Source organism: Pseudomonas sp. FW306-02-D09B, from assembly GCF_058782685.1.
The window spans coordinates 57,672-114,061 of the sequence record NZ_JBYSXY010000016.1 but is presented as its reverse complement, the minus strand read 5'-3'; the positions used below and the strand labels follow the sequence as shown (position 1 = coordinate 114,061).

At 59.8% G+C, this 56,390-nt stretch carries 52 protein-coding genes (2 of these 52 cut by a window edge); 29 read left to right on the top strand and 23 right to left on the bottom strand.

What is annotated here, in order from left to right; genetic code table 11:
* On the bottom strand, positions 1–363 hold the start of the coding sequence (gene gbca, locus AC3WK5_RS23570) for a glycine betaine monooxygenase oxygenase subunit (protein WP_103315865.1). The gene continues 933 nt to the left of window position 1, outside the view; only the first 363 of its 1,296 coding nucleotides appear in the window; the start codon lies at positions 361–363; its stop codon lies off the left edge, out of view.
* A gap of 283 nt (positions 364–646) precedes the next feature.
* Between gbca and gbcB the strand changes: the two genes are divergently transcribed.
* Complete coding sequence (gene gbcB, locus AC3WK5_RS23565) at positions 647–1,747, top strand: glycine betaine monooxygenase reductase subunit (RefSeq protein ID WP_054594373.1); 1,101 nt, start codon at positions 647–649, stop codon at positions 1,745–1,747.
* A 179-nt stretch (positions 1,748–1,926) separates the two neighbouring features.
* Here the strand turns inward: gbcB and AC3WK5_RS23560 are convergent, their stop codons facing one another.
* Positions 1,927–2,967, bottom strand: a complete 1,041-nt coding sequence (locus tag AC3WK5_RS23560) for a threonine aldolase family protein (protein ID WP_103315867.1) — start codon at positions 2,965–2,967, stop codon at positions 1,927–1,929.
* A 428-nt stretch (positions 2,968–3,395) separates the two neighbouring features.
* On the opposite strand from AC3WK5_RS23560, the gene glyA reads away from it, so the two are divergent.
* The 7 genes from glyA (at position 3,396) to fdhA (ending at position 12,502) form a co-directional block, all read left to right on the top strand.
* Positions 3,396–4,649 (top strand): serine hydroxymethyltransferase, encoded by a 1,254-nt coding sequence (gene glyA / locus AC3WK5_RS23555; protein WP_103315868.1) that lies wholly within the window; start codon positions 3,396–3,398, stop codon positions 4,647–4,649.
* A gap of 23 nt (positions 4,650–4,672) precedes the next feature.
* Positions 4,673–5,923 carry a sarcosine oxidase subunit beta gene (locus AC3WK5_RS23550; RefSeq protein WP_019693993.1) on the top strand — a complete coding sequence of 417 codons (1,251 nt, stop codon included), beginning with the start codon at positions 4,673–4,675 and terminating at the stop codon, positions 5,921–5,923.
* A gap of 14 nt (positions 5,924–5,937) precedes the next feature.
* The gene (locus AC3WK5_RS23545) at positions 5,938–6,267 is read left to right on the top strand and encodes a sarcosine oxidase subunit delta (protein ID WP_054594370.1); all 330 of its coding nucleotides are present in this window, start codon (positions 5,938–5,940) and stop codon (positions 6,265–6,267) included.
* On the top strand, positions 6,264–9,281 hold the full coding sequence (locus AC3WK5_RS23540) for a sarcosine oxidase subunit alpha (protein WP_103315869.1): 3,018 nt from the start codon (positions 6,264–6,266) through the stop codon (positions 9,279–9,281). The genes AC3WK5_RS23545 and AC3WK5_RS23540 overlap by 4 nt, the downstream gene beginning before the upstream one ends.
* A gap of 163 nt (positions 9,282–9,444) precedes the next feature.
* Positions 9,445–10,077: a sarcosine oxidase subunit gamma gene (locus tag AC3WK5_RS23535; RefSeq protein ID WP_054594368.1), complete on the top strand. Its 633-nt coding sequence runs from the start codon at positions 9,445–9,447 to the stop codon at positions 10,075–10,077.
* Positions 10,078–10,226: 149 nt separating this feature from the next.
* The gene (purU, locus tag AC3WK5_RS23530) at positions 10,227–11,084 is read left to right on the top strand and encodes a formyltetrahydrofolate deformylase (protein WP_054594367.1); all 858 of its coding nucleotides are present in this window, start codon (positions 10,227–10,229) and stop codon (positions 11,082–11,084) included.
* Between the two features lie 218 nt (positions 11,085–11,302).
* Entirely contained in the window at positions 11,303–12,502 is a 1,200-nt protein-coding gene (fdhA, locus tag AC3WK5_RS23525) for a formaldehyde dehydrogenase, glutathione-independent (protein WP_019580688.1), read from the top strand.
* Between the two features lie 205 nt (positions 12,503–12,707).
* On the opposite strand, the gene AC3WK5_RS23520 is transcribed toward fdhA, so the two are convergent.
* From AC3WK5_RS23520 to AC3WK5_RS23510, 3 genes are read right to left on the bottom strand one after another with little or no spacing between them, the layout of a single operon-like run.
* Positions 12,708–13,382, bottom strand: coding sequence for an anti-sigma factor (locus tag AC3WK5_RS23520; RefSeq protein WP_103315870.1), 675 nt, complete (start codon positions 13,380–13,382; stop codon positions 12,708–12,710).
* On the bottom strand, positions 13,379–14,011 hold the full coding sequence (locus tag AC3WK5_RS23515) for a sigma-70 family RNA polymerase sigma factor (RefSeq protein WP_103315871.1): 633 nt from the start codon (positions 14,009–14,011) through the stop codon (positions 13,379–13,381). The genes AC3WK5_RS23520 and AC3WK5_RS23515 overlap by 4 nt, the downstream gene beginning before the upstream one ends.
* 54 nt (positions 14,012–14,065) lie before the next feature.
* On the bottom strand, positions 14,066–14,659 hold the full coding sequence (locus tag AC3WK5_RS23510; protein WP_103315872.1) for a fasciclin domain-containing protein: 594 nt from the start codon (positions 14,657–14,659) through the stop codon (positions 14,066–14,068).
* Positions 14,660–14,883: 224 nt separating this feature from the next.
* Here AC3WK5_RS23510 and AC3WK5_RS23505 point away from each other — a divergent pair, with 224 nt between their 5' ends.
* The gene (locus AC3WK5_RS23505; protein WP_103315873.1) at positions 14,884–15,447 is read left to right on the top strand and encodes a DUF2780 domain-containing protein; all 564 of its coding nucleotides are present in this window, start codon (positions 14,884–14,886) and stop codon (positions 15,445–15,447) included.
* 212 nt (positions 15,448–15,659) lie between these two features.
* Positions 15,660–16,223 carry a DUF2780 domain-containing protein gene (locus AC3WK5_RS23500; protein ID WP_103315874.1) on the top strand — a complete coding sequence of 188 codons (564 nt, stop codon included), beginning with the start codon at positions 15,660–15,662 and terminating at the stop codon, positions 16,221–16,223.
* On the opposite strand, the gene yihG is transcribed toward AC3WK5_RS23500, so the two are convergent.
* Positions 16,182–17,111, bottom strand: coding sequence for a 1-acylglycerol-3-phosphate O-acyltransferase, YihG family (gene yihG / locus AC3WK5_RS23495; protein ID WP_103315875.1), 930 nt, complete (start codon positions 17,109–17,111; stop codon positions 16,182–16,184). The two genes, AC3WK5_RS23500 and yihG, sit on opposite strands and share 42 nt — an antisense overlap.
* A 162-nt stretch (positions 17,112–17,273) precedes the next feature.
* On the opposite strand from yihG, the gene rloA2 reads away from it, so the two are divergent.
* The 4 genes from rloA2 to creD all read left to right on the top strand — a co-directional run bounded on the left by rloA2 (position 17,274) and on the right by creD (position 21,414).
* On the top strand, positions 17,274–17,777 hold the full coding sequence (rloA2, locus tag AC3WK5_RS23490) for a retropepsin-like aspartic peptidase RloA2 (RefSeq protein WP_103315876.1): 504 nt from the start codon (positions 17,274–17,276) through the stop codon (positions 17,775–17,777).
* A gap of 59 nt (positions 17,778–17,836) precedes the next feature.
* Positions 17,837–18,517, top strand: coding sequence for a two-component system response regulator CreB (gene creB, locus AC3WK5_RS23485; RefSeq protein WP_103315877.1), 681 nt, complete (start codon positions 17,837–17,839; stop codon positions 18,515–18,517).
* Entirely contained in the window at positions 18,517–19,938 is a 1,422-nt protein-coding gene (gene creC, locus AC3WK5_RS23480; RefSeq protein WP_103315878.1) for a two-component system sensor histidine kinase CreC, read from the top strand. Before creB ends, creC begins: the two co-directional genes overlap by 1 nt.
* Positions 19,939–20,052: 114 nt before the next feature.
* Complete coding sequence (creD, locus tag AC3WK5_RS23475) at positions 20,053–21,414, top strand: cell envelope integrity protein CreD (protein ID WP_103315879.1); 1,362 nt, start codon at positions 20,053–20,055, stop codon at positions 21,412–21,414.
* A 128-nt stretch (positions 21,415–21,542) separates the two neighbouring features.
* Here the strand turns inward: creD and AC3WK5_RS23470 are convergent, their stop codons facing one another.
* The 3 genes from AC3WK5_RS23470 to AC3WK5_RS23460 form a co-directional block, all read right to left on the bottom strand.
* On the bottom strand, positions 21,543–22,172 hold the full coding sequence (locus AC3WK5_RS23470) for a glutathione S-transferase (RefSeq protein WP_054594356.1): 630 nt from the start codon (positions 22,170–22,172) through the stop codon (positions 21,543–21,545).
* Between the two features lie 188 nt (positions 22,173–22,360).
* On the bottom strand, positions 22,361–23,068 hold the full coding sequence (locus AC3WK5_RS23465) for a 3'-5' exonuclease (RefSeq protein WP_054594355.1): 708 nt from the start codon (positions 23,066–23,068) through the stop codon (positions 22,361–22,363).
* A complete protein-coding gene (locus AC3WK5_RS23460; protein WP_103315913.1) occupies positions 23,065–25,005 on the bottom strand; it encodes a putative nucleotidyltransferase substrate binding domain-containing protein in 1,941 nt (646 codons plus the stop codon). Before AC3WK5_RS23460 ends, AC3WK5_RS23465 begins: the two co-directional genes overlap by 4 nt.
* A 252-nt stretch (positions 25,006–25,257) precedes the next feature.
* On the opposite strand from AC3WK5_RS23460, the gene AC3WK5_RS23455 reads away from it, so the two are divergent.
* A complete protein-coding gene (locus tag AC3WK5_RS23455) occupies positions 25,258–25,704 on the top strand; it encodes a response regulator (protein WP_103315881.1) in 447 nt (148 codons plus the stop codon).
* 82 nt (positions 25,705–25,786) lie between these two features.
* Here the strand turns inward: AC3WK5_RS23455 and AC3WK5_RS23450 are convergent, their stop codons facing one another.
* Positions 25,787–27,964, bottom strand: coding sequence for a malate synthase G (locus AC3WK5_RS23450; RefSeq protein WP_103315882.1), 2,178 nt, complete (start codon positions 27,962–27,964; stop codon positions 25,787–25,789).
* Positions 27,965–28,438: 474 nt separating this feature from the next.
* Here AC3WK5_RS23450 and AC3WK5_RS23445 point away from each other — a divergent pair, with 474 nt between their 5' ends.
* Entirely contained in the window at positions 28,439–28,957 is a 519-nt protein-coding gene (locus AC3WK5_RS23445) for a glycine cleavage system transcriptional repressor (RefSeq protein WP_019693970.1), read from the top strand.
* 215 nt (positions 28,958–29,172) lie between these two features.
* Here the strand turns inward: AC3WK5_RS23445 and rarD are convergent, their stop codons facing one another.
* From rarD to AC3WK5_RS23420, 5 genes are all read right to left on the bottom strand, one after another.
* Complete coding sequence (gene rarD, locus AC3WK5_RS23440; protein ID WP_103315883.1) at positions 29,173–30,060, bottom strand: EamA family transporter RarD; 888 nt, start codon at positions 30,058–30,060, stop codon at positions 29,173–29,175.
* A 180-nt stretch (positions 30,061–30,240) separates the two neighbouring features.
* A complete protein-coding gene (locus AC3WK5_RS23435) occupies positions 30,241–31,215 on the bottom strand; it encodes a serine/threonine protein kinase (RefSeq protein ID WP_019693968.1) in 975 nt (324 codons plus the stop codon).
* A 190-nt stretch (positions 31,216–31,405) separates the two neighbouring features.
* A complete protein-coding gene (locus tag AC3WK5_RS23430; protein WP_054594351.1) occupies positions 31,406–33,307 on the bottom strand; it encodes a PhoX family protein in 1,902 nt (633 codons plus the stop codon).
* 240 nt (positions 33,308–33,547) lie between these two features.
* On the bottom strand, positions 33,548–34,312 hold the full coding sequence (locus AC3WK5_RS23425) for a TOBE domain-containing protein (protein ID WP_103315885.1): 765 nt from the start codon (positions 34,310–34,312) through the stop codon (positions 33,548–33,550).
* Positions 34,313–34,372: 60 nt separating this feature from the next.
* Complete coding sequence (locus AC3WK5_RS23420) at positions 34,373–35,113, bottom strand: ComFC family protein (RefSeq protein WP_103315886.1); 741 nt, start codon at positions 35,111–35,113, stop codon at positions 34,373–34,375.
* 90 nt (positions 35,114–35,203) lie between these two features.
* Between AC3WK5_RS23420 and bioB the strand changes: the two genes are divergently transcribed.
* From bioB to AC3WK5_RS23375, 9 genes are all read left to right on the top strand, one after another.
* Positions 35,204–36,259, top strand: coding sequence for a biotin synthase BioB (gene bioB / locus AC3WK5_RS23415; protein WP_054594348.1), 1,056 nt, complete (start codon positions 35,204–35,206; stop codon positions 36,257–36,259).
* A 135-nt stretch (positions 36,260–36,394) separates the two neighbouring features.
* Positions 36,395–37,573, top strand: coding sequence for an 8-amino-7-oxononanoate synthase (gene bioF, locus AC3WK5_RS23410; RefSeq protein ID WP_103315887.1), 1,179 nt, complete (start codon positions 36,395–36,397; stop codon positions 37,571–37,573).
* Positions 37,566–38,297: an alpha/beta fold hydrolase gene (locus AC3WK5_RS23405; RefSeq protein WP_103315888.1), complete on the top strand. Its 732-nt coding sequence runs from the start codon at positions 37,566–37,568 to the stop codon at positions 38,295–38,297. The genes bioF and AC3WK5_RS23405 overlap by 8 nt, the downstream gene beginning before the upstream one ends.
* Complete coding sequence (gene bioC / locus AC3WK5_RS23400) at positions 38,290–39,102, top strand: malonyl-ACP O-methyltransferase BioC (protein WP_103315889.1); 813 nt, start codon at positions 38,290–38,292, stop codon at positions 39,100–39,102. The genes AC3WK5_RS23405 and bioC overlap by 8 nt, the downstream gene beginning before the upstream one ends.
* Positions 39,099–39,779 (top strand): dethiobiotin synthase, encoded by a 681-nt coding sequence (gene bioD, locus AC3WK5_RS23395; RefSeq protein WP_103315890.1) that lies wholly within the window; start codon positions 39,099–39,101, stop codon positions 39,777–39,779. The genes bioC and bioD overlap by 4 nt, the downstream gene beginning before the upstream one ends.
* A gap of 107 nt (positions 39,780–39,886) precedes the next feature.
* On the top strand, positions 39,887–40,183 hold the full coding sequence (locus tag AC3WK5_RS23390; RefSeq protein ID WP_054594343.1) for a hypothetical protein: 297 nt from the start codon (positions 39,887–39,889) through the stop codon (positions 40,181–40,183).
* Between the two features lie 277 nt (positions 40,184–40,460).
* Positions 40,461–42,266, top strand: a complete 1,806-nt coding sequence (locus AC3WK5_RS23385; protein ID WP_103315891.1) for a phenylacyl-CoA dehydrogenase — start codon at positions 40,461–40,463, stop codon at positions 42,264–42,266.
* Between the two features lie 221 nt (positions 42,267–42,487).
* Positions 42,488–43,777: a GGDEF domain-containing protein gene (locus AC3WK5_RS23380; protein ID WP_103315892.1), complete on the top strand. Its 1,290-nt coding sequence runs from the start codon at positions 42,488–42,490 to the stop codon at positions 43,775–43,777.
* A gap of 334 nt (positions 43,778–44,111) precedes the next feature.
* On the top strand, positions 44,112–45,890 hold the full coding sequence (locus AC3WK5_RS23375; RefSeq protein ID WP_103315893.1) for an acyl-CoA dehydrogenase C-terminal domain-containing protein: 1,779 nt from the start codon (positions 44,112–44,114) through the stop codon (positions 45,888–45,890).
* A gap of 237 nt (positions 45,891–46,127) precedes the next feature.
* Here AC3WK5_RS23375 and AC3WK5_RS23370 read toward each other — a convergent pair whose 3' ends face one another.
* On the bottom strand, positions 46,128–47,057 hold the full coding sequence (locus AC3WK5_RS23370) for a LysR family transcriptional regulator (protein WP_103315894.1): 930 nt from the start codon (positions 47,055–47,057) through the stop codon (positions 46,128–46,130).
* A gap of 101 nt (positions 47,058–47,158) precedes the next feature.
* On the opposite strand from AC3WK5_RS23370, the gene AC3WK5_RS23365 reads away from it, so the two are divergent.
* From AC3WK5_RS23365 to AC3WK5_RS23350, 4 genes are all read left to right on the top strand, one after another.
* Positions 47,159–47,857: an MOSC domain-containing protein gene (locus AC3WK5_RS23365; RefSeq protein ID WP_103315895.1), complete on the top strand. Its 699-nt coding sequence runs from the start codon at positions 47,159–47,161 to the stop codon at positions 47,855–47,857.
* Positions 47,854–49,131, top strand: coding sequence for an aspartate aminotransferase family protein (locus AC3WK5_RS23360; RefSeq protein WP_103315896.1), 1,278 nt, complete (start codon positions 47,854–47,856; stop codon positions 49,129–49,131). The genes AC3WK5_RS23365 and AC3WK5_RS23360 overlap by 4 nt, the downstream gene beginning before the upstream one ends.
* A gap of 254 nt (positions 49,132–49,385) precedes the next feature.
* Entirely contained in the window at positions 49,386–49,742 is a 357-nt protein-coding gene (locus AC3WK5_RS23355; RefSeq protein ID WP_054594336.1) for a type II toxin-antitoxin system RelE/ParE family toxin, read from the top strand.
* The gene (locus AC3WK5_RS23350; RefSeq protein ID WP_103315897.1) at positions 49,735–50,055 is read left to right on the top strand and encodes a helix-turn-helix domain-containing protein; all 321 of its coding nucleotides are present in this window, start codon (positions 49,735–49,737) and stop codon (positions 50,053–50,055) included. Before AC3WK5_RS23355 ends, AC3WK5_RS23350 begins: the two co-directional genes overlap by 8 nt.
* A gap of 80 nt (positions 50,056–50,135) precedes the next feature.
* Here AC3WK5_RS23350 and AC3WK5_RS23345 read toward each other — a convergent pair whose 3' ends face one another.
* The 7 genes from AC3WK5_RS23345 to pqqF form a co-directional block, all read right to left on the bottom strand.
* The gene (locus AC3WK5_RS23345; RefSeq protein WP_103315898.1) at positions 50,136–51,968 is read right to left on the bottom strand and encodes a S9 family peptidase; all 1,833 of its coding nucleotides are present in this window, start codon (positions 51,966–51,968) and stop codon (positions 50,136–50,138) included.
* Positions 51,934–53,109, bottom strand: a complete 1,176-nt coding sequence (gene pqqE, locus AC3WK5_RS23340) for a pyrroloquinoline quinone biosynthesis protein PqqE (protein WP_103315899.1) — start codon at positions 53,107–53,109, stop codon at positions 51,934–51,936. The genes AC3WK5_RS23345 and pqqE overlap by 35 nt, the downstream gene beginning before the upstream one ends.
* The gene (gene pqqD / locus AC3WK5_RS23335) at positions 53,081–53,356 is read right to left on the bottom strand and encodes a pyrroloquinoline quinone biosynthesis peptide chaperone PqqD (RefSeq protein WP_103315900.1); all 276 of its coding nucleotides are present in this window, start codon (positions 53,354–53,356) and stop codon (positions 53,081–53,083) included. The genes pqqE and pqqD overlap by 29 nt, the downstream gene beginning before the upstream one ends.
* Positions 53,353–54,105 carry a pyrroloquinoline-quinone synthase PqqC gene (pqqC, locus tag AC3WK5_RS23330; RefSeq protein ID WP_103315901.1) on the bottom strand — a complete coding sequence of 251 codons (753 nt, stop codon included), beginning with the start codon at positions 54,103–54,105 and terminating at the stop codon, positions 53,353–53,355. Before pqqC ends, pqqD begins: the two co-directional genes overlap by 4 nt.
* A gap of 135 nt (positions 54,106–54,240) precedes the next feature.
* On the bottom strand, positions 54,241–55,152 hold the full coding sequence (gene pqqB / locus AC3WK5_RS23325) for a pyrroloquinoline quinone biosynthesis protein PqqB (RefSeq protein ID WP_103322134.1): 912 nt from the start codon (positions 55,150–55,152) through the stop codon (positions 54,241–54,243).
* 85 nt (positions 55,153–55,237) lie between these two features.
* Positions 55,238–55,312, bottom strand: coding sequence for a pyrroloquinoline quinone precursor peptide PqqA (gene pqqA / locus AC3WK5_RS23320; protein WP_003194766.1), 75 nt, complete (start codon positions 55,310–55,312; stop codon positions 55,238–55,240).
* Between the two features lie 138 nt (positions 55,313–55,450).
* Positions 55,451–56,390 carry the 3' end of a pyrroloquinoline quinone biosynthesis protein PqqF gene (gene pqqF, locus AC3WK5_RS23315; RefSeq protein ID WP_103315903.1) on the bottom strand. 1,544 nt of this gene lie beyond the right edge of the window, so the window shows 940 of its 2,484 coding nt (coding positions 1,545–2,484); its start codon lies beyond the right edge, outside the window; its stop codon occupies positions 55,451–55,453.

Sequence of the window (56,390 nt, the reverse complement as noted above, 5' to 3'; positions counted from 1 at the left end):
GTGGTAGTGGCAGACCAGCTTGGCGACTTTGCCTTTTTCACTGGTGCACAGACGCGAACCACGGTGGCGGCAGACGTTATGGAAGGCATGGACCACGCCTTCTGCGCCCCGAATCACAATGATCGGGTTCTTGCCGATCTGCAGGGTCAGGTAGTTGCCCTTGGTCGGGATTTCGCAGGTCATGCCGGCGATCAACCACTCTTTCTGGAAGATCTCCTGCATGTCGATATCGAACAACCGCTCATCAGAGTAGAACGGCTGTGGCAGCGAAAATGTACGCTCGCGCTCTTGCAGCATCTGCGCGGTGGCCTTGCGTGCGGGTTCCAGTGGATCGCCCAAGCTCAAGGTAGTGGTGACGTCCATCGTTTAAGTCCTCATGGCCATCTGTGTGGCCGGCGAATAGTGGCTAATCAGGGTTGCTACGCAAGGCAGAAAACAGCGTTTATCTGTTGAGGCGAGTGTGGGGCCGGCGCAGGCTGGAACCTTATCCATGGGCGACATGGCCCAATCTGTTCCCGACGCTCAACCCCCGGTGGTTGTGGGCTGGTCGCGATAAGTACGTGAATGTCGTAGATAGGTAAGTGGCCACTGCACACCTTGCGCAGAATCGGCAACATGAGGTCGACAGTCGACCGTGGAGATCAGCATGTCCAATAGTTTCCTGAACCCGGTAACCACCCAGACCTGGGCCAATGGCCGGCACATTGTCCGTTGCGTCAAAGTCATCCAGGAAACCTGGGATGTGCGGACCTTCTGCTTCATGGCCGACCAGCCGATCATGTTCTTCTTCAAACCGGGGCAGTTCGTCACCCTGGAGCTGGAGATCGAGGGCGTGCCGATCATGCGCTCGTACACCATTTCCAGTTCGCCGTCGGTGCCTTACAGCTTTTCGGTGACCATCAAGCGCGTACCGGGCGGCAAGGTTTCCAACTGGCTGCATGACACCCTGCACGAAGGCCAGGAGCTGGCGGTGCACGGGCCGGTCGGCCTGTTCAACGCGATGGATTTCACCGCACCGAAAGTGCTCTATCTCAGCGGCGGTGTCGGGATCACCCCGGTAATGTCCATGGCTCGCTGGTTCTACGACACCAACGGCAATGTCGACATGGTGTTTATCCACAGTGCCCGCTCGCCAAAAGACATCATCTATCACCGCGAGCTGGAGCACATGGCGTCGCGGATCGATAACTTCAGCCTGCACCTGATCTGTGAGAAGCACGGACTGGGCGAGCCTTGGGCCGGTTATCGCGGCTACCTGAACCATAAAATGCTGGAGCTGATGGCGCCGGACTTCCTTGAACGCGAGGTCTTCTGCTGCGGCCCGACCCCTTACATGCACGCGGTCAAACGCCTGCTGGAAGCCGCTGGCTTCGACATGAAGCGTTACCACGAAGAATCTTTCGGTGCTACACCGCCCGAGGCTCGTGCCGATGCGGTGGAGCAAGCCGAACAAGCGGCCGACGCCCCGGAAATCGATGTAGCCGATCTGCATCAAGTGGAATTCACCGCGTCCGGCAAAAGCATCCGCGTGGCGCCGGGTGAAACCGTCCACGCCGCCGCCGCCAAGCTTGGCCTGTTGATTCCGAAAGCCTGCGGGATGGGGATTTGCGGAACGTGCAAGGTAATGAAGCTGGGCGGGGAAGTCGAGATGGAGCACAACGGCGGGATCACCGAAGAAGACGAAGCCGAGGGTTACATCCTGTCGTGCTGCAGCGTGCCGAAAGGGGATGTACGGATCGAGTTCTGATTGGCTCTGGCTCAGAACCTGTGGCGAGGGGGCTTGCCCCCGTTGGGCTGCGTAGCAGCCCCAAACCCTGAGAGTGCGGTCTGTCAGGCAGACCGTGTTTGCTGAATTTACGACGGCTTCGCCGCCGAGCGGGAGCAAGCTCCCTCGCCACAAAGTTTCATTTCATTCTGGTGAGGGTATTACCCCGCCATCACTTCCCGAATATCCGCCGCCAATTCCCGAACGCGCTCTACCTCGGTATCCCACGAGCACATGAAGCGGGCGCCGCCTTTGCCGATGAAGGTATAGAAACGCCAGCTCTTGGCGGTCAGTGCCGCGACGGCCGATTCCGAGAGTTGCAGGAACACGCCGTTGGCTTGTACCGGGAACATCAGCTCAACGCCCGGAATGTCGCTCACCAGCTCGGCCAGCAGCTGTGCGCAGTAGTTGGCGTGGCGGGCGTGTTTGAGCCAGGCGTCGTTTTCCAGCAGACCGACCCATGGCGCCGAAAGAAAACGCATTTTCGACGCCAGTTGCCCGGCCTGTTTGCAGCGGTAGTCGAAGTCTTCGGCCAGCTTGTGGTTGAAGAACAGAATCGCCTCACCCACCGCCATACCGTTTTTCGTCCCGCCGAAGCACAACACATCGACACCGGCCTTCCAGGTCAGGTCCGCTGGCGTGCAATCAAGGAACGCGCAGGCGTTGGAGAAGCGCGCGCCGTCCATATGCAGGTTCAGGCCCAGTTCCTTACAGGTGGCGCTGATGGCGCGGATTTCTTCCGGGGTGTAGATGCTGCCGACTTCGGTCGCCTGGGTCAGGGTCACGACGCGCGGTTTCGGGTAGTGAATGTCCTGGCGCTTGAGGGCGATTTCACGGATCGATTCCGGGGTCAGCTTGCCGTTTTCAGTGCGTGCGATGAGCAGCTTGGAGCCGTTGGAGAAGAATTCCGGCGCGCCGCATTCGTCGGTTTCGACGTGGGCAGTTTCCGAGCAGATCACGCTGTGGTAGCTCTGGCACAGTGACGACAGCGCCAGGGAGTTGGCGGCGGTGCCGTTGAAGGCGAAGAACACTTCGCAGTCGGTTTCGAACAATTTGCGGAAATCGTCCGAGGCGCGCGCCGTCCACTCATCGTCGCCATAAGCGCGTTGGTGGCCTTGATTGGCCTGTTCCATGGCGGCCCAGGCTTCCGGGCAGATACCGGAATAGTTGTCGCTGGCGAATTGTTGGCTCTTGTCGGTCATGGCCGGCTCCGTGGTCGATGATGGTGCGCACTGTACCCAGATTTGCAGGAAGCGCACATCTGCTGATTCTGTAGGAAAAGTCGTGTTGTAAACACCCTGTGGCGAGGGAGCTTGCTCCCGCTGGATCGCGTAGCGGTCCCAAAGCCAATAAATGCGGGCTGTCTGATAAAGCGCATTAGCCGGTATTGCGACTGCTGCGCCCGAACGCGGACCGGCCGAACGGGAGCAAGCGTCCTCGCGACAAGAGCCCGCCAGTCGGCGGCATTTATCCCGGCGTGCCAACCCATGTCGTAAACGCACCTTTGCGTGGCGTCCATAGGCATTTGACCTGTCTGCGCCGGCCATACCATCGCATCCAAAGGGCACTGCCGTAAGGTACGTGCCTCACCGAGACGAAAGGCGCACAAGCCGCCGCTGGGAGAGACGCGATGTTCAGCAAGCAAGACCAGATCAAGGGTTACGACGATGCACTGCTGGCGGCGATGAATGCCGAAGAGCTGCGCCAGGAAGATCACATCGAGCTGATCGCGTCAGAGAACTACACCAGCAAACGCGTCATGGAAGCGCAAGGCAGTGGCCTGACCAACAAATACGCCGAAGGTTATCCAGGCAAGCGCTACTACGGCGGCTGCGAGCACGTCGACAAGGTCGAAGCGCTGGCCATCGAACGCGCCAAACTGCTGTTCGGTGCCGATTACGCTAACGTCCAGCCGCACTCCGGCTCGTCGGCCAACAGCGCCGTTTACCTGGCCCTGCTGCAAGCCGGCGACACCATTCTCGGCATGAGCCTGGCCCATGGCGGTCACCTGACCCACGGCGCCAAGGTGTCGTCCTCGGGCAAGCTGTACAACGCCGTGCAGTACGGCATCGACACCAAAACCGGCCTGATCGACTACGACGAAGTCGAGCGTTTGGCCGTCGAATGCAAGCCGAAGATGATCGTCGCCGGCTTCTCGGCTTACTCCAAGACTCTGGACTTCCCACGTTTCCGTCAGATCGCCGACAAGGTCGGTGCGCTGCTGTTCGTCGACATGGCGCACGTTGCCGGTCTGGTCGCTGCCGGCCTGTACCCGAACCCGCTGCCGTATGCCGACGTGGTGACCACCACCACCCACAAGACCCTGCGTGGTCCGCGTGGCGGCCTGATCCTGGCCAAGGCTAACGAAGAAATCGAGAAAAAGCTCAACGCGGCAGTCTTCCCCGGTGCCCAGGGCGGCCCGCTGATGCACGTGATCGCCGGTAAGGCGGTGTGCTTCAAAGAAGCGTTGGAGCCTGGCTTCAAGGCTTACCAGCAACAAGTGATCGACAACGCACAGGCAATGGCCAGCGTTTTCATCAAACGTGGCTACGATGTAGTGTCCGGCGGTACGGATAACCACCTGTTCCTGGTGAGCTTGATCCGTCAGGGCCTGACCGGTAAGGAAGCCGACGCCGCTTTGGGTCGTGCCCACATCACCGTGAACAAGAACGCCGTACCGAACGATCCACAATCGCCGTTCGTCACCTCGGGCCTGCGTATCGGCACCCCGGCGGTCACCACGCGCGGCTTTAAAGTTACCCAGTGCGTTGAACTGGCCGGCTGGATCTGCGACATCCTCGACAACCTCGGCGACGCCGATGTCGAGGCCAATGTTGCCAAGCATGTGGCAGCTGTGTGCGCGGACTTCCCGGTTTATCGCTGAGCGCGGTTTTGGAGTAAATGACTATGCAACGCTACTCAGGCTTCGGCCTCTTCAAACACTCCCTCAGCCACCACGAAAACTGGCAGCGGATGTGGCGCACGCCGACTCCGAAAAAAGTCTACGACGTGGTCATCGTCGGCGGCGGCGGGCATGGTCTGGCGACCGCCTACTACCTGGCCAAGGAACACGGCATCACTAACGTGGCCGTGGTCGAGAAGGGCTGGCTGGGCGGCGGTAACACCGCGCGCAACACCACCATCGTGCGTTCCAACTACCTGTGGGACGAGTCGGCCCACCTGTACGAACACGCGATGAAACTCTGGGAAGGTCTGTCCCAGGACCTGAACTACAACGTGATGTTCTCCCAGCGTGGCGTCTACAACCTATGCCACACCCTGCAGGACATTCGTGATTCCGAGCGTCGGGTCAGCGCCAACCGCCTCAACGGCGTCGATGGCGAACTGCTCACCGCTCAGCAAGTGGCTGACGAGATTCCGTACCTCGACTGCTCGAAAAACACTCGCTACCCGGTGATGGGCGCTACCGTCCAGCGTCGCGGCGGCGTGGCCCGTCACGATGCCGTGGCCTGGGGCTTTGCCCGTGCGGCCGACGCCTTGGGCGTGGACCTGATCCAGCAGACCGAAGTGATCGGTTTCCGCAAGGAAAACGGTGTGTGCATCGGTGTTGAAACCAACAAGGGCTTCATCGGCGCCAAGCGCGTCGGTGTAGTCACCGCGGGTAACTCCGGGCACATGGCCAAACTGGCCGGTTTCCGTCTGCCGATCGAATCCCACCCGCTGCAAGCGCTGGTGTCCGAGCCGATCAAGCCGATTATCGACAGCGTGATCATGTCCAACGCCGTACACGGTTACATCAGCCAGTCCGACAAGGGCGACCTGGTAATCGGTGCCGGTATCGACGGCTACAACGGCTACGGCCAGCGTGGTTCGTACCCGGTGATCGAGCACACCATCCAGGCCATCGTCGAGATGTTCCCGGTGTTGTCCCGCGTACGCATGAACCGCCAGTGGGGCGGCATCGTCGACACCACGCCGGACGCCTGCCCGATCATCTCGAAAACGCCGGTACCGAACATGTTCTTCAACTGCGGTTGGGGCACCGGTGGTTTCAAAGCAACTCCGGGCTCGGGCAACGTGTTTGCCGCCAGCCTTGCCAAGGGTGAAATGCACCCATTGGCTGCACCTTTCTCCATCGACCGCTTCCACAGCGGTGCGTTGATCGATGAACACGGCGCTGCTGCGGTCGCCCACTAACAGGAGAAATCCCTATGTTGCACATCTTCTGTCCTCACTGCGGCGAACTGCGCTCCGAAGAGGAATTCCATGCATCCGGCCAGGCGCACATCCCGCGTCCACTGGACCCGAGCGCTTGCACCGACGAGCAGTGGGGGGACTACATGTTCTTCCGTGATAACCCTCGCGGGTTGCACCACGAACTGTGGGATCACGTCGCCGGTTGCCGTCAGTATTTCAACGTCACCCGTGACACCGTGACCTACGAGATTCTCGAAACCTACAAGATCGGCACCAAGCCGCAGTTCACCGACAAGACTGAAAGTCCGAAAGCGGCCGCGCAGGCTCTGGGAGCGAAGGTATGAGCCAGATCAATCGCCTGTCCAACGGTGGACGGATCGACCGCAACAAAGTCCTGAGCTTCACCTTCAACGGTCAGGTCTACAAGGGCTTTGAAGGCGACTCCCTGGCCGCTGCATTGCTGGCCAACGGCGTCGACATCATCGGTCGCAGCTTCAAGTATTCGCGTCCTCGCGGGATCTTCGCCGCAGGTGCTGAAGAGCCGAACGCGGTGCTGCAGATCGGCGCTACCGAAGCCACGCAAATTCCTAACGTGCGCGCCACTCAACAGGCGCTGTACCAGGGCCTCGTCGCCACCAGCACCAACGGCTGGCCGAGCGTAAACAACGACATGATGGGGATTCTCGGCAAGGTCGGCGGCAAGCTGATGCCGCCGGGCTTCTACTACAAAACCTTCATGTACCCGCAATCGTTCTGGATGACCTACGAGAAGTACATTCGTAAGGCTGCAGGTCTCGGTCGTTCGCCGACCGAAAACGATCCGGACACCTACGACTACATGAACCAGCACTGCGACGTGCTGATCGTCGGCGGTGGCCCGGCCGGTCTGGCGGCTGCCTTGGCAGCTGCGCGCAGCGGCGCCCGAGTGATTCTGGCCGATGAACAGGAAGAGTTTGGCGGCAGCCTGCTCGATTCCCGCGAAAGCCTCGATGGCAAACCAGCCACCGAGTGGGTCGCCAGTGTCATTGCCGAGCTCAAGAACACCCCTGACGTGTTGCTGTTGCCTCGTGCGACCGTCAACGGTTACCACGACCACAACTTCCTGACCATTCACGAACGCCTCACCGATCACCTCGGCGACCGCGCACCGATCGGCCAGGTTCGTCAGCGTATCCACCGGGTTCGCGCCAAGCGCGTAGTGCTGGCAACGGGGGCTCACGAGCGTCCGCTGGTCTACGGCAACAACGACGTGCCGGGCAACATGCTCGCCGGTGCCGTCTCGACTTACGTGCGCCGTTACGGCGTAGCACCGGGCAAGAAACTGGTGCTGTCGACCAACAACGATCACGCCTACCGCGTGGCGCTGGACTGGCTCGACGCCAGCCTGCAAGTGGTGGCCATCGCCGATGCGCGGAGCAATCCTCGCGGTGCGCTGGTCGAAGAAGCACGCGCCAAAGGCATCCGTATCCTGACTGGCAGCGCCGTCATCGAAGCACGCGGCAGCAAGCGCGTCACCGCTGCTCGTGTTGCCGCGATCGACGTCAAGGCGCACACCGTCACCAGCCCTGGCGAGTGGCTTGAATGCGATCTGGTTGCCAGTTCCGGCGGCTACAGCCCGGTGGTTCACCTGGCGTCGCACTTGGGTGGCAAACCGATCTGGCGTGAAGACATCCTCGGTTTCATCCCGGGCGAAGCACCGCAAAAACGCGTTTGCGTGGGCGGCATCAATGGCGTCTACAGCCTCGGCGATTCTTTGGCCGACGGTTTTGAAGGCGGCGTGCGCGCGGCCAGCGAAGCCGGCTTCAAAGCGGTCGAAGGCGTTCTGCCAAAAGCCCTGAGCCGTGTCGAAGAACCGACTCTGGCGCTGTTCCAGGTGCCGCATGAAAAGGCTACCGCACGTGCGCCGAAGCAATTCGTCGACCTGCAGAACGACGTCACCGCGGCCGCCATCGAACTGGCGACCCGCGAGGGCTTCGAGTCGGTCGAGCACGTAAAACGTTACACCGCACTGGGCTTCGGTACTGACCAGGGCAAGCTTGGCAACGTCAACGGTCTGGCCATCGCCGCCCGTTCGCTGAACGTGACCATCCCACAGATGGGCACCACCATGTTCCGCCCGAACTACACGCCGGTGACATTCGGTGCGGTTGCCGGTCGTCACTGTGGGCACATCTTCGAACCAGTGCGTTACACCGCACTGCACGCCTGGCACGTGAAAAACGGCGCCGAGTTCGAAGACGTCGGTCAGTGGAAACGTCCTTGGTACTTCCCGAAAAACGGTGAAGACCTGCATGCCGCGGTGAAACGCGAATGCCTGGCCGTGCGTGAAAGCGTTGGCCTGCTGGATGCCTCGACACTCGGCAAGATCGACATTCAAGGCCCGGATGCGCGTGAGTTCCTCAACCGCGTCTACACCAACGCCTGGACCAAGCTCGACGTGGGCAAGGCTCGTTATGGCCTGATGTGTAAAGAAGACGGGATGGTCTTCGACGACGGCGTTACTGCTTGCCTCGCCGACAACCACTTCGTGATGACCACCACCACCGGCGGCGCTGCGCGCGTGCTGCAATGGCTGGAAATCTACCACCAGACCGAATGGCCAGACCTGAAGGTGTACTTCACCTCGGTTACCGACCACTGGGCGACCATGACCCTGTCGGGGCCGAACAGCCGCAAGCTGCTCAGCGAAGTCACCGACATCGATCTGGACCGGGACGGTTTCCCGTTCATGACCTGGAAAGAAGGTTTGGTCGGTGGTGTGCCGGCGCGGGTGTTCCGGATCTCGTTTACCGGTGAGCTGTCGTACGAAGTCAACGTACAGGCCGACTACGCCATGGGCGTCCTGGAAAAAATCGTCGAGGCTGGCAAGAAGTACAACCTGACGCCGTACGGCACTGAAACCATGCACGTCCTGCGGGCCGAGAAGGGGTTCATCATCGTCGGCCAGGACACTGACAGCTCGATGACCCCGGACGACCTGAACATGGGCTGGTGCGTCGGTCGCACCAAACCGTTCTCGTGGATCGGCTGGCGTGGCATGAACCGTGAAGACTGTGTGCGTGATCAGCGCAAACAGTTGGTCGGCCTCAAGCCGATCGACCCGACCAAATGGCTGCCGGAAGGTGCGCAACTGGTGTTCAACACCAAGCAAACGATCCCGATGAGCATGGTCGGTCACGTGACCTCCAGCTACGCCCACAACTCCCTTGGCTACTCGTTTGCCATGGGTGTGGTCAAAGGTGGCTTGAAGCGCATCGGCGAGCGTGTGTTCGCGCCGTTGGCCGACGGCAGCGTGATCGAAGCGGAAATCGTTTCTTCGGTGTTCTTCGATCCGAAAGGCGATCGCCAGAACATCTAGTGGCCTCAGTTCTTGTGGATGGGCATGACACTGAGTCGGCCCATTCGCGAGCAAGCCCGCTCCCACAGGGGAACGCGGTCGAATGTGGGAGCGGGCTTGCTCGCGAAGGCGGTAGAACAGCCACCACAGGAACCGGCCCCAACAGAATTGATAAAGGTGCTTTATGACCACAGCCAACGTTTACCAACAGCGCCCAACCACTGGGGCAAAGGCCGAGTCGTCGCTGCACCACGCGGGCCTGCAAAGCCTGGTGGGCAAGGGCCGTAAAAACGCCGGTGTCACCGTGCGTGAGAAAAAACTCCTGGGTCACCTGACCATTCGTGGTGATGCCCACAACCCGGCATTCGCCGCTGGCGTGCACAAGGCCCTGGGCCTTGAACTGCCGGTCGCGCTGACCGTGGTCGCCAAAGGCGAAACCAGCCTGCAATGGATGGGCCCGGACGAGTGGCTGCTGATCGTGCCTAGCGGCGAAGAGTTCGCCGCCGAGAAAAAACTGCGTGAAGCCCTGGGCGATTTGCATATCGCTATCGTCAACGTCAGCGGTGGCCAACAGATTCTTGAACTGAGCGGCCCGAAAGTCCGCGAAGTGCTGATGAAGTCCACCAGCTACGACGTGCACCCCAACAACTTCCCGGTGGGCAAAGCGGTGGGCACGGTGTTCGCCAAATCGCAACTGGTGATCCGCCACACCGCTGAAGACACCTGGGAACTGCTGATCCGTCGCAGCTTCTCGGATTACTGGTGGCTGTGGTTGCAGGATGCAGCGGCTGAGTATGGCCTTAGCGTCCAGGCCTGATCTGTGGCGAGGGAGCTTGCTCCCGCCGGGCTGCGCAGCAGCCCCAATGCCATCTATAGCATTCCGCCAGTGAGACCGAATCCGTAGATTTACGACTGCTACGCAGCCGACGGGAGCAAGCTCCCTCGCCACAAAGGAGTCACCGCATTATGAGCCGCGCACCAGACACATGGATTTTGACTGCCCATTGCCCAAGCGTCCTGGGCACGGTGGATGCGGTGACCCGCTTTTTGTTCGAACAGGGTTGCTACGTCACCGAGCACCACTCCTTCGATGATCGGCTGTCTGCACGTTTCTTCATTCGCGTGGAGTTTCGTCAGCCGTCGAGTTTCGACGAACAGGCATTCCGCACAGGCTTGGCCGAACGGACCGACGCGTTCGGCATGGTGTTCGAACTGACCCCGCCGCACCACCGGCCAAAAGTGGTGATCATGGTCTCCAAGGCTGATCACTGCCTCAACGATTTGCTCTATCGCCAGCGCATTGGCCAACTGGCGATGGATGTAGTCGCGGTGGTGTCCAACCACCCGGACCTCAAGCCGCTGGCCGACTGGCACGGGATTCCCTATTACCACTTCCCGCTCGACCCGAACGACAAGCCAGCACAAGAGCGGCAGGTCTGGCAGGTGATCGAAGAGTCCGGTGCAGAGCTGGTGGTGCTTGCGCGCTACATGCAAGTGCTGTCGCCGGAGCTGTGCCGCAAGCTCGATGGTAAAGCGATCAACATTCACCACTCGTTGCTGCCTGGTTTCAAAGGCGCCAAGCCGTATCACCAGGCCTACAACAAGGGCGTGAAACTGGTGGGCGCCACGGCGCACTACATCAACAACGACCTCGACGAAGGCCCGATCATCGCCCAGGGCGTGGAAGCGGTGGATCACAGCCATTACCCCGAAGACCTGATTGCCAAAGGCCGGGATATCGAGGGGCTGACGTTGGCCCGGGCAGTGGGTTATCACATTGAACGGCGGGTGTTTCTCAACGCCAACAGAACAGTAGTTCTTTAGATTTTTGGGGCCGCTTCGCGACCCATCGCGGGCGGGCCTTGCTCCTGCAGTGATCGCGTCGTCCCGTTATCTAACGGCCGACATCACCTCGTAGGAGCAAAGCTTGCTCGCGATGAGGCCCTTACAGACAACACAAGACACAAGCACTAACCCAAGCAATCTACGCGTTGCCCTCAGTTGGCAACGCGGTTTCATAAAAACAACAGCGAGGTGAAAGCATGTCTGGTAATCGTGGTGTGGTGTATCTCGGCGCAGGCAAGGTCGAAGTACAGAAAATCGACTATCCCAAAATGCAGGACCCGCGCGGCAGGAAGATCGAGCACGGCGTCATCCTGCGCGTGGTATCCACCAATATCTGTGGTTCCGACCAGCACATGGTACGTGGTCGCACCACGGCTCAAACCGGTCTGGTGCTGGGCCACGAGATCACGGGTGAAGTGATCGAGAAGGGCAGCGGTGTCGAGAACCTGCAGATCGGCGACTTGGTGTCGGTACCTTTCAACGTTGCCTGTGGCCGTTGCCGTTCGTGCAAAGAGCAACATACTGGCGTCTGCCTGAGCGTTAACCCGGCGCGTCCGGGCGGTGCCTATGGTTATGTCGACATGGGTGACTGGACCGGTGGCCAAGCCGAATACGCGTTTGTGCCGTATGCCGACTTCAACCTGCTGAAACTTCCAGATCGCGACCGGGCCATGGAAAAAATCCGTGACCTGACCTGTCTCTCCGACATCCTGCCCACCGGTTACCACGGCGCAGTGACTGCCGGCGTTGGCCCTGGCAGCACCGTGTACGTCGCCGGCGCCGGCCCGGTTGGCCTGGCAGCTGCCGCTTCCGCTCGCCTGCTGGGTGCTGCGGTGGTGATCATCGGTGACGTCAACCCGATCCGCCTGGCCCATGCCAAGGCTCAGGGTTTCGAAATCGCCGACCTGTCGACAGACACCCCACTGCACGAACAAATCGCTGCACTGTTGGGCGAACCGGAAGTGGACTGCGCCGTCGATGCCGTAGGCTTCGAAGCTCGCGGTCACGGCCATGCCGGGGTGAAACACGAAGCACCGGCCACCGTACTCAACTCGCTGATGGGCGTGGTTCGGGTTGCCGGCAAAATCGGTATCCCAGGCCTGTACGTGACAGAAGATCCGGGTGCAGTCGACGCCGCCGCGAAAATGGGCAGCCTGAGCATCCGCTTCGGTCTGGGCTGGGCCAAATCCCACAGCTTCCACACCGGCCAGACCCCGGTGATGAAGTACAACCGCCAACTGATGCAGGCGATCATGTGGGATCGCATCAAGATTGCCGACATCGTGGGTGTCGAGGTCATCAGCCTCGACGACGCACCACGTGGTTACGGCGAATTCGATGCCGGCGTACCGAAGAAGTTTGTGATCGATCCGCACAAGTTGTTCAGCGCGGCGTAAGGCTTCACGCAAACAAGAACGGCGACCTTCGGGTCGCCGTTTTTTTATGCTCGGAATACCAACCCTGTGGCGAGGGAGCTTGCTCCCGCTGAGCTGCGAAGCAGCTCCAAAACCATTCACCTTGGTGTGTCAGTCAAAACATGTCAGTCGGTTTACGACTGCTTCGCAGCCGAGCGGGAGCAAGCTCCCTCACCACAGTGGATGGCTACAACCCCGCTAACGCTCCTTGATACAACACCGGCCCGGTCGGCTGCCCGGTCGGCGAACCGCCTTCAGGCTCCAGGCTGACCGCCAGCGCTATCGGTTTACCGAGCAGCGCATGCTGTTTCTCGCTCAACGCGACTCGACCTTTGCCGCCGGCCGGGATTACGCCCAGGGAAATCGGTTTGCCATCCGCTGGAACCGCCCACAATTCGAGGCTGTGTCCGGGGGCGACGGTGGCCAGGGCCAGCGGTTCGACTTGCAGATAATCGTCGTGAGCCTTGATTCGCAAGGCAGGCTGCGCGCTGGCGCTGAGCAAGGTGGCGCTGTACTGGCTGCTGTCGCGGTTGTAGAGAATGCCCAGCGTCACGGCCACCAGCAGCGAGCAGACGGCCACCGTCACACGCAACCAGTTCCAGAACGGACGTTTGGCCGGCACGTGCAGTTCTTGCGGTTCGATTCGCGCATTGATGGCTGTCCATACCCGGTCGGGCACGGGCACTTCCACCAGCGGCTCGTTGAGGCTGGCCAGGCTTTCTTGCCACTTGGCCAGCTCAACGCGCAACTCGGCGTCGTCCAGCAGCAGCTGTTCGAAGCGGCGGCGTGCGGCGGCGGGCATCAGGCCAATCGCGTAGTCGGCGGCGAGGGCACGGCGCAGGCTTCTGGATTGATAGTTCATGATTCAAGGCACCTGCGCAGGCGCTCCATGCCACGGCGAATCCAGGACTTGACCGAGCCCAGGGGCGCCGCCAGATGATCGGCCAGTTCAGAACAGGACAAACCCTGAAAGTAGGCCACGGTGATCGATTGACGCTGCATGCCTTCAAGGGTCTCGAGACAGCGCTTCAGCGCGCTGGCTTCACGGTCGCTGCTGAGCAACTCCTGGGCCGAGGGCGCTTCGTCGACCAGCGCCTGTTCTTCCAGTTCGCTGAGGCGGCGGTCGCGGTGTTTGCGTAACTGGTCGATGGCCTGGTTGCGGGTGATGTTGATCATCCAGGTCATCGGCGCCGACAAATGCGCCTGGTAGCGCGAGGCGTTGTTCCAGATGCGCACGAAGCTTTCCTGCAGCACTTCTTCGGCCAGGTCGCTGCGCCCCATGAAGCGCAGCGCCACGCCATGCAGGCGCGGTGCAACGCTGCGGTAGAGCGTTTCGAACGCACGGCGGTCACCCAGTGAACACTGGGCGAGCAGCTGTCTGAGCGGTTCGGCGTCGGCGCTGGAAATGACCGTTCTCCAAACAATCCCGGTGGGTATGCGCTGTCGGTTGCAGGCTGAGGTTAGTTCACGGCGCGTTGTTGTTCCATTCACGGCGACAGCCCTCAAGGCAACGCCGGCCCTGATCCACAGGGCCGGCGTCAGCGCTTAGCTTTTCGGCATCAGCACTTTGTCGATGACTTGAATCACGCCGTTGGATTGGTACACGTCATAGGTCGTGATGTCGGCGGTGGCGCCTTTTTCGTCCTTGAGGGTGATGTTGTGCGGGCCGTTCATCGTCACCCACAGCTTGCCGCCGCTGACGGTGGTGAGTTCGGCTTTACCGCCGCCGGCCTTGATCTGCTGGGCCAGCGTCGCCATGTCGAATTTGCCGGCGACCACGTGGTAGGTAAGGATATGGCTCAGCGTGGCTTTGTTGGCAGGTTTGAGCAGAGTGTCGACGGTGCCGGCGGGCAGGGCGGCGAACGCCGAGTTGACCGGTGCGAACACGGTGAACGGGCCTTTACCCTTGAGGGTATCGACCAGGCCAGCGGCTTTCACCGCGGCGACCAGAGTGGTGTGATCCGCCGAGTTCACGGCGTTATCGATGATGTCCTTGCTCGGCATCATGGCTTGTCCGCCGACTATTACAGAGTCGTGGCTCATGTCTGCCGCGTGCACGCTGTTGAGGGTCAAACCGCAGGTTACGGCCAGGCTCAGCAGGCTGGCGATCAACGGGGTTTTAATCGTAGTGCGCTTCATGGTGATTGTCCTAGGTGAGGAATCGGCCAGGAATGTCTGTCCGTGCTTGATATACGCAGTGGGTCAGAGATCGGATGCAGCGCAGGAAAAATATTTTTCGGCTAGATTTCACGCACGCCGGTGTGGCGCACAATGGCCGGGAACAATTAATGTCGCGACCAGTTAAACGGCTGGTTTCCGCCACCTGATTGCAGGTGGCTTTCAGGGTTCAGGAGTTGCTTTCGATGAAGATTTCACGCGGTTTTGCTTTGGCTTCGCTCATGTCCCTGGCGACCAGCCCGGTCTTCGCCGCAGGCTTCAGCCTGAACGATGTGGCCGGTGCCGTGTCCGGTATGCAGGGCAGCGACAAGACGGCTGCCGCTGCACCGACCCCGCAGGCAGCAGGTCTGTTGAGCGCGCTGAGTTCGCTGAACGTCACCCCGGAGCAGGCGATTGGTGGCACAGGAGCCATGTTGGGGCTGGCGAAGAATCAGCTGGGCGCGGCCGATTATTCCCAGTTGACCAATAAAGTGCCGGGTCTTGATCAGCTGTCGGGCAGCAATGCATTGGGCAGCCTGGGGGGTTTGAGCGGTTTGCTCAGTGGTTCGCCGGGTAAGTCGACAGGCCTGGACAGCGCCTTGGACAACGTCAAGAACACCAATGACCTGAACAATGCCTTCACCGCGTTGGGCATGGACAGCGGCATGATCGGCCAGTTTGCCCCGATCCTGCTGCAATACCTCGGTCAGCAGGGTGTTGGCGGTTCGCTACTCAACAGCCTCGGCGGGATCTGGGGCGCCGGCGGCTGATTCAACCTGCTCGGCGCGCAAGGCGTCGATGCATGAGCCCTTCTCGGTCCAGAGCTGGTTGACCCGGTTCTGGACGCTCTGGCAAAACACCGGATCGTTGCAGTGCTGAAAAAGGCTGGCGTCGCCACGGAACAATGCCTGACCCGTTCCGGTCAAACCAGCAGTTTTCCGCCCGCATTCGGGTGGCTTTCAGGGTTCAGGAGTTGGTTTCGATGAAGATTTCACGCGGTTTTGCTTTGGCTTCGCTCATGACCCTGGCGACCAGCCCGGTCTTCGCTGCCGGCTTCAGCCTGAACGATGTGGCGGGTGTCATGTCCGGCATGCAGGACGGCGACGAGACGGCGGCCACTGCATCGACCCCGCAGGCAACAGGCCTGTTGAGCGCGCTGAGTGTGCTGAACGTGACCCCGGAACAGGCCATCGGTGGCACGAGCGCGATGCTGGGTCTGGCGAAGAACCAGCTGAGCTCGACCGACTATTCACAGTTGACTAAAGACGCGCCGGGGTTGGGCATGCTGTCGGCTGGCGGTGGTCTGGGTATGCTTGGCGGACTGCTCGGTGGCTCGTCCGGCAAGTCGTCGCCTCTGGACAGCGTCCTGGGCAACCTGGATAACGTGAAGAACACCAATGACCTGAGCAGCGCCTTCAGCGCGCTGGGCATGGACGGCGGCATGATCGGCCAGTTCACCCCGATCCTGCTGCAATTCCTCGGTCAGCAGGGTGTCGGTGGTTCGCTACTCAATAGCCTTGGCGGGATCTGGGGCGCCGACGGCTGATTCAGTCCGCTCGGCGCGCAACGCGTCGATGCGTAAGTCCTTCTCGGTCCAGAGCTGGTTGACCCAGTTCTGGACGCTCTGGCGAAACGCCGGATCGTTTTCGTAATCGCCCTGGCACAACGCCGGATCCAGCTCGCGGGTCTTGATGTCGATGATCACTCTTGGCACCGCACCGCTGATCAAATCCCAGAAACCCGGAATCTTCGCCTGTGGATACACCACAGTCACATCGAGCACCGCATCCAGCTGTTCACCCAACGCCGCCAATACAAACGCCACGCCGCCCGCCTTGGGTTTGAGTAAGTGCTTGAACGGCGATTGCTGTTCGGTGCGTTTGGCTGGTGTGAAGCGAGTGCCTTCCAGGTAATTGACCACGCTCACCGGTTGGCGTTTGAACAACTCGCAGGCGGCTTTGGTGATCTCCAGGTCCTTGCCGTGCAGTTCCGGGTGCCGGGCCAGGAAAGCTTTGCTGTAGCGCTTCATGAATGGGTAATCCAGTGCCCACCAGGCCAGGCCCAGAAACGGTACCCAGATCAGCTCTTTCTTCAGGAAGAACTTGAAGAACGGCGTGCGCCGGTTGAGCGTCTGGATCAGCGCCGGGATGTCGACCCAGGACTGGTGGTTGCTGATCACCAGGTAAGAGGTGTCGGCCCGCAGGCCTTCGCCGCCGCGAATGTCCCATTGTGTGGGGATGCACAGGGCGAAAATCAGTTTGTCGATTTCGGCCCAGGTCTCGGCGATCCACATCACCGCCGCGCTGGCATCATCACGAAAGCGCCCCGGCAAGAGCAGTTTCAGCAGGGCAAACACCATCAACGGACCGAACAGGACCAGGGTGTTGAGTAACAGCAGCAAGGTGACGAAACAGCCGGTGAGCAGGCGGCGCATAAATAACTCTTGGAAGCGTTTGGGCGCGCAATGATAAGCAGCTTCGGCCCAGAGGCCAAATGCGGGTGGCGACGAATGTTTCACTTTTGTCTGGGTATGCTCGAACGATCATTACAACTGCGGTCTAAAATCCCGTCGTCCTACTCCCAGGGAATCCATTACGTGAAATCCATCCTCGCATTGTTAGCCCTTGTGGCCCTGCCGGTCATGGCAGCCGAGCCGACCCTTTATGGTCGTTATGAATACATCAAGCTGCCGGAAATCGGTGGCCAGGTCCTCAAGGCCAAGATGGACACCGGCGCGCTGACAGCATCCCTGTCGGCCAAGGACATCGAAACCTTCACCCGCGATGGCGAAGATTGGGTGCGCTTCCGTCTGGGTACCAAGGATGCGAGCAACAAGGTCTTCGAACACAAAGTCTTGCGCATCAGCAAAATCAAAAGCCGCGCCGACGAGGAAGATGAAAAAGACACGACGGACGTCGCCAAGCGTCCGGTCGTCGAACTGGAACTGTGCCTGGGCAGCATCAAGCGCACGGTCGAGGTCAACCTGACCGACCGCAGCAGTTTCAATTACCCGCTGCTGATCGGTGCCAAGGCATTACGTGAGTTTGGTGCGGCGGTGAACCCGGCCAGACGCTTTGTCGCGGATAAGCCTGACTGCTGATTGACGCCGAATCAGCCTTGGGGCACCGTTCGCCCACTTAATTGCCGGGCTTGGATGCCATGCCTCATATCCTGATTGTCGAAGACGAAGCGGCAATTGCCGATACGCTGATTTTTGCCTTGCAGGGCGAAGGCTTTACCACTACGTGGTTGAGCCTCGGCGCGGCGGCGCTCGAACATCAGCGCATGACACCTGCAGACTTGATCATTCTGGATATCGGCCTTCCGGATATCAGCGGCTTCGAGACCTGTAAACAGTTGCGGCGCTTCAGCGAAGTGCCGGTGATGTTCCTCAGTGCCCGCGACGGCGAGATCGATCGGGTCGTGGGGCTGGAGATCGGCGCCGACGATTACGTCGTCAAGCCATTCAGCCCTCGGGAAGTCGCGGCGCGAGTCCGGGCGATTCTCAAACGCATGGCGCCGCGTGCGGTGAACGAGTCGTCCAGCGCCGTGTTCCAGGTCGACATTGATCGCGTGCAGATCAGCTATCGCGGTCAACCCCTGGGCCTGACTCGCCACGAGTTTCGTCTGTTGCAGTGTTTGCTGGAGCAACCCGAGCGGGTCTTCAGTCGCGAGCAACTGCTCGATGCGCTGGGGGTCGCCGCCGATGCGGGTTATGAGCGCAGCATCGACAGCCACATCAAAAGCCTGCGCGCCAAGCTGCGTCTGGTGGCTGCCAATGCGGAGCCGATCCAGACTCACCGTGGCCTCGGTTACAGCTACAGCCCGGGGAATAGCTGATGCCGTTGGGAATCCGGATCTTCCTGGTCTATGTACTGTTCATCGGCCTGACCGGTTACTTCGTGCTCAACACGGTGATGGAGGAAATCCGCCCAGGCGTTCGACAGTCCACCGAAGAAACCCTGGTGGACACCGCCAATCTGATGGCCGAAATCCTGCGCGATGACTTCAAGGCTGGCACCCTCAACCAGAATCGCTGGCCCGAGTTGCTCAAGGCTTACGGCGAGCGGCAGCCGGCGGCGACAATCTGGGGTTTGCCAAAAAATTCGGTCAACCACCGTATCTACGTCACGGATGCCAAGGGCATCGTGGTGCTGGACTCCCGTGGCGTAGCAGTGGGCCAGGACTATTCGCGCTGGAACGATGTGTACCTGACCTTGCGCGGCGAATACGGCGCACGCTCGACCCGCAGCATCGCTGACGATGCCACTTCTTCGGTGATGCACGTCGGCGCACCGATCCGCGATAACGGGCAGATTATCGGCGTGGTCACCGTGGCCAAGCCCAACAGCTCATTGCAGCCTTACGTCGACCGCACCGAACGTCGATTGCTTTGGTACGGCGCCGGGTTGATCGGCCTCGGCTTGTTGTTCGGTGCGGCGTTGTCCTGGTGGCTGAGTGTCGCATTACGGCAGTTGACCGCTTACGCCCAGGCGGTCAGCGAAGGTCGACGGGCCGAGCTGCCACACTATCGCGGCGCAGAGCTGGAGCAACTGGCCACGGCGGTGGAGCGCATGCGCACGCAACTGGAAGGCAAGGCTTACGTCGAACGATACGTGCATACACTGACTCACGAACTGAAGAGCCCGTTGGCGGCGATTCGCGGTGCCGCCGAGTTGCTGCAAGGCGAGATGCCGGCAACACAACAACAGCGCTTTGTCCGCAATATCGACAGTGAAAGTGCGCGGATGCAGCAGTTGATCGAGCGCTTGTTGAACCTGGCGCAGGTCGAACAGCGTCAAGGGCTGGAAGAGCGTGTACCGGTGCCGTTGGCAGCATTGGTCGATGAGTTGCTCAGCGGTCAGCATGCGCGTATCGAGCGCAAGCAGTTGAAGATCGAAAAGCAGATTTCAACCGATCTGGGTGTGCTGGGCGAGCCGTTCTTGCTGCGTCAGGCACTGGGAAATCTGTTGGAGAACGCTCTGGATTTCTCCCCGTCCCACGGCGTCTTGCGCTTCACCGCCGAACGGCATGCCGAGCAGGTCGAATTCAAACTGTTCAATCAGGCCGAACCGATTCCGGATTACGCCCTGGGGCGTTTGAGCGAACGCTTCTATTCACTGCCACGCCCGGACAGTGGACGTAAAAGTACCGGCCTTGGGCTTAACTTCGTTGAAGAAGTAGTCAAGTTGCATGGGGGTGAGTTGCATGTCTGTAATGTGCCGGGCGGCGTCGAGGTGACGCTGCGATTGCCTTCATAAGCTAAAAGATCGCAGCCTGCGATCTTTTGCTTCTCCACACACTCTCCACATTTCCCCCATAAAACCCTCACAGCTATCTTCCAGACTCTCCCTCATTCGAACAGGGAGAGACCCATGAACCGCAGCTTGGCCATAAAACTTGGGGCAATTGCCCTTCTGATTGTGCTGTTGATGATCCCATTGCTGATGATCGGCGGGGTGATTTTTGACCGCCAGCAACTGCGCAACGGTGTCCTTGAGGACATCGCCCGTAGTTCCAGCTACAGCCAGCAATTGAGCGGGCCGCTGATGGTGGTGCCGTATCGCAAGGTGGTCAGGACGTGGAAAACCAACGAAAAAACCAGCGAGCGTTATCAGGAAACGACTCAGGAACGGGGGCGACTGTATTTCCTTCCTGAACGTTTCGAACTCGATGGTCTGGTTCAAACCGAACTGCGCGCCCGTGGCATTTACGAGGCGCGGCTGTTTCACGCGGATAACCGGATCAGCGGGCACTTTTCTATCCCGGAGCACTTGGGCATCAAGGAGGACTTTTCCGACTACCAGTTTGACCAGCCGTTCCTGGCCGTGGGCATCAGCGATATTCGTGGTATCGAAAACGCCTTGAAGCTTGAACTCGATGACCAACGCCTGGACTTTGTTCCGGGTACGCAAGTGGACTGGCTGGGCGAGGGCGTGCACGCCAGTCTGCCGGTGCTGGATGCGAACAAAGCCACAGAACTGGCCTTCGGTTTTGACCTGCGTCTGCAAGGCACTGGTCAGTTGCAGATCACCCCGGTAGGTAAAACCAGCAAAGTCAGTTTGAAAGCCAACTGGCCGCATCCAAGCTTTATCGGCAACTACCTGCCAGCCCAGCGTGAGATAAGTGCTGAAGGTTTCAGCGCCAATTGGCAGGCCTCGTTCTTTTCCACCAATCTGGAAGAGGCACTCAATAGCTGCTTGTCCCATTCCAGCTGTGAAGAGTTCAAAAGCCGCAGTTTCGGCGTCAGCTTCATCGACCCGGTGGATCAGTACCTCAAAAGCGATCGGGCGATCAAATACGCGCTGCTGTTTATCGTGTTGACCTTTGCCGGCTTCTTTCTCTTCGAAGTGCTGAAAAGCCTCGCGGTGCACCCGGTTCAATACGCCTTGGTGGGCGTGGCGCTGGCGTTCTTCTACCTGCTGTTGTTGTCGCTCTCCGAGCACATCGGCTTTGCCCTGGCGTATCTGCTGTCGGCCGCTGCCTGCGTGTTGTTGATCGGTTTTTATGTTTGCCATGTGCTGCGCAGTGCGCGCCACGGGTTGAGTTTTTCGGCGGGATTGGCGGCGCTCTACGGTTTGCTTTACGGCTTGTTGAGTGCCGAGGATTACGCGCTGTTGATGGGCTCGCTGCTGTTGTTCGGCTTGCTGGGCGTGTTTATGGTGCTGACCCGTAAACTCGACTGGTACGGGATTGGCCAGGGCAGGATCGCCAAGCCAGAGGTGGTGTATGAGTAGGTCGCTGGGGTTGCGCGAGGATCAGTTGCAGGGTGAATGGTTGGCGATGCAGATTGCCGGGTTGTTTACGCTGGAGCGGGGGGATGTCCTCATCGGCAAGCCCCGCTCCCTCAGATCCGCCGGTGCTGCTAAACCTTCGGCACGGTCGCCAGCATCGACGGCCGCTGACTTACTTCGGCATACCAGGCGCTGAGTTGCGGATTGCTCTTGCGCCACTCCAGGTCCGGATGACGCAAATCCAGATATCCAAGGGCGCAGGCAACGCTGATGGCCGCGACGTCGAAATGGCTGGTCAGCTCGGCGATGGCGTCGGCTTCCAGCACCGCCAGGGCCCGGCGGATCTTGTCGCGCTGGGCGTCGAGCCATTGGTCCCAGTGTTTCTCTGGAGCGCGCAGGGCGAGTTCGTAACGGATCAGCACTGCGGCGTCCATGATCCCGTCGGCCAGTGCGGCCAGAGTCAGGCGCCGCCAGCGTGCCGTGCCTTCGCGAGGGATCAGCGGGTTGCCGACATGTTGCTGATCGAGGTATTCGAGGATCACCCGGCTGTCGTACAACACGTTGCCGTCGTCCAGGCGCAACGCCGGAATCTTGCCCAGCGGGTTGTCCTGGTTCAACGCGGCATCAGGGCTGACCGGGGTCAATTGGCTGTGCTGCAGCGCCACGCGGTCCAGTTGACCGGTTTCATGCAGCAGCACCATCACTTTGCGCACGTAAGGCGAAGCAGGGTTGTGGAACAAGGTCATGCTGGGGGCGGACATGGACATTCCTCGGCTGTATTCAGGGAGCATGTGGCAGAGATCTAGCCTAGTAAGTTCCGGCGCGGCTGGCGAGGGTTTAGTGGTGCTGACAAGCTCGCTATCGCGGGCAAGCCTTGCTCCTACAGATTCGCGTGTTGTCTGTAGGAGCAAGGCTTGCCCGCGATGACGTCAGAACAGGCGCTGAACACCTAGAAGGAATGGCTTTGCTGCCGGCGTTTCCACTGGCTTAACCGCTGTTGCAGATTCAGTGGGCTGTGAATCTGCTGCATTCGTGCGCGGTTGAACAGGATCAACACTAACTCAGCCGTGGCCATGGCGTCGGCGCTGGCGTTATGGCGCTCGAAGACTTGCAGCTTGAACCACTTGATCCAGTCGTCCAGCCCGGCTTCGCGGATGTTTGCCTGTGGGCACAGCAGTGGCGCCATGTCGGCCACATCAAGGAAAGGATGCTGCAAGCGATAACCCAGGCTGTCCTTCAAGGCGCGACCGAGCATGTGCTGGTCGAACGGTGCATGAAACGCCAGCAACGGACTGTCACCGACAAACTCCAAGAAATCCAGCAACGCGTCCCGCGGATCGCTGCCAGCGGCAATCGCGCTTGGGCCCAGGCCATGAAGTAACACGCTAGGCCCGAGTTTGTGGCCGTTGCGCTGCAAGGTTCGCTCGAACTGCTGACTGAAATCGATCGCGCCGTCTTCGATCACCACGGCACCGATCGACAGCACCACGTCCTTGTTCAGGTTCAGCCCGGTGGTTTCCAGATCGACCACCACCCAGCGTTGCTCGCGCAGGCTGCATTCGCCCAGCGTCGGGGCGCTTGGCAGTTGGTCCAGGCGCTGTTGCTGCGCAGCGGTCAATGTCGGCCCGGCGGGGCGTAGCCAGGAAAACAGCTTCATAGCTGATACCGCAGGGCCAGGCTGCTTTGCAGGCGTTGGGCCTGGCGCAGGGACTCACGCAGGATTCGCCGGTCCAGATGATTCAAGCTGTCGGGATCGACCCGATTGGAATAGGGCAGGTTCTCACGGGTCTGTCGCTGATGCTGCTGCATGCGGGTTTGCTGGATGAAGTGATAGGCCTCTTCATAGGCCGCACCGTCCAGCGGGTCGATGACTTCTTTGGCCACCAGTTGACGAAAGCGCTCCAGGGTATTGTTGGCCCCGATGCCATGGGCCAGCGCCAATAGCCGGGCACCGTCGACAAACGGGGTCAGCCCTTGGACTTTCAGGTCGAGAGTGGCTTTTTCACCGTTCTTTTTCTCCAGCACGAACTCGCGGAAACGCCCGACAGGCGGGCGTTGGCGCAGGGCGTTCATGGCCAGCATGCGCTGGAACAGCCGATTGTCTGCTACCTGATCGAGAATCGCGCGGCGCAATTGCTCGCAGCCTTGCTCATCGCCCCAGACCACCCGCAGGTCGAAGTAAATGCTCGACCCGAGCAAATTCTCGGGCGTTGCTTCGCGGATAAACGCCGCGAAACGCCGCGCCCATTCGGCACGGGACAAACACAGCTGCGGGTTGCCAGCCATGATATTGCCCTTGCACAGCGTAAAGCCGCAGAGCGCCAGGCTCTGATTAATCTGCTGGGCGATCGGCAACAGCTTGCTGCGAATCTCGGCCGCCTGCACCGCATCGCGCGCTTCGAAGAGAATGCCGTTGTCCTGATCGGTGTGCAGTGTCTGCTCGCGGCGACCTTCGCTGCCGAAGCACAGCCAGCTGAACGGTATGCCGGGGTCGCCTTTATCGGCCAGCGTGAGCTCGATGACCCGGCACACGGTGTGATCGTTGAGCAAGGTGATGATGTGGGTGATTTGGGTGGAGGACGCGCCATGGGCGAGCATGCGCTCGACCAGCTGGCCGATTTCACCGCGCAGCGCCACCAGGTTTTCCACCCGTGGCGCGCTGCGAATGGTGCGTGCCAAGTGCACCAGATCGACGCGTTGCAGGGAAAACAGGTCGCGTTCCGAGACTACACCGCACAACCGTTGGTCCTTGACCAGGCAGACGTGAGCGATGTGCCGCTCGGTCATGGCAATGGCCGCATCGAACGCGCTGTGGTCCGGCGTCAGGAAGAATGGCGCGTGGATCATGTGCCGGTCGATGGGCTGATTGAAGTCACTGGTGCCATCGGCGACCACCTGACGCAAGTCGCGCAGGGTGAAAATTCCCAGCGGGGCTTTCTGCTCATCGACCACCACGATGCTGCCGACCTGCTGCTCGTGCATCAGGGTCACGGCTTCACGCAGTGGGGTCGCAGGGCTACAGGTCACGGGATGGCGCATGGCCAATTCGCCGAGGCGGGTATTGAGCGAATACTGGGTGCCGAGGGTTTCCACGGCTTTTTGCTGGACCTGCTGATTGACCTGATCCAGCAGGCTGCTGACGCCGCGTAGGGCAAAGTCGCGAAACGTGCTGGAAAGGGCGAACAGCTTGATGAAGGCCTGCTTGTTCAGCTGTAGGCAAAAGGTGTCTTCGGCGGCCAGGTGCTCGGTGCGGGTTGCACGCTCGCCCAGTAGTGCTGCGAGGGGGAAACACTCGCCAGTGGTGATTTCAAAGGTGGTTTCGGTGCCACCCTTGGCCGTGTGCGGGCGTTCGCCGACCACCCGGCCCTGTTTGACGATGTAAAAATGCTCAACCGGTCCGTCCGCAGGCTTGATGATGCTCTCGCCCGGGCCGTAGAAGCGCAATTGGCATTGTTCGACCAGGTAGGCCAGGTGCGCGTGTTCCATCTGGTTGAACGGCGGGAAACGCTGAAGGAACTGCAAGGTGCCCTGGATGTTCTGCAGCACCGCTGTTTTCCCTGCCTGGGTGAAGGCATCCGCTTTACTCATAACCATTACCGCAGTCTTTTTCGATTTGTTGTTGTCGGAGTCACTGCCATGGTCGGCCCCTGCGTGAAGAGTGCCCATTGGACGTAAGTCTAGGTCGTGGTGCAGGAAGCGAAATTTCGGAAATACCCTACGCTAATAATGCGCAAAACCGCTGGTTAGCCCACTTGGAAAACTATTCGGCGAAGCGCACATTTAAGTTCTGCTTAGCGATGTCCGACCATGGTGCTAGGGGATTAATCTGAATATGTAGAGAGATTTATGTCCGACCACGATATTTTGAGCGATGCCGAACGTGAAGCGTTGAGTGCAGTCATGCACGAACCGGACTTGCCAGCACAGCGTGTGCTGATTGTCGACGACGATAAGGACACGCGTGAGCTGCTTTCGGAAATTCTTGCGCTTGATGGCATCCGCAGCATGACGGCAGCCAGTGGCGAAAGCGCACTCAAACTGTTGGATTCGAACAAGTCGATCGGGTTGCTCATCACCGATCTGCGAATGCGTCACATCGATGGTCTGGAGCTGGTCCGTGAAGTGCGTGAGTCGGAACGGGCGGCATTGCCGATCATCATCGTTTCCGGTGACGCCAAAGCCCGGGATGTCATTGATGCCATGCACTTGAGCGTGGTGGATTTTCTGCTCAAGCCCATCGATAGCAAAGAGCTGTTGGTATTGGTCAAGCATCAGCTGGGGATGGATATATGAGTCACTGAAAAGATCGCAGCCTGTTTCAAACAAAAAAGCCCTGATCTCTCGATCAGGGCTTTTTCATGTCGTTAACGCTTATTCACAGGCCATTGGCAGCCTTGAACTCGCGACGGCGACGGTGCAGGACCGGCTCGGTGTAGCCGTTCGGCTGCTTGGTGCCTTCGATCACCAGTTCGACCGCCGCCTGGAAGGCGATGTTGCTGTCGAAGTTCGGTGCCAGCGGACGGTACAGCGGGTCGTTGGCGTTCTGGCGGTCAACCACCGGCGCCATGCGCTTGAGGGTTTCCAGCACCTGGGCTTCGCTGACGATGCCATGACGCAGCCAGTTGGCGATGTGCTGGCTGGAGATACGCAGCGTTGCACGGTCTTCCATCAGGCCGACGTCGTTGATGTCCGGCACTTTTGAACAGCCCACGCCCTGGTCGATCCAGCGCACCACATAACCGAGGATGCCCTGGGCGTTGTTGTCCAGTTCATTCTGGATCTGTTGCGCTGTCCAGTTGGGATTGCTTGCCAGCGGGATGGTCAGGATGTCGTCCAGCGATGCGCGAGCGCGCTTGGCCAGTTCGGCCTGACGGGCGAACACGTCAACCTTGTGGTAATGCAGCGCGTGCAGCGCAGCAGCGGTCGGCGAAGGGACCCAGGCGGTATTGGCACCGGCCAGCGGGTGAGCGATTTTCTGCTCGAGCATGGCAGCCATCAGATCGGGCATGGCCCACATGCCTTTACCGATTTGCGCACGACCTTGCAGGCCGGTGCTCAAGCCGATGTCGACGTTCCAGTTTTCGTAGGCGCTGATCCACTTTTCAGCCTTCATGTCGGCCTTGCGCACCATCGCGCCGGCTTCCATGGACGTGTGGATTTCATCACCGGTACGGTCGAGGAAGCCGGTGTTGATGAAGACCACGCGCTCGCTGGCAGCCTTGATACAGGCCTTGAGGTTGACCGTGGTACGCCGCTCTTCGTCCATGATGCCGACTTTGAGGGTATTGCGTGGCAACTCGAGCACGTCTTCGATGCGCCCGAACAGTTCGTTGGTGAACGCCGCTTCTTCCGGACCGTGCATTTTCGGTTTAACGATGTAGACCGAACCGGTACGGCTGTTCTTGCGGGTGGTGTTGCCGTTAAGGCTGTGCAGCGCCGCGAGGTTGGTGACCAGGCCGTCGAGGATACCTTCCGGCACTTCGTTGCCGTTCTTGTCGAGGATCGCGTCGATGGTCATCAAGTGGCCGACATTGCGCACGAACAACAGCGAGCGGCCGTGCAGGCTCAGTTCGCTACCGTCGGGCGCGGTGTAGGTGCGGTCGGCGTTCATGGTGCGGGTAAAGGTCTTGCCACCCTTGGCGACTTCTTCCGACAGATCGCCTTTCATCAGGCCGAGCCAGTTGCGGTAGATCACCACTTTGTCATCGGCATCGACAGCGGCCACGGAGTCTTCGCAGTCCATGATGGTGGTCAGCGCGGCTTCCATCAGGACGTCTTTGACACCGGCGTCGTCGGTCTGGCCGACCGGTGTGCTGGCGTTGATCTGGATTTCGAAATGCAGACCGTTGTTTTTCAGCAGGATCGCGGTCGGCGCCGCAGCATCGCCGTGGAAGCCGATCAGCTGTGCGTCGTTGCGCAGGCCGCTGTTGCTGCCACCTTTGAGGCTGACTACCAGTTTGCGATCAACAATCTTGTAGCCGGTGGAATCGACGTGAGAGCCGGCAGCCAATGGCGCGGCTTCGTCGAGGAAGGCGCGGGCGAAGGCGATGACCTTGTCGCCGCGTACCTTGTTGTAGCCTTTGCCTTTTTCCGCGCCGTCGGCGGAGCTGATGGCATCAGTGCCATACAGCGCGTCGTACAACGAACCCCAGCGGGCGTTCGAAGCGTTGAGGGCGAAGCGGGCATTCATCACCGGAACCACCAGTTGTGGACCGGCCATACGGGCGATTTCGTCGTCGACGTTTTGCGTCGTTGCCTGGAAATCGGCCGCTTCCGGCAGCAGATAACCGATGTCTTGCAGGAAGGCTTTGTAGGCCACAGCGTCATGCGCAAGACCAGCACGGGACTGGTGCCAGGCATCGATTTTCGCCTGGAGGTCGTCGCGTTTGGCGAGTAGGGCTTTGTTCTTCGGCGCCAGGTCGTGAATGACCTTGTCGGCACCGGCCCAGAACTTGTCGGCGGTGAGGCCGGAACCGGGAATGGCTTCGTTGTTCACGAAGTCGAACAGGACTTTGGCGACCTGCAGGCCACCGACTTGAACGTGTTCAGTCATTGCTTGCCTCACTCTGCTCAGCTATTTCGCTTTTCAGCTCTTCAATTTGACAATGAAGCCTCTGGCCATTTAAACCACAAACCCCTCTACCAGTACATGCCATTGCTGGCGGCTGGGTGGTTCCAATCAACGGCGTAAAGCCTTGCTGACGGGGCTTTGAGGGTTGCGATGGCGCCTGGGCAGACATCGATCCAACGTTATGTAGTGCGCGCTGCGGCATACTACATGATGAATTGCGGTTGTGAAAATTAGACTAATTACGTCGTTTGGCGACCCGGTCAGGCTATCCGGTCACGCCGGGGGACAGGATGTTCTCAAAAAACTATTGGATTGTTCCAGATAAATCTAAAAACTTGTACACATAATATTGAATTCACTGCTATGGGGCTTTGATTTTTTTGCTGCCGCGCTGAATTGGGTCCCTTGCCTATACTTGCCTTTCTATAACAAAAGTCATGACAAGAGGGCTGCGCCATGGACCACCTCGTACTCACCGTATTCGCCCCGGACAAGCCCGGCCAGGTGGAACGCATCGCCCAATGCATTGCCGAGCATGGTGGTAACTGGCTGGAGAGTCGCATGTCACGGATGGCCGGGCAGTTTGCCGGGATCCTTCGGGTTGGCGTGCCAGCCGAGGGCTACGACGAACTGGTCGATGCACTTCAGGCGTTGTCCGCCCAAGGGATTCGGGTGCTGATCGCCGAAAGCAGTATCGAGCAATCCTGCACCTGGAAGCCGATTGCCATGGAGCTGGTTGGTAACGACCGACCAGGAATAGTCCGTGACATCACACGTTTGTTGAGTGAACAGGGGGTCAACCTTGAGCGCTTGGTAACCGACGTGCGTCCGGCGCCGATGAGCAGTGAGCCGCTGTTCCACGCCGAAGCGATTCTTGCGGTGCCGCTGACCCTTTCCCTGGACGTGCTGCAGTCGCGGCTGGAGACCCTGGCCGATGATTTGATGGTGGAGTTGGTGCTGCGCAGCGAGCCATGAACGGGTTATCCAAGTAAAGCGTGCACCCGCCTGTGGATAACCTGTAGAGATACGTCTCCAGCCCACGCCGGCCGGGGCTCATCAGTGATTGATCAAAAAACCAGCAGTTTCAAGGGCTTGTGCACAAACGGCGGGGATCACGCTGTGGATAACCTTGGGAAGGATGCTTGCAGGCCACGTCGGTCGTGGCCTGCAAGGGTTTGTACGTTTTTTGATCAGCGGCGGCGACGTAAACTCATCCAGGCGTCGATGCTGTAAACCGCCAGGCCTGCCCAGATAAACATGAAGGCCACCAGCGTGGTGGACGACAGGTGTTCGCCAAACAGCAGTACGGCTTGCAGCAGCACCAGCGTCGGTGCCAGGTATTGCAGGAAGCCGAGGGTGGTGTACGGCAGGTGCCGAGCAGCAGCGTTGAAACAGACCAGCGGCACCAGCGTTACCGGGCCGGCAGCGACCAGCCACCACGCTTCGGACGTAGTCCAGAACGCTGCTTGCGCGCTGGTAGCGGTTGGATTGAAGAGCAGCCAGGCAAGGGCAATCGGTACCAGCATCCAGGTTTCCACCACCAGCCCGGGCAATGCTTTGACCGGAGCCTGTTTGCGGATCAATCCGTAGAAGCCGAAGGTCAGCGCCAACACCAGCGACACCCACGGCAGGCTGCCGACTTGCCAGACTTGCTGCGCGACGCCAACGGTGGCCAGCCCGACGGCGACCCACTGCAGGCGTCTCAAGCGTTCGCCAAGGATCAGCATGCCCAGCAGCACGTTCACCAGCGGGTTGATGTAGTAACCGAGGCTGGCCTCAAGCATGCGTCCGTTATTCACCGACCAGACGTAGGTCAGCCAGTTGGTCGCGATCAGCGTGCCGCTCAGTGCAAGGACTGCCAGCCGCCGAGGGTTTTCGCGCAGTTCACGCCACCAGCCCGGATGCTTCCAGACCATCAGTAGCAAGGCGCCGAACAGCGCTGACCAAAGTACCCGGTGGATGATGATTTCTACGGCAGGTACGTCGGCGATGGCTTTGAAGTAGAGCGGGAATAATCCCCAGATGATGTAGGCACTCAGGCCCAATATGTACCCGCGACGCAGGTTGGCGGCTTGCATGCAGAATCCTTGCTTAGGCAGCTAACAAAGGGGGGATTGTAAGGAGATTTGACCGGGTGTGTCCCGTTCGCTTTGGTGTAGGAGCGAGGCTTGCCCGCGATGGACGATGACGCGGTCTGTCAGATTGACCGCGTCGTGCCCATCGCGGGCAAGCCTTGCGCCTACAGGGACCGTGGTGGATCAGAACAACTTCAACGGTTCTTCGTTGAGGGCCGCCAGTTGCTCACGCAATGCGAGCACCTGGTCGCCCCAATAACGTTCGGTGCCAAACCACGGAAAGCTGTGGGGGAACGCCGGGTCATCCCAACGACGGGCCAGCCACGCGCTGTAATGCATCAGGCGCAGGGCACGCAGTGGTTCGATCAGCGCCAGTTCACGGGGGTTGAAGTCGTGGAACTCGCTGTAGCCGTCCATCAGTTCCGACAACTGACCGAGACATTCCTGACGATCGCCGGCGAGCATCATCCATAGGTCCTGCACTGCCGGCCCCATTCGACAGTCGTCGAGGTCGACGATGTGGAACATCTCGTCACGGCACATCATGTTGCCGGGGTGGCAATCGCCGTGCATGCGGATGTTCTGGTGCGGCGTGTCTTTGTAGACTTCTTCCACACGCTTGAGCAGGTCGCGGGCGACTGACTCGTAAGCGGGCAGCAAGCTGCGCGGTATGAAGTTGCCTTCGAGCAAGGTGGTCAGCGAATCATGGCCGAAGTTTTTGACGCCCAACGCTTCGCGGTGTTCGAAGGGGCGGGTAGCGCCCACTGCGTGCAAGCGGCCAAGCAATTGCCCCAAACGGTAGAGCTGATCGAGATTGCCCGGCTCCGGCGCACGACCGCCCCGGCGGGGGAACAGGGTGAAGCGGAAACCGGCGTGTTCGTGCAGGCTTTCACCGTTGTGAATCAACGGCGCAACGACAGGCACCTCGCACTCGGCGAGTTCGAAGGTGAAGCGGTGCTCTTCGAGAATGGCAGCGTTGGTCCAGCGTTGCGGACGGTAGAACTTGGCAATCAGCGGTTCGCCATCTTCGATGCCAACTTGATAGACACGGTTTTCATAGCTGTTGAGCGCAAGGACGCGGGCGTCGCTGAGAAAACCGATGCTTTCTACGGCGTCGAGCACCAGATCGGGGGTAAGTGTTTCAAACGGGTGAGACATGCTGACTCCTGCGCGCAGCAGGCTGCCGCGTCCGGCCAAACATGGTAGCGCAGACTGGCACAGATAGGTGGTGACAGTGCTGACGCATTCGCGAGCAAGCCCGCTCCCACAGGTGAGCTCCTGTGTGTCACAGATAGTGTGCACACTGGATAACCAATGTGGGAGCGGGCTTGCTCGCGAAGAGGCCAGGTCAGGCGCCGACGATCCCGCCGTCTACTCGGGTAATCGCCATCACCGAGGAGCGCGGCTTGCCGTTCGGCAAATGCTCGGGGAAGGTTGACCCACCGTTTTCCCCCGGATGCTGAATGCCGACAAACAAGGTCTTCTGGTCCGGCGAAAAGCTGATGCCGGTCACTTCGCAGCCCACCGGGCCGACCATGAATCGGCGGATTTCACCCGTCGCAGGATCGGCACAGAGCATCTGGTTGTTGCCCATACCGGCGAAATCGCCGGCGTTGCTGTAGTCCCCGTCGCTGAGAATCCACAGGCGACCGGCCTTGTCGAATCCCAAGCCATCCGGGCTGTTGAACATGTTGTCTGCTGTGATGTTCGACGAGCCGGCTTTCGCTGTGCCGGCGTGCACGGTCGGGTTGCCTGCCACCACGAACAGATCCCAGCCGAATGTCAGCGATGCGTGGTCATCGCGATCAGTGCGCCAGCGCAGGATTTGCCCATAGACGTTTTTCTCCCGTGGGTTCGGCCCGCCCACCGGTTGCCCGTCTTCGCCGCGCTTGGCGTTGTTGGTCAGGGTGCAATAGACCTGGCCGTCTTGCGGGCTGACCACGATCCACTCTGGACGGTCCATGCGCGTGGCGCCGACGACGCTGGCGGCCAGGCGCGCGTGAATCAGCACCTCGGCCTGATCGGCAAAACCGCTGCCGGCGTCGATACCGTTCTTGCCATGAGTCAGCTCGATCCACTGGCCCTGACCTTTTGGATGGTCGGGGTTGCTGTCGCCGGCATCGAAACGTGCGACGTACAACGTGCCGTGATCCAGCAGGTCATGGTTGGCTTTGGGTGTTGCGTGATTGATCTTGTCGCGGCTGACGAATTTGTAGATGAACTCGCCGCGCTCATCGTCGCCCATGTAGACCACCGCGCGACCGTCGTGGGTCTCGGCCAGGGCCGCGTTTTCGTGTTTGAAACGGCCCAGGGCCGTGCGCTTGACCGGGGTCGATTGCGGGTCGAACGGGTCGATTTCCACCACCCAACCGTGACGGTTGAGTTCGTTGGGGTTTTTCGCCAGGTCAAAACGTGGGTCGTGTTGGTGCCAATTAATCTCTTTGCTGGCGACTGATGCGCCATAGCGCTTTTGTGCTGCGTCGAACTTGTGCTCGGGATTGCTGCTGCCAAAGCAGTCGGTGAAGTTCTCTTCACAGGTCAGATAAGTACCCCAAGGCGTCTTGCCATTGGCGCAGTTCTGGAAGGTTCCGAACACTTTTTTGCCGGTCTTGTCAGCGGCGGTTTTCATCAGCTCATGGCCAGCGGCCGGACCGCTCAACTGCAGCGGCGCGTTGCCGTGGATTCGGCGGTTGTAGCGCGAGCCCTGAACGAATTGCCAGTGGCCGTTCTTGCGCTGCACTTCGATCACCGACACGCCTTCGCAGGCCAGCGCTTTGCGCACTTCTTCGGCTGATTGCGGCATGCCGCCATGGGCGTAGAGGTAGCGATAGTTGGTGTATTCGTTGTTGATCGCCATCAGTGCGCGATTGTCGTCGCCGGGGAAAGCGAACAGGCTCATGCCGTCGTTGTTGTCGCCGAACTGGACTTCCTGGGCCAGGGCGCTGCCATTGCCACTCGGGTCAAAGGCCGGGCCGTCCTTGTGCAGCGGCTGGCCCCAACTGATCAGCACCGAGGACTTGTAACCCGGCGGCAGGGTGATGGTGTCGCTGGTGGCGGCTGCAATGCTGTCGAAACCCAGCAATTTGCTCGAAGCTGCGCTGACACTGGCGGCCAGAACGCTACGGCTCAGCAGGTTGCCACCGAGGAACATCGCCGCACCGCAAAGGGCGCCGGCGCTGATAAAACCACGACGACTGAGGCCGACGATTTTTTCGAGGTCGGTGGCTTGGTTTTCTTCTAATAGGCTCACATCAGGCTCCCTGCTGGTTTTTGCAGCCACCTTAAGGAGCGTCTATGACACAAATGTTGCAGTTTTGATCGGGAAGAGCACAGACCTGTAGCAGCTGCCGAAGGCTGCGTTCGGTGGCGAAGCCGCCGCAAAAAACTGACACCGCGATTCTGAGTCTTTATTTGAGTCGAGAGTATTGCGACTGCTTCGCAGCCGAACGCAGCCTTCGGCAGCTGCTACAGAAAGCGCGGCAGGCCTGATTTAGAGCGGTGTTCCGAGCAAAACGTTGGAGGGCGAGAACTGCACCTGAACGGCTTTTTCGGCGCTCAAACCCAGGGTTTTGAGGTGCTGCGGCTCGGCCAGCGCGCATAGCGTCTGACCGTTGGGCAGGGCGATTCGGACTTCGCTGGGGCCATCTTCGGCGTCGAGAATCTCCTCGACAGTGCCCTTCAGACAATTGTGTCCGGGTGTTGCAAGTTGTCCTGTGCTGAGCAAATCGAGCCAGCCAGCCTTGATCAGCGCCACCACCTCAGTGCCCGTTTCCAGTTCCAGGCGCAGGGTGCTGTCGTGGGTTATTTGCGCCTGAATGATCAGCCCCTCAGCCAGTTCCAGGCTGATCAGATCGTTACGACCGTGAGTGTCGATGGCTGCAACGGTGCCATGCAGCTGATTGCGCGCGCTGGTCCTGAGCATCAGGCGCCCGAGCAAGTCGAGGTCACTGGCGTCTTCGGCAGCTTCCAGCACCTGTGCCTGTAAGGCTTGCAGGCGCTGATAAAGTCGCAGCACCCGTTCACCTTCACTGGACAGTTTTGCGCCACCACCGCCCTTACCGCCGACGCTGCGTTCCACCAGCGGTTTCTGCGCCAGATTGTTCAACTCATCGATCGCATCCCACGCGGCTTTGTAGCTCAGCCCGGCACTTTTCGCGGCGCGGGTGATCGAGCCTTGTTCGGCGATGTGTTGCAGCAAGGCAATGCGCTGCGGACGACGGACGATGTGTTGGGACAACAAAGTAGGCGAGGACATGGCAAGGGGCTGCGAGAGGGTAGTGATGGATTGGGACGTTGGCGGCTTGGCGCGTGAGAGTCAAGTCAGCTCCCCGGGTTTTGGCGTGCGCGCCAGGCAATAAACGTCGACCCGCGCCGCGCCTGCCCCGATCAACAAGCGAGCCAGGCTTTGCGCGGTGGCGCCGGTGGTCAGCACGTCGTCGACCAGCGCCAGGTGGCGGCCCTTGATGTGCGCACCCGGCATCAGTGCGAAAGCGCTGAGCAGGTTCTGTTTGCGTGCCTTGGCGTCCAGATCCTGTTGCGCGGTAGTGTCCTGGATGCGTAGCAGCAGGTTTGCGTCGCAGTTGATCTTCAGGCTGTCGCTGAGCCAGCCGGCGAGCATCGCTGCCTGGTTATAACCCCGCTCACGCAGCCGTTTGCGGGCCAAGGGCACCGCTACCAATGAGTCGGGGCGTTTGAGGCCTTCATCGAAGCGATGTTGCAGGAATTGAGCAAGAAGTTCGGCAAGCAGGCGACCATACGGCCACTTTGCCGCGTGCTTGAAACGGGTGATCAAACTGTCGAGCGGGAAGCTGTAGGTCCAGGGGGCGATCACCTGCTCGAAGGCCGGCGGGTCCTTCAAGCACTGGCCGCAGGTGAGGCCGGCCACGGGCAACGGCAGGGCGCAGGTCTGGCAATGATCGCCGAGCCAGGGCAACTCGGTTTCACAGGAAGTACAAATCGGTTGAGGAGTGTCAGACAGTTCATCGCAAAGTAAACAGATCTGTTCAATTATTGACCAGATGTAAACCGACCCTTTGTATCGTGGTTGACAGCGCATGGCTCTTCCTTAAATATGCCGAACATCCGTGTCGCGTCTGTGGATATTCCGTTCCACAGTCGCTTGCCAAGCATAAACAAGGAAACGCCCATGAGCGCCAGCACCACTGCAAACCTGCGTCATGACTGGTCTTTGGCCGAAGTCAAAGCACTCTTCGTTCAGCCATTCAACGACCTGTTGTTCCAGGCGCAGACGGTGCACCGCGCGCACTTCGACGCCAATCGCGTCCAGGTGTCGACCCTGCTGTCGATCAAAACCGGCGCGTGCCCTGAAGATTGCAAATATTGTCCGCAGTCCGGTCACTACAACACCGGTCTGGAAAAAGAAAAGCTGATGGAAGTGCAGAAGGTCCTCGAAGAGGCTGCTCGCGCCAAGGCCATCGGTTCGACCCGTTTCTGCATGGGCGCCGCCTGGAAGCATCCGTCGGCCAAAGACATGCCGTATGTGCTGGAGATGGTCAAGGGCGTGAAGGCCATGGGCCTGGAAACCTGCATGACCCTCGGCCGTCTCGATCAGGACCAGACCGTAGCCCTGGCCGAAGCCGGCCTCGATTACTACAACCACAACCTTGATACCTCGCCGGAGTTCTACGGCAGCATCATCACCACCCGCACCTACAGCGAGCGCCTGCAAACCCTGGCGTATGTTCGTGATTCGGGGATGAAGATCTGCTCGGGCGGTATTCTCGGTATGGGCGAGTCCCTCGACGACCGCGCCAACCTGCTGATCCAGCTGGCCAACCTGCCGGAGCATCCAGAGTCGGTGCCGATCAACATGCTGGTGAAAGTCGCCGGTACGCCGCTGGAAAATGCCGACGATATCGACCCGTTCGACTTCATCCGCATGCTCGCCGTCGCCCGTATCCTGATGCCGAAATCCCACGTGCGCCTGTCCGCCGGCCGCGAAGCGATGAACGAGCAGATGCAGGCCCTGGCGTTCTTCGCCGGTGCCAACTCGATTTTCTACGGTGAGAAACTGCTGACCACCGCCAACCCGCAGGCTGACAAGGACATGCAACTGTTCTCGCGCCTCGGCATCCTCCCGGAAGCGCGCGAAGAGCACGCCGACGAAGTGCATCAGGCGGCCATTGAGCAAGCGCTGGTCGAGCAGAAAAGCAGCGAGCAGTTCTACAACGCCGCTGTTTGATTGACGCAGAACCCCTGTGGGAGCGGGCTTGCTCGCGAATGCGGTGTGACATTCAGCGTGGGTGTCGACTGTTCTGACGCCTTCGCGAGCAAGCCCGCTCCCACATTAGATTGTGAGTTGACCTTCGAGGCCTGCATGTCTTTCGATCTCGCCGCACGTCTCGCTGCCCGTCGTGCCGAAAATCTCTATCGCCAGCGTCCCTTGCTGGAAACCCCACAAGGTCCGCAAGTGGTGGTCGATGGCCAGCCATTGCTGGCGTTCTGTAATAACGACTACCTGGGCCTGGCCAATCATCCCCAAGTGATTGAAGCCTTGCGTGCCGGTGCCGCCCGCTGGGGTGTCGGTGGCGGTGCTTCGCACCTGGTGATCGGCCATAGCAGCCCGCATCACGCGCTCGAAGAAGCCTTGGCCGACCTGACAGGGCGCCCGCGTGCTCTGCTGTTTACCACCGGCTACATGGCTAACCTGGGTGCGGTCACGGCGCTGGTCGGGCAGGGCGACACGGTGCTCGAAGACCGGCTCAATCATGCATCGCTACTGGATGCCGGGCTGTTGTCGGGCGCACGTTTCAATCGCTATTTACACAACGATGCCGTCAGTCTCGCCAAACGTCTGGAGAAGGCTACCGGCAATACGCTGGTGGTGACCGACGGGGTGTTCAGCATGGACGGCGACATCGCCGACCTGCCGGCGCTGGCTCGCGAGGCCAAGGCCAAAGGCGCATGGCTGATGGTCGATGATGCCCACGGCTTTGGTCCCTTGGGCGCTAATGGCGGCGGGACCGTCGAGCACTTTGGATTGAGTCTGGAGGATGTGCCGGTATTGGTCGGTACCTTGGGCAAAGCGTTCGGTACCGCGGGCGCGTTTGTCGCGGGCAGCGATGACCTGATCGAAAGCCTGATCCAGTTCGCCCGACCGTACATTTACACCACCAGTCAACCACCAGCCCTGGCATGCGCGACCTTGAAAAGTCTTGAGTTGCTGCGCAGCGAACATTGGCGACGCGAGCATTTGAATGTGCTGATCCGCCAATTCCGAAAGGGCGCCGAGCAGATGGGTCTGGAGTTGATGGACAGCGCTACGCCGATCCAGCCGATCATGATCGGCGACGCCGGACGCGCAGTGCTTTTTTCGCAGATGCTGCGTCAGCGCGGGCTGATGGTGACCGCGATCCGCCCACCCACCGTGCCGGCCGGCAGTGCACGTTTGCGCGTGACCCTGACAGCGGCGCACAGCGAAGCGCAGGTGCAGCTATTGTTAGAAGGTCTGGCCGATTGTCTTCAGCAACTGGGAGCGGAGCCGAACCATGCGTGATCGTCTGATTCTGTTGCCCGGTTGGGGACTCGGCATTTCGCCGCTGGAGCCTTTGGCTGCAGCCTTGCAAGGGTTGGACGAACACCTGCGCGTCGAGATCGAACCGCTGCCGGAACTGGAGTCGAGCGACCTCGAAGAATGGCTAGACGAACTGGATTCGACCTTGCCCAAAGATGCCTGGCTCGGCGGCTGGTCGCTCGGCGGAATGCTTGCCTCAGAGCTCGCGGCTAGACGTGGCGAACGTTGCTGCGGTTTGCTGACGCTGGCGAGTAACCCCTCTTTTGTGGCGCATGCCGAGTGGTCGAGCGCCATGCCGGGCGAGACCTTCGATGCGTTTCTGGCCGGGTGCAGCGCGGACCCGCGCATGACCCTCAAGCGCTTCAGCCTGCTCTGCGCCCAAGGTGCCGAAGACCCACGCGGGTTGTCGCGCCTGTTGCTGGCGGGTGCGCCGAATACCCCGCAGGCACAGTTGATGAGCGGGCTGGAAGTGCTTGCTCAACTGGATAACCGGCAAGCCTTGCAGGCCTTTCGAGGTCCGCAGCTGCATCTGTTCGCCGGGCTTGACGGGTTGGTTCCGGCCGAAGCTGCCGGTGAGTTGCTGGCGTTACTCCCCGATGTCGAAATTGGTCTGATTGAACAGGCCAGTCACGCGTTTCTTCTGGAAGATCCCCACGGTGTGGCGGGGGCCATCCAGGCCTTTTTGCATGAGTCCGGTGATGACTGATTTAGCCCTTCCCAACCTGCCCGGAGGCTTGCCCGACAAGCGTCAGGTCGCGGCATCTTTTTCCCGTGCAGCGGCCAGCTATGACAGCGTTGCCGAATTGCAGCGGGCTGTCGGCAGTGAATTGCTGGGGCGTTTGCCGGCTGATCGATCACCCGCTCGCTGGCTGGATCTGGGTTGTGGCACTGGGTATTTCAGTCGTGTGCTGGGTGAGCGCTTCAACGCCAGCGAAGGGCTGGCGCTGGATATCGCGCAAGGCATGCTCAAGCACGCGCGGCCCTTGGGCGGTGCGACACATTTCATTGCCGGTGATGCCGAGCGCTTGCCGTTGCAGGACGCAAGCTGCGACCTGGTGTTTTCCAGCCTGGCGGTACAGTGGTGCGCCGATTTCAGGGCGGTGCTGAGCGAGGCCAATCGGGTTCTGAAACCTGGCGGTGTGTTGGCGTTTGCCAGTCTTTGCGTGGGTACGCTGTATGAGTTGCGCGACAGTTGGCGTCAGGTCGATGGCCTGGTGCACGTCAATCGCTTCCGTGAGTTCAGCACGTATCAACAACTGTGTGCGGCCAGCGGCATGAGCGTGATCAGTCTGCAAAGTTGCCCGCACGTACTGCATTACCCGGATGTGCGTAGCCTGACTCACGAACTCAAGGCCTTGGGTGCGCATAATCTCAATCCTGGTCGGCCGGGCGGGCTGACAGGGCGGGCGCGGATCATGAGGTTGATCGACGCCTATGAGCAATTTCGTCAGGCGCAAGGGCTGCCCGCGACTTATCAGGTGGTTTACGCCGTGTTGGAGAAGCCACTATGAGCGCAGCCTATTTCATCACTGGTACCGATACCGACGTCGGCAAGACCACCATCGCCGCCGGCCTGTTACACGCCGCGCGGTTGGCGGGGTTGAGTACGGCGGCCGGGAAACCCGTGGCCTCTGGCTGCGAGGTGACACCCAAAGGATTGCGCAATGCCGACGCGTTGGCGCTGTTGGCGCAATGTTCGTTGCCGCTGACCTATGCCGAGGTCAATCCGGTGGCCTTCGAGCCGGCCATTGCACCGCATCTGGCGGCACGTGAGGCGGGTTTCGCGCTGACGGTCCAGTCGTTGCTGGTGCCAATGCGGCACATAGTGGACAAGCAGGCCGATTTCACCTTGATCGAAGGTGCAGGTGGCTGGCGGGTGCCGTTGGCTGATCAGGACAATCTCTCGGATCTGGCAATGGCGCTGGGGTTGCCGGTGATTCTGGTGGTGGGTGTGCGTCTGGGCTGCATCAATCACGCGTTGCTGACAGCCGAGGCGATTGCCCAGGACGGTTTGCAACTGGCGGGTTGGGTGGCCAACATCATTGACCCCAAGACGTCGCGTCTGGAAGAGAACCTCGCCACGTTGGCAGAACGGCTGCCGGCACCGTGTCTGGGGCGGGTGCCGAAACTCAAACTGGTCACGGCAGAAGCGGTGGCGGAGCATCTTCAGCTGGATTTGCTGGACTAGGTTTTGCCTATGACAAGGCACTGTGCCATTAGTGTTTTTGTCGAGCCTTTTGTCGGTGTCTCTGGTTCAATGGGCGCTGTTTATCCTTTGCAGGATGGAGTTGCTCCATGGACATTTCGGGAAGCACCGCGTTTTATGCAGGCCTGAGTTCTATTCAGGCTGGGCAGAACCGTGTCGATCAGGCGGCCAGCCAGATCGCCGGCACCACAGTCGATCGTTCGGCCTCCAGCCAGTCCTCCGACGCTCAGATCGATCGCTTGCGTTCGGTCGATCGCAGCCAGCAATCGAATCTGGCCAGTAATATGGTCGATATGTCCCAAGGTAAAATCCAGGCAGAGCTGGGCGTCAAAGTCGCCAAGGCTTCTGACGAAATGCTCGGTACATTGATCGATACTTTCGCTTGATCCCTCGCTGAACCTGTTTACCTGAACACCGCCCTTGGCGCGGTGTTCTGTCAGGCACGTCCTTCTCGTTCAACTAATCTTTCCTACACGGTTTGTTGCCTTGCGCACCAGCTGCGGGCCTTTGCGTGCGCGCTATTCACATGGGGCATGACGAACGGCAAAAGATCGACGCTTGACAAGATTTCGGCGTAAACGTATGTTTCAAACAACTGTTTGACCGTCACAACAATTCATTGCGGTCGTTCATTCCCGGTTACATCAGCAGAGGTTTATCGCTATGCCTGACTACAAGGCCCCCTTGCGTGATATTCGCTTCGTTCGTGACGAACTGCTTGGCTACGAAGCGCACTATCAGAGCCTTCCGGCTTGCCAGGACGCTACCCCGGACATGGTTGACGCCATTCTCGAGGAAGGCGCCAAGTTTTGTGAGCAGGTGCTGGCTCCGCTGAACCGCGTGGGTGACACCGAAGGCTGCACCTGGAGCGAGTCCGGCGTTAAGACCCCGACTGGCTTCAAAGAAGCCTACAAACAATTCGTCGAAGGTGGCTGGCCAAGCCTGGCCCACGACGTAGAGCACGGTGGCCAAGGCCTGCCGGAGTCTCTGGGTCTGGCTGTGAGTGAAATGGTCGGTGAAGCCAACTGGTCGTGGGGCATGTACCCAGGCCTGTCTCATGGCGCGATGAACACCATTTCCGAGCACGGTACGCCTGAGCAGCAAGAGGCTTACCTGACCAAACTGGTGTCCGGCGAATGGACCGGCACCATGTGCCTGACCGAACCGCACTGCGGCACTGACCTCGGCATGCTGCGCACCAAGGCCGAGCCTCAGGCTGATGGTTCCTACAAAGTTTCCGGCACCAAGATCTTCATCTCGGCCGGTGAACACGACATGGCCGACAACATCGTCCACATCGTTCTGGCTCGTCTGCCGGATGCGCCTGCTGGTACCAAAGGCATTTCGCTGTTCATCGTTCCAAAGTTCCTGCCGAACGCAGACGGCACCATCGGTGCACGCAACGCCGTGACCTGTGGTTCCCTGGAACACAAAATGGGCATCCACGGTAACGCCACCTGCGTGATGAACTTCGACGCGGCCACCGGTTTCCTGATCGGCCCGGCGAACAAAGGCCTGAACTGCATGTTCACCTTTATGAATACCGCGCGTCTGGGTACGGCTCTGCAAGGTCTGGCACACGCCGAGATCGGCTTCCAGGGCGGTCTGAAATACGCTCGCGATCGTCTGCAAATGCGCTCCCTGACTGGCCCGAAAGCGCCGGACAAAGCCGCTGACCCAATCATCGTTCACCCTGATGTACGTCGTATGCTGTTGACCATGAAGGCATTCGCCGAAGGCAACCGTGCGATGGTTTACTTCACGGCCAAGCAGGTCGACATCGTCAAGTACGGCGTGGATGAAGAAGAGAAAAAGAAAGCCGACGCACTGCTGGCGTTCATGACGCCGATCGCCAAAGCCTTCATGACTGAAGTCGGCTTTGAATCCGCTAACCACGGTGTGCAGATCTACGGCGGCCACGGCTTCATCGCCGAGTGGGGCATGGAGCAGAACGTTCGCGACAGCCGTATTTCGATGCTGTACGAAGGCACCACCGGTATCCAGGCGCTCGACCTGCTGGGCCGTAAAGTGCTGATGACTCAAGGCGAGGCTCTGAAAGGCTTCACCAAGATCGTCCACAAGTTCTGCCAGACCAACGAAGGCAACGAAGCGGTCAAAGAGTTCGTCGAGCCGTTGGCTGCACTGAACAAGGAATGGGGCGAGCTGACCATGAAGGTCGGTATGGCCGCGATGAAAGATCGCGAGGAAGTCGGCGCCGCGTCGGTGGACTACCTGATGTACTCCGGTTACGCCTGCCTGGCCTACTTCTGGGCTGACATGGCGCGCCTGGCTGCCGAGAAACTGGCTGCCGGCACCACCGAAGAGGCGTTCTACACCGCCAAGCTGCAGACAGCGCGCTTCTACTTCCAGCGCATCCTGCCGCGTACCCGCACTCACGTTGCAACCATGCTGTCGGGTGCCAACAACCTGATGGACATGAAAGAAGAAGATTTCGCACTGGGTTACTAAGTCCTGCGGAACGCTTCAAACAGCCGCTGCTTCTTCGGGAGCAGCGGCTTTTTTCTGCCCGCTGAAAACGACTGCAAATATTCCCGACTAAAACGCTAAGTAGAACGCTTTTGCTGCCGTTAAAGAGTGTGCGGTGTGATGTGCGTCACATTGCATGTGCTTAATTGTCAGGAATGCAGGCACAATGCCATCCATTGATTTGCCGGGCCGGAGCTCTACCCTTGCCGCGTTCTTCCGCTGTACGTCTCAGTCACTTTTTACCCTCACTACTGTTGTTGCTCGCGGGGCTCGCGGCTGCCTACGTCAAGGATCTCAACGTCTTTTTCACCTCACTGTTCAACGTGCTGCCAACCCTGGTGCTGTTGCTCGGCGGTTCGTACTGCGCGGTTTACCGACGTCAACGTGAACTGTTTCTGATGGTCACGGTGTACATCGCCTACTACCTGCTCGACACCCAAACCGATTACTACCGTGATTACGGCAAGGTGCGTGACGACGCGGCGGTGGTTTTCCATCTCTGCTGTTTGCTGCTGCCTTTGCTGTACGGGCTGTTTGCTGCCTGGCAGGAACGCACCCACCTGTTTCAGGACATGGTTGCGCGCTTCGCCGTACTGCTGGCATTCGGCAGTGTTGCACTGGGGCTTGAGCAGAGTTACCCACAAGCGTTGCTGATGTGGCTGTCGGAAATACGCTGGCCGGCATTGCATGGTGCCTGGATGAGTTTGATCCAGTTGTCCTATCCGGTGTTCCTCGCGTCCTTTGTGTTGTTGGCGTATCAATACTGGCGCAACCCACGGCCGCTGCATGCGGCGCAATTGGTGGGCTTGCTCGGACTGTTCTGGATGTTGCCCAAGACCTTCATCCTGCCGTTCACCCTGAACATCATGTGCAGCCAGGTGATGTTGATGATTGCCGCGGCGGTCGCCCACGAAGCCTATCAAATGGCTTTTCGTGATGAACTGACGGGCCTGCCGGGGCGTCGCGCCTTGAACGAGCGCATGCAGCGTCTGGGCCGCAACTATGTGTTGGCGATGAGCGACGTCGACCACTTCAAGAAATTCAACGACACCCACGGGCACGATGTCGGTGACCAGGTGTTGCGGCTGGTGGCCAGCAAGTTGTCGAAGATCGGCGGCGGTGGCCGGGCGTATCGTTACGGGGGCGAGGAGTTTGCCTTGGTGTTCGCCGCCAAAACGCTCGAAGAGTGCATGCCGCACCTGGAAGTCATCCGTGAGTCGATTGCCACCTACAACATTCAGCTGCGCAATCAGGACAGCCGTCCGCAAGACGATCAGCAAGGTCGGCAACGCCGTGCGGGCTCTGGCGCCTCAAGCGTTTCGGTCACGGTGAGCATCGGTGTCGCCGAGCGACTGGAGCAGCGGACCCCGGAAGAAGTCCTGAAATCCGCTGACCAGGCGCTCTACAGCGCCAAGGGCGCGGGGCGAAACTGCGTGATGGCATTCGGGCAAAGCCGCCGTGGTGCGGTGCGTATGGAAGGCGCTGCGGGTTAGTGGTGAACGTGCATTCAGCGTATGGGCTGTGATTGTCCGAAGCGATTCACAGCAGCAGGTTTGAATGATCTGCAGACGGATAAACGACCAGCCCGAGTACAAGCCTCTCCCTGCGCGATAGCGCTGCCTCTGAAAGATCGCAGCCTGCGGCAACTCCTACACTACAGATGGGCCTGTAGGAGTTGCCGCAGGCTGCGATCTTTTTTTCAGTGACCAAAAATTACAAATAGGTCACTAGCTGACCCTATGTATCGTAAAAGTTGTTCGGGTACACTCAAGACCTTGCTGGAATACGATCCTACGAATCACTTTTCAAGTTCTCACGAGGTTTGCCATGGCTGACTACAAAGCGCCCTTGCGCGATATGCGCTTCGTCCTCAATGAAGTTTTCGAGGTTGCCAAACTGTGGGCTGAACTGCCCGCCCTGGCCGATACCGTCGATGCCGAGACCGTCGAGGCAATCCTTGAGGAAGCCGGTAAAGTCACCAGCAAAAGCATCGCACCGCTGAGCCGTGCTGCCGACGAAGAAGGCTGCCATTGGAGCGACGGCGCCGTCACCACGCCAGCAGGTTTCCCACAGGCATATCAGACTTATGCTGAAGGCGGTTGGGTTGGCGTCGGTGGTGATCCGTCCTACGGTGGCATGGGCATGCCGAAAGCGGTTTCGGCTCAGGTCGAAGAAATGGTCAACTCTGCCAGCCTGTCGTTCGGTCTGTATCCGATGCTAACTGCCGGGGCTTGCCTGTCGATCAACGCTCACGCCAGCGAAGAACTGAAAGCCGCTTACCTGCCAAACATGTACGCCGGTGTCTGGGCAGGCTCCATGTGCCTGACCGAGCCACACGCGGGTACTGACTTGGGGATTATCCGTACCAAGGCCGAACCGCAAGCAGACGGTTCCTACAAGATCAGCGGAACCAAGATCTTCATCACTGGCGGTGAACACGACCTGACCGAAAACATCATTCACCTGGTGCTGGCCAAATTACCGGATGCCCCTGCGGGTCCGAAAGGTATTTCGCTGTTCCTGGTTCCGAAGTTCATGGTCAACGCCGACGGCAGTCTCGGCGCGCGTAACCCGGCTAACTGCGGTTCGATCGAACACAAAATGGGTATCCAGGCATCCGCTACCTGCGTGATGAACTTCGACGAAGCCGTGGGTTACCTCGTGGGTGAGCCGAACAAAGGCCTGGCGGCCATGTTCACCATGATGAACTACGAGCGTCTGGGTGTCGGTATCCAGGGCCTGGCCAGCGGCGAGCGCTCTTACCAGAACGCGGTTGAATACGCTCGCGATCGCCTGCAAAGCCGTTCGCCGACAGGGGCGCAGAACAAAGACAAGGTCGCCGACCCGATCATCGTTCACCCGGACGTACGTCGTATGCTGCTGACCATGAAGGCCTCGAACGAAGGCGGTCGTGCATTTTCAACCTACGTGGCCATGCAACTGGATACCGCCAAGTTCAGCGAAGACCTGACCACCCGCAAACGCGCCGAAGACCTGGTGGCCTTGCTGACGCCGGTCGCCAAAGCATTTCTCACGGATCTGGGTCTGGAAACCACCATCCACGGCCAGCAAGTCTTTGGTGGCCACGGCTACATCCGCGAGTGGGGCCAGGAACAACTGGTGCGTGACGTACGGATCACCCAGATCTACGAAGGCACCAACGGCATTCAGGCGCTTGACCTGGTCGGGCGCAAGATCGTCGGCAGCGGCGGGGCGTACTACAAGTTGTTTGCTGATGAGATTCGCCATTTCACCGCCATCGCGAGCGCTGATCTGGCCGAGTTCACCAAGCCGTTGAACGATGCGGTCGATACGCTGGACGAACTGACCGCCTGGTTGTTGGACCGGGTGAAAAATAACCCGAACGAAATCGGCGCGGCCTCAGTCGAGTATCTGCAAGTGTTTGGCTATGTGTCCTACGCCTACATGTGGGCACTGATGGCCAAGGCAGCCTTTGGTAAAGAGGCGCAGGACGACTTCTACGCCAGCAAACTGGGCACTGCACGCTTCTACTTCGCTCGCCTGCTGCCACGAATTCATTCGCTGAGCGCTTCGGTCAAGGCCGGTAGTGAGTCGCTGTTTCTGTTGGATGCGGCGCAATTCTGAGAAGTGTAACGTCATGTAAGCATTTGCTTACGTGACGTGCTGCTGTTTTCCCCCTGTTCCAAAATTGGATCCAGAGCTAATCTACTTCACATGGACGTCGCGCAGGAAGCGCAAAGCAATAACACGGACACGTAGGATTCTGCCAGGACGGCGGAGTGAAATGGATGTCAGGGAAACAGTCTGCAAAACCCCGCTTCGGCGGGGTTTTCTTTTGCCTGCGATTTATGTTTTTGCCGTTCAGCCCTGAACATCCAGTACCGTCGGGCTCGTCATCCGCCCGGCCGGGCTGTTTATCACGTCTTCCAACAGGTTGCGCAGCAACTCCAGCGTCGCTTGCTGACGTTGAACGTCGCGACAGACCAATCCTACTTTCAGGGGAACCCGCGGCTCACTCAAGGGTTTCCACAAGAGCGCCTTGTTTCCGTGTTCCTGCTGCGAGCGTCCAGGTAGGACAGTGGCCAGTCTGGTGTGGGGCAAACTGTCGAGGATCCCCGCCATGTTGTTCAGTTCCGCCTGTACTTGCGGGCGGCGTCCGAGATTGGCCAGTTGTCCCTGCCAGATCTGCCGAACCTGAAACTCTTCCCCCAGCAACAGCATCGGCAACTCCGCGGCCTGACTCATGGAGACTTTCTTGAATTCACGCAACGGATGATCGGCAGGGATGACCAGGGTCAGTTCATCTTCATACAGCAAAACGCCATGCAGCCCGGGTTGGCGCGGCGGCAGATAGCTGATACCGATATCGAGTGAGCCATTGAGCAATCGACGTTCGATTTCCAGCCCCGTGAGTTCATAGATCTGTACCACCAGGTGTGGTTGCGCCTTGCGCACACGTTCCAGCATTTTGGGTACCAGGCTGGTGTGAACAGTTTGCAGCACACCGATAGCCAAGGTGCGCAACGCCTGGCCCTTGAAGTTGCCCAAGGCCTCGCGCGCACGCTGCAGACCGTCGAGCAAGGGCAGGGCGTGGTTGTACAAGGTATGCGCGGCCAGGGTGGGCAGCAGGCGTTTACTGCTGCGTTCGAACAGGCCCACGTCGAGGTTTTGCTCCAGTTGGCGGATCTGCTGCGACAGCGCCGGCTGGGAGATCGACAGGCGTTCGGCAGCCCGTCCGACATGGCCTTCTTCATACACCGCGACGAAATAACGCAGTTGCTTAAAATCCATAAGTAATTCTTATCGAAAAAGCTGGAAAATCGAAATGGCTCAGCGCCTGACAGAAGCCTAGTCTAACCGCATTCACAAGGCTTACAGGGCCAGAAAGCGCGATGAATACCGTTTACGTTGATGGTGTTTACATAGGCAAGGCAAAAAATCTCGGACAGGGTTTGATCTGCGATACCGACAAACAGCGGATTGCCAATCGACTCTGGTTATGGCCGCAAGGTCTGGGCAGCGATGAACACGGCGATCCGCGTTTTCATACTGGCCCCGAACGCGCCCTGCATCATTACCCGTCCGAACACTACGCTTACTGGCACAAACGTTATCCACAGATCGACTGGAACGCGCCGGCCTTCGGTGAAAACCTTTCAACCCGCGGCCTGACCGAAGAGCAGGTGTGCCTGGGCGATATGTTTCGTTGGGGCGGTGCGTTGTTGCAGGTCAGCCAACCGCGCTCACCGTGTTATCGGTTGAGCCACCGCTTGGGTGTGCCGATCTTGCCGCAACTGGCGCAGGATACAGGGCGCTGCGGCTGGTTCTACCGCGTTCTCAAGCCTGGTTTTGTCAGCGCCGATCAGCCGTTCGAGCTGATCCAGCGCAGTTACCCCGGCCTGACTGTGGCCTGGGCGTTGCGCTGTTTTTATCGAGAGCCGCTTGAGCATGCCGGTTTGAAAAAACTCGTCGACTGCCCGGCGCTGTCTTCGCGCTGGCGTGATATTGCACTCAAACGTTTACGCACCGGGCGCGTCGAGGATTGGTCTTCGCGTCTGCTGGGTTCGCCGCTTGAGGGAATGCGCGCATGAACCTGTTCAGCCTGCGTCGCCAACAGCCGAGCCTGGATGATCTGGTGGTGGAGCATTTTCGGCCTTCCAGGCACGACAACCTTTCCAGCGAGTGCCTGATGCCCAGTGTCGAGCGACCCCTGCAAGTTTTCGTTCGCGGTCAGGGTTCCTGGCTTTGGGACAGTGACGACCGCGCGTATCTGGATTTCACTCAAGGTGGAGCGGCCAACAGCCTCGGCCATAGCCCATCGGTGCTGATCAAAGCCATCTCCGCTCAAGCGCAAACGCTGATCAATCCGGGTTCGGGTCTGCTTAACCGTGGCCAACTCAATCTGGCCGAACGGTTGTGCGCCAGTACCGGCAGCGACAAGGTTTATCTGCTCAACAGTGGCAGTGAAGCTTGCGAGGCGGCGATCAAGCTGGCGCGCAAATGGGGGCAACTGCATCGTGGCGGTGCATCGCGAATCATCACCGCCAGCGGTAGCTGCCATGGTCACGGCTTTGCGGCCATGTCCGCGTCGGACTGTCAGAACAATCGCTTTGAGCCACAACTTCCGGGTTTCAGCCACGTTCCGTTCAATGATTTGCCTGCGTTACATGCGGCGGTAGATGCGCAAACCGTAGCTATCCTGCTTGAGCCGATCCAATGCGCCGCCGGGGTGGTTCCGGCGACCGGGCATTACCTCAAAGGTGTCGAGCGCCTATGCCGTGAGTTGGGGATTTTGCTGATTCTCGACGAAGTGCAAACCGGGATTGGCCGTTGCGGCAGTCTGCTCGCCGAACAGTTTTATGGCGTGCGCGCCGATATTGTTGTGCTGGGCAAAGGGCTGGGCGGCGGGGTGCCAGTGGCGGCGCTTCTGGCGCGCGGCAAAGCCTGCTGCCTCGAGCCGGGCGAGCTGGATGGCACCCATCACGGCAACGCGTTGATGGCCTCGGCGGCGCTGGCGGTTCTGGACAGCGTGCTGGATCACGGCTTCCTCGAACAGGTTCGCGATAGTGCTCAACACCTGCGCGAAGGCTTGAGCCGATTGGCCAACCGTTACGGGCACGGTGAACTGCGTGGCCAGGGGCTGCTCTGGGGGCTGACACTGAGTGACGATTCGGCTGACGCCGTGGTGAGCGCGGCGCTGTACGAAGGTTTGCTGTTGAGCGCCCCGAAACCCGATTGCCTGCGGTTTACGCCGGCGCTGACAGTCAGCAAGACCAATATCGACGAAATGCTCCTGCGCCTGGCCCGAGCCTTTTCCCGGGTGCGCACGGCCCAACTTCAATGTCGCAAAGGCATTGCGGTCTGAACAGGCCTGCCCTTCTCTAATTCCCTAACCGTCTCGCGGTATAACGCAGCGCCCCATGCCTGACTCTTTTGGCATGGGGCGTTTTTTTGTCTCAGCGATTTTCTAAACCCTACTCAGTGCTTGAGTGATTGCCAGAACAATGGCTTTTTGGCGGAGTTGGCGAGGACTGCCGATGCCATCACACATTGATTCTGCGGATGGCTTGGTTTGTAAGTGTATACCACTGAGTGGTATGGTAATGGGAAGGGATGTCCATGACGATCAGGCTGTTCAAAACAAGGCGTTTTACCGTCCAGGCAGGCAAAGCCTGGATCGGCGATGACGAGCTCAGGTCAGCGTTCCGCGAGTTGCTTAAAGGGCAGGCAGACAGTTTGGGAGGTGGCGTCTGGAAAAAGCGCTTGAGCGAAAACCGTCACCGTTCGATTGTTCTGGCCAAGGGGGGACGGTACTGGGTTTACCAGTTTCTGTTTGCCAAGAAAGACCAGAGCAACATCAGCCAAACGGAGTTGGCTGCCTTTCGAGAGTTGGCCAAAGCCTACGAGAGGTTGAGTGACACACAGGTCCAGCAACTGCTGGATATGAGGGAGTTTGTGGAGGTACATCATGAGTAAGAAGTTCAAGAGTGAAGCCCTTGAGTCGGTTCACGACTCGGCCACTGCATTGTTGTCGATCGGCGCTATCAGCAAGACCACCATGCGCCAGTTCGATGAGACATGCCTGGCACAGGTGCCAGAGGCGATTCCCGCCGAACAGATCAAGCAACTGCGTGAGCGTAACAATGTCAGCCAACCGGTGTTCGCCCGCTATTTGAATACCAGTGCTTCTACCGTCAAACAGTGGGAAGCGGGTGACAAGCACCCCAGCGGGATGGCATTGAAGCTGCTGAGCATCGTGCAGAAGCATGGACTGGAAATACTGGCCTGAGTTGATCGGCAAGTGCTGCAAGCCTGGATCGCAGCCCGGTGGCTGCGATCTTTTCAAGACACTCTGTCCCCCGCCTGCAGTCAGGCGTTCTTCTGCTCCATCACCTCGCGATAAAACAGCCATTCCTGCTCCAGCACATGAGCCTGATTGCTGGCCTTGCGAAAGCCGTGGCGTTCGTCCGGGTAGTAATGGGCCTGGGCGGGAATGCCGTTGTCTTGCAGGGCCTTGAGCATGTCGCGGGTCTGTTGCGGTACCACCACAGCGTCGAGTTCGCCTTGGAAGAAGATCACTGGCACGCGGATTTTACTCGCGTGTAGCAGTGGTGTGCGGGCGACGTAGCGCTCGGCATCCTGCTGCGGATCGCCGATCAGCCAGTCCAGATAATCACCTTCGAATTTGTGAGTGGTGCGGCTCAGGGCCGCCGGGTCGCTGACGCCGTACAAACTGGCGCCCGCGCTGAAGACGTCCCGAAATGCCAGCGCGCAGAGCGTGGTGTAACCGCCGGCACTGCCACCACGAATGAACGCGTAATCGCCGTCGATCAAACCTTGCCCGGCGAGGTAGGCGACCACGGCGCAGGCGTCTTCGACGTCCACTTCGCCCCAGCTCAGGTGCAGCGCCTGCCGATAGGCGCGACCGTATCCACTACTGCCGCGATAGTTAAGGTCGGCGACCGCGAAGCCGCGTTGCGTCCAGTACTGGATTCGCGGATCGAGCATCGGGTAGCACGCCGATGTCGGCCCGCCATGAATAAACACCAGCAACGGTGGTTTGGCGACATCGGTCATGGCCGGATAAAAGAAACCATGGGCCTCGCCGGTACCGCTGGGGTAGCGCAGTGTTTGCGGCTGGCTGATGTGCTTGGCGGGCAGCGGTGCCACTCCACCCGCCAACACCCGGACTTGATGGCTTTTACGGTTGATGGCGATCACCGCGGAAGGGCTGACCGGCGAAGCCGCGATGCAGTAGACAGATTCCTGGTCCAGCGCCAGATTTCGGAAGCGACTGTAATCGCCAGTGAAATCCTCAACGGAATCACCAGAGCGCAGCCCCAGGCGCCCGAAACCCTCCGCGGTCCAGTTCGCCAGGTAGTTCTTTTCGTCAAGCGGTAACCAGGTGCAACCGCCAAGCTGCCACGGTGCCGGCGCATGATCCGCCTCGCTGCTGGGCAATGGCTGAAAGCCTGATCCGGTTTCGACCCACGGCTGCCAGAATCCGGCGCGGTCAGTCAGGCAATACAGGCGGCCGGCATCATCGAAGCGAGGCTGTTGCAAGGACTCTTCAGACGCGTCACCCGCTACGCAGCGCGGCCGGCCGAAAGCACCGTTGGCATCGCGCTCGGCGACCATCAAACGGGTCGCGGTCCAGGGTTGATGCGGCCGGCTCCATTCGATCCAGGCCAACCGCCCGGCATCCGGACTCAAGGTTGGAGCCGAGTAGAAATCTGCGCCTTCGGCCAACAGCTGACGTTTGCCGTCTGCCGGATCTATGGCCACCAGGCGATGTTGATTGCCTTGCTCTTCGACGGCGAGTACCTGCCCGCCGGCAAATTGCAGATCGCCGTAACGGCATTCACCCACGGTTAACGCCTGCGGTATTTCACCGGCCAACGATTGCCGATACAGCTGCTGATCCGTTTCGTTGACGAAGACCACGCCATCATCGCTCAAGCAAAACGACCCGCCACCGTATTCATAGACTCGACTGCGCGCGCTGAACCCCGGCGGGGTCAGGCAATGGGCGGTGTTGTCGTGCCAATGCCAGATTCGGCAGGCGCCATCTTCGGGGCGGTACTCATTCCAGAACAAACCCTGAGCGCCGACGCACAAGTCAGTGAAATCGACGCCGGCCGCTACGGCTTTGAGGGCGCTCAAGGGTTCAGCTTTTAACGATGAGGCGTGAGTTCCGTTCATTGCGAAATTCCAGTTGCTCGATGGTCTGGGTGGCGTGCTCGGCTTCTTCGCGGGCCTTGAGGATCACGCCGTGATGTTCTGACTTGCTGCACACCGGGTCGGCGTTGCTCGCGTCACCCGTGAGCATGAAGGCCTGGCAACGGCAGCCGCCGAAGTCCTTTTCTTTCTCGTCGCAGGAGCGGCACGGCTCGGGCATCCAGTCGTAACCGCGAAAGCGGTTGAAGCCGAACGAGTCGTACCAGATGTGCTGCATGCTGTGATCGCGCACGTTCGGAAATTGCACTGGCATCTGTCGTGCGCCATGGCACGGCAGGGCGGTGCCATCTGGGGTCACGGTCAGGAAAATGCTGCCCCAGCCGTTCATGCAGGCTTTGGGGCGTTCTTCATAGTAGTCCGGGGTAACGAAGATCAGCTTGCACGGGTGACCTTCGGCTTCGAGTTTGGCCCGGTATTGGTTGGTGATGTGCTCGGCGCGCACCAGCTGTTCCCTGGTCGGCAGCAAACCGACGCGGTTGAGCTGGGCCCAGCCGTAGAACTGGCAGGTGGCGAGCTCGACGAAATCGGCTTCCAGGGCGATGCACAGCTCGATGATGCGGTCGATCTTGTCGATGTTGTGCCGATGGGTGACGAAGTTCAGCACCATCGGATAGCCGTGGGCTTTTACTGCGCGGGCCATTTCGAGTTTCTGCGCGAAAGCTTTTTTCGAACCGGCCAACAAGTTATTCACCTGTTCATCGCTGGCCTGGAAACTGATCTGGATGTGATCGAGACCGGCCTTCTTGAAGTCGCTGATTTTCTGCTCGGTGAGGCCAATCCCCGAGGTGATCAGGTTGGTGTAGAAGCCCAGTTTTCGAGCCTCGGCGATCAGCTCGGCGAGGTCCTGACGCACCAAGGGTTCGCCGCCAGAGAAGCCCAACTGCGCCGCGCCCATTTCCCGTGCCTCGCGAAACACCTTGAGCCACTGCTCGGTGCTGAGTTCTTTGCCTTGTTCGGCGAAGTCCAGCGGGTTTGAGCAGTAGGGGCATTGCAGCGGGCAGCGGTAGGTCAGCTCGGCGAGCAGCCATAGCGGCAGGCCGATCTCGGGTTTGGGCGGCAATGGCAGCGCCGCTGATTCAGGCAAGCTCGATCCAGTGCTCTGCACGGGCGACCTCCATGAATTGCTCGATGTCGTCACCGAGTTCGGGGACGCCGGGGAACTGGGCGTCCAGTTCGGCAATGATCGCCGCGACGTCACGTTTACCGTCGATCAGGCCACCAATCAGCGCGGCGCTTTCGTTGAGTTTGATCATGCCTTCCGGGTACAGCAGCACGTGGCCTTTTTGCGCCGGTTCGTACTGGAAGCGGTAGCCGGGACGCCAGCTCGGGGTCTTGCTGCGGTCGAAACTCATAAGGCGATCCCTTTATGCCAGACCCGTTGCTCGGTCACGCTGTGATAAGGCGGGCGGTTCAGTTCATAGGCCATGCTCATGGCATCGAGCATGCTCCAAAGGATGTCCAGTTTGAACTGGAGAATTTCCAGCATGCGCTGCTGGCCTTCATAGGTGGTGTAGTGCTGCAGGGTGATCGCCAGACCGTGCTCGACATCGCGCCGCGCCTGACCCAGCCGGGTGCGGAAATACTCATAACCGGCCGGATCGATCCACGGGTAATGCTGCGGCCAGCTGTCCAGGCGTGACTGGTGGATTTGCGGCGCAAACAGTTCGGTCAGCGAGCTGCTGGCGGCTTCCTGCCAATTGGCCCGGCGGGCGAAGTTGACGTAGGCATCCACCGCGAAACGCACGCCGGGCAACACCAGTTCCTGGGAACGCAGTTGGTCCGGGTCCAGGCCAACGGCTTGGCCGAGGCGCAACCAGGCTTCGATACCACCGTCCTCACCGGGCGCGCCGTCGTGGTCGAGCAGGCGTTGAATCCACTCGCGACGGACTTCACGGTCCGGGCAGTTGGCCAGAATCGCAGCGTCCTTGAGCGGGATATTCACCTGATAGTAGAAACGGTTGGCGACCCAGCCCTGGATCTGCTCGCGGGTCGCCCGGCCTTCGTACATCGCCACGTGATACGGGTGATGGATGTGGTAGTAGGCGCCCTTCGCCCGAAGCGCCTGTTCGAACTCGGCGGGAGAGAGTGGTGTGTCAGTCATTTCGGTTCTCCGGGGAATAACCGTTGGATTCTCGGGTGTCTGCGCTGGCCTCTTCGCGAGCAAGCCCGCTCCACATTGGGTCTATGGCGTACACAAAACCTGTGGGAGCGGGCTTGCCCGCGAAGGGGCCCTCCGCTACAACACAATACTCATGCCGTCGTACGCCACTTCAACATTGCGTCGAACCAGTTCGGCGCGCTCGACCGAGTCCTCATCGAGGATCGGGTTGGTGTTGTTGATGTGGATAAGCACTTTGCGCTGCTGTGGCAGTTGCTCCAGTACTTCGAGCATACCGCCGGGGCCGTTCTGTGCCAGATGCCCCATCTCCCGGCCGGTGCGGGTGCCGACGCCGCGGCGCTGCATTTCATCGTCGTCCCACAGCGTGCCGTCCACCAGCAGGCAATCGCTGCCCGCCATGATCTCCAGCAACGGCGCATCGACCTTGCCCAGCCCTGGCGCATAGAACAACTTGCCGCCGGTACGCAGGTCTTCGACGATCAACCCGATGTTGTCGCCCGGGTGTGGGTCGAAGCGATGTGGCGAGTAGGGCGGTGCGGCGCTACGCAGCGGCAGTGGGGTAAAGCGCAGGTTCGGGCAGGCCGGGACGGTGAAGCTCTGGTCGAGCTCGATGCGGTTCCAGTTCAACCCGCCGTTCCAGTGGGTAAGCATAGTGAACAGCGGGAAGCCGGTGCTGAGGTCTTCATGGACCATGTCAGTGCACCAGACCTGATGCGGGCAGCCTTCGCGCAGGCTCAGCAGGCCGGTGGTGTGGTCGATCTGGCTGTCCATCAGGATGATTGCGCTGATGCCCGTGTCACGCAGGGCGCGGCCGGGTTGCATCGGGGCGAAGTTCTGGAACTGCGCGCGAATGTCCGGCGAGGCGTTGCACAGGACCCAGTTCACGCCGTCATCGGAAATCGCGATAGACGACTGGGTACGCGCTTCGGCCCGCAGGCTACCGTCGCGAAAACCTGCGCAGTTCACGCAGTTGCAGTTCCACTGCGGAAAACCGCCGCCGGCGGCGGAACCTAGAATCTGGACAAACATGGTTGCTCCATCACTTCAACGCTGAAAATAAAAACGCCCCGGACGGGCCGAGGCGTTGTACCGCATGTTCTACCCAAGGGCAGTATCAACGGCTGGCGAAGTACATGGTGACTTCAAAGCCGATACGCAGGTCGGTGTAAGCAGGTTTGGACCAAGTCATAAAAACGTTCCTTCAGGCTCGTGAGAAAAATTCACTCTATACCTATAGCCCACCTCCCGCAGGAGATGTTCAGAGGTTTGCCGGGCTATGTTACTGAAACGTTTCTGCAAATTGGAGACATCTCTCGAAGAAAGCCCATTACAGCCCCGGTAATGATCGGGCTGTCGGTTGCCATGTGCCGTCCGGGCAGGCATTGGTGGCCAGGCATCTGCGGCCACCTGCTGCGTGAATCAGGCGCTTTGCTGTATCGAGCAAAGCTGTGCGATTCAGTAGCAACACGGCCTGTTGCAGCTCAGACAGGTAATCCGATGAATGGCCGCCCAGTTTGCCCTGCCACAGTAGTTCAAAGGCTTGGGCAAACGGGATGAGATTGCCGTCGAGCTGCTCGGCCAAGGTCTGGCGCTGATTGATCAAGGACGCATTATCGAGCGTCGAGATGAGTTCAGGCAGTTGCTTCAGGAAGGCTTCGATGTGTTCGAGGATCTCTTTCGCCGATGCGTTAGGCGATTGCACGCCAAACAGCAGCCCGGTCTGTCCATTGATCTGACGGACACCACTGAACACTGCGTAACCCAATTGCAGTTCGACCCGCAGGCGCTGATAGAACGGCGTTTGGCAGAGTTGCGCGAGCAGGCGCCACGCGGCTTCGTCGGCCAGATCCTGAGTGGGCGTCGGGCAAAACAGCAATAGTGCATTTTCGTTGGCGTCACTGGGCACTTCGCTCCAGAGGCGTTGACCGGCAATGGAGGCGGGCGCGGTCATCTCACTGTCAGGAATGCCAGGCACGCGGCTCAAGGCGCGGGTGATCGCTGTTTGAACGGTCGCCGGCAGACCTGCGGCCAATCCATCCCAGCGTGCAGTGGCCCAGATCTGCTGTAGGACATCAGCGCCGGCAGGCGGCGATGTCGGCTGCGAATCCTGTCCCAGGCAATGTGCTGGCAACACCTTAAGCAATTGCCGGATCGCGATCAGCGGTGCTGACGACTCGGTACTGAGCCAGGCATCGGCGGCGGGATTCATCAGACACAGCAGCGCCTGTTCGAGAATCGCCGGCATCGGCTCATGCCGTCCGCTCATT

What these genes read in the sequence shown, in the direction of transcription:
- pqqC (WP_103315901.1), bottom strand. Translation starts at nt 54,105, where the DNA reads ATGACTGACACACCACTCTCTCCCGCCGAGTTCGAACAGGCGCTTCGG.
- AC3WK5_RS23405 (WP_103315888.1), top strand. Translation starts at nt 37,566, where the DNA reads ATGCGTGATCGTCTGATTCTGTTGCCCGGTTGGGGACTCGGCATTTCG.
- AC3WK5_RS23460 (WP_103315913.1), bottom strand. Translation starts at nt 25,005, where the DNA reads ATGGTTATGAGTAAAGCGGATGCCTTCACCCAGGCAGGGAAAACAGCG.
- AC3WK5_RS23360 (WP_103315896.1), top strand. Translation starts at nt 47,854, where the DNA reads ATGAACCTGTTCAGCCTGCGTCGCCAACAGCCGAGCCTGGATGATCTG.
- AC3WK5_RS23520 (WP_103315870.1), bottom strand. Translation starts at nt 13,382, where the DNA reads ATGAACTATCAATCCAGAAGCCTGCGCCGTGCCCTCGCCGCCGACTAC.
- AC3WK5_RS23545 (WP_054594370.1), top strand. Translation starts at nt 5,938, where the DNA reads ATGTTGCACATCTTCTGTCCTCACTGCGGCGAACTGCGCTCCGAAGAG.
- yihG (WP_103315875.1), bottom strand. Translation starts at nt 17,111, where the DNA reads ATGCGCCGCCTGCTCACCGGCTGTTTCGTCACCTTGCTGCTGTTACTC.
- AC3WK5_RS23445 (WP_019693970.1), top strand. Translation starts at nt 28,439, where the DNA reads ATGGACCACCTCGTACTCACCGTATTCGCCCCGGACAAGCCCGGCCAG.
- AC3WK5_RS23385 (WP_103315891.1), top strand. Translation starts at nt 40,461, where the DNA reads ATGCCTGACTACAAGGCCCCCTTGCGTGATATTCGCTTCGTTCGTGAC.
- AC3WK5_RS23345 (WP_103315898.1), bottom strand. Translation starts at nt 51,968, where the DNA reads ATGAACGGAACTCACGCCTCATCGTTAAAAGCTGAACCCTTGAGCGCC.
- AC3WK5_RS23435 (WP_019693968.1), bottom strand. Translation starts at nt 31,215, where the DNA reads ATGTCTCACCCGTTTGAAACACTTACCCCCGATCTGGTGCTCGACGCC.
- pqqB (WP_103322134.1), bottom strand. Translation starts at nt 55,152, where the DNA reads ATGTTTGTCCAGATTCTAGGTTCCGCCGCCGGCGGCGGTTTTCCGCAG.
- AC3WK5_RS23500 (WP_103315874.1), top strand. Translation starts at nt 15,660, where the DNA reads ATGAAGATTTCACGCGGTTTTGCTTTGGCTTCGCTCATGACCCTGGCG.
- AC3WK5_RS23510 (WP_103315872.1), bottom strand. Translation starts at nt 14,659, where the DNA reads ATGAAGCGCACTACGATTAAAACCCCGTTGATCGCCAGCCTGCTGAGC.
- fdhA (WP_019580688.1), top strand. Translation starts at nt 11,303, where the DNA reads ATGTCTGGTAATCGTGGTGTGGTGTATCTCGGCGCAGGCAAGGTCGAA.
- AC3WK5_RS23505 (WP_103315873.1), top strand. Translation starts at nt 14,884, where the DNA reads ATGAAGATTTCACGCGGTTTTGCTTTGGCTTCGCTCATGTCCCTGGCG.
- AC3WK5_RS23465 (WP_054594355.1), bottom strand. Translation starts at nt 23,068, where the DNA reads ATGAAGCTGTTTTCCTGGCTACGCCCCGCCGGGCCGACATTGACCGCT.
- AC3WK5_RS23355 (WP_054594336.1), top strand. Translation starts at nt 49,386, where the DNA reads ATGACGATCAGGCTGTTCAAAACAAGGCGTTTTACCGTCCAGGCAGGC.
- AC3WK5_RS23450 (WP_103315882.1), bottom strand. Translation starts at nt 27,964, where the DNA reads ATGACTGAACACGTTCAAGTCGGTGGCCTGCAGGTCGCCAAAGTCCTG.
- AC3WK5_RS23540 (WP_103315869.1), top strand. Translation starts at nt 6,264, where the DNA reads ATGAGCCAGATCAATCGCCTGTCCAACGGTGGACGGATCGACCGCAAC.
- bioD (WP_103315890.1), top strand. Translation starts at nt 39,099, where the DNA reads ATGAGCGCAGCCTATTTCATCACTGGTACCGATACCGACGTCGGCAAG.
- bioB (WP_054594348.1), top strand. Translation starts at nt 35,204, where the DNA reads ATGAGCGCCAGCACCACTGCAAACCTGCGTCATGACTGGTCTTTGGCC.
- AC3WK5_RS23470 (WP_054594356.1), bottom strand. Translation starts at nt 22,172, where the DNA reads ATGTCCGCCCCCAGCATGACCTTGTTCCACAACCCTGCTTCGCCTTAC.
- purU (WP_054594367.1), top strand. Translation starts at nt 10,227, where the DNA reads ATGAGCCGCGCACCAGACACATGGATTTTGACTGCCCATTGCCCAAGC.
- creD (WP_103315879.1), top strand. Translation starts at nt 20,053, where the DNA reads ATGAACCGCAGCTTGGCCATAAAACTTGGGGCAATTGCCCTTCTGATT.
- bioF (WP_103315887.1), top strand. Translation starts at nt 36,395, where the DNA reads ATGTCTTTCGATCTCGCCGCACGTCTCGCTGCCCGTCGTGCCGAAAAT.
- AC3WK5_RS23365 (WP_103315895.1), top strand. Translation starts at nt 47,159, where the DNA reads ATGAATACCGTTTACGTTGATGGTGTTTACATAGGCAAGGCAAAAAAT.
- rarD (WP_103315883.1), bottom strand. Translation starts at nt 30,060, where the DNA reads ATGCAAGCCGCCAACCTGCGTCGCGGGTACATATTGGGCCTGAGTGCC.
- AC3WK5_RS23560 (WP_103315867.1), bottom strand. Translation starts at nt 2,967, where the DNA reads ATGACCGACAAGAGCCAACAATTCGCCAGCGACAACTATTCCGGTATC.
- AC3WK5_RS23535 (WP_054594368.1), top strand. Translation starts at nt 9,445, where the DNA reads ATGACCACAGCCAACGTTTACCAACAGCGCCCAACCACTGGGGCAAAG.
- AC3WK5_RS23550 (WP_019693993.1), top strand. Translation starts at nt 4,673, where the DNA reads ATGCAACGCTACTCAGGCTTCGGCCTCTTCAAACACTCCCTCAGCCAC.
- AC3WK5_RS23420 (WP_103315886.1), bottom strand. Translation starts at nt 35,113, where the DNA reads ATGCGCTGTCAACCACGATACAAAGGGTCGGTTTACATCTGGTCAATA.
- AC3WK5_RS23425 (WP_103315885.1), bottom strand. Translation starts at nt 34,312, where the DNA reads ATGTCCTCGCCTACTTTGTTGTCCCAACACATCGTCCGTCGTCCGCAG.
- AC3WK5_RS23390 (WP_054594343.1), top strand. Translation starts at nt 39,887, where the DNA reads ATGGACATTTCGGGAAGCACCGCGTTTTATGCAGGCCTGAGTTCTATT.
- glyA (WP_103315868.1), top strand. Translation starts at nt 3,396, where the DNA reads ATGTTCAGCAAGCAAGACCAGATCAAGGGTTACGACGATGCACTGCTG.
- gbcB (WP_054594373.1), top strand. Translation starts at nt 647, where the DNA reads ATGTCCAATAGTTTCCTGAACCCGGTAACCACCCAGACCTGGGCCAAT.
- creC (WP_103315878.1), top strand. Translation starts at nt 18,517, where the DNA reads ATGCCGTTGGGAATCCGGATCTTCCTGGTCTATGTACTGTTCATCGGC.
- AC3WK5_RS23370 (WP_103315894.1), bottom strand. Translation starts at nt 47,057, where the DNA reads ATGGATTTTAAGCAACTGCGTTATTTCGTCGCGGTGTATGAAGAAGGC.
- AC3WK5_RS23375 (WP_103315893.1), top strand. Translation starts at nt 44,112, where the DNA reads ATGGCTGACTACAAAGCGCCCTTGCGCGATATGCGCTTCGTCCTCAAT.
- bioC (WP_103315889.1), top strand. Translation starts at nt 38,290, where the DNA reads ATGACTGATTTAGCCCTTCCCAACCTGCCCGGAGGCTTGCCCGACAAG.
- creB (WP_103315877.1), top strand. Translation starts at nt 17,837, where the DNA reads ATGCCTCATATCCTGATTGTCGAAGACGAAGCGGCAATTGCCGATACG.
- AC3WK5_RS23350 (WP_103315897.1), top strand. Translation starts at nt 49,735, where the DNA reads ATGAGTAAGAAGTTCAAGAGTGAAGCCCTTGAGTCGGTTCACGACTCG.
- pqqD (WP_103315900.1), bottom strand. Translation starts at nt 53,356, where the DNA reads ATGAGTTTCGACCGCAGCAAGACCCCGAGCTGGCGTCCCGGCTACCGC.
- AC3WK5_RS23455 (WP_103315881.1), top strand. Translation starts at nt 25,258, where the DNA reads ATGTCCGACCACGATATTTTGAGCGATGCCGAACGTGAAGCGTTGAGT.